The sequence below is a fragment of the Shewanella sp. MF05913 genome (genome assembly GCF_059758095.1).
This window is the reverse complement of sequence record NZ_JCAYNT010000020.1, coordinates 1-57,671: the sequence shown is the minus strand read 5'-3', so window position 1 is coordinate 57,671 and position 57,671 is coordinate 1. Positions and strand designations below refer to the sequence as shown.

The window sequence follows — 57,671 nt, the reverse complement described above, 5'->3', positions numbered from 1 at the left end:
ATTGGTTTTTAGGTCAGCCAGAAGATATTCGCTCATCTCATTTTTTGGAAGATATTGCGACTGAGTTTGATGTTCAAGGTTTAGAGTTAGATTGGTGTTTAGTTGCTTGGGACGGTGATTTTCGATTTAAACCTACTGGGAAAGAACATTGGCGATTTCGCGGAAGTAAATGGGAAAAGCGCCAACAAGAACAAACTCAAATTTATTTAGAGAATGCTTACCGAGTGCTGCTGACTAGGGCGAGGCAAGGGATGGTTATTTTTGTTCCTAGTGGAGATGACTCTGATAAAACAAGGCTGTCTGAGTTTTATGATGACACTTTCGATTTCCTACAACGTTGTGGTATTACCGTTGTTTAGGCTTATTTGATTCCATCAAAGCCAACCATATTGGCATAGGCAACTGTTGAAAACAGGATGTTTTCGTCAAGCCCCCATGGATGGGTTTACGGCGCGTTGTAGAAGACTATGTGGTGGGCGGATTAACCCATGAACCTGTCGATAACTCATCAGAACATTTTAGTTTTTTAGGTCTTCGTTTTTAGCTCTTCGGTCTTTAGATGCACAATGATTAAAAACAATAATGGCAGCCACGTTGGCTGCCATTATTATTGATGCTAGCGACTTATTGGGGGCAATTCACTAGCGGTTTATCACTTTAGTTCTTAGCCTAACGCTCAAAGCCAAATTACAAGCTAGGGCTAGTTAATCGCCATTGAAATAAAGTAACCCACAAATGTTGCGGTGATTACGCCGATAAAGCCTGGAATAATAAAGCTGTGGTTGATTACGTATTTACCAATATGCGTGGTGCCGGTTCTGTCGAAACTGATTGCGGCCAAATCACTTGGATAGAACGGGAAGAAGAAGTAGGCATAACACGCTGGCAGGACACCAATTAATACTGGTGCTGGAATGCCGAGTGAAAATCCTAATGGCAGCATAATGGTTAATACTGCCGCCTGGCTTTTTAAGAAGATAGATGACACAAACATCGCGATAGCAAATGTCCATGGGTACACGCTGACAATGTCGCTCACCGCGCTCACCAAATAGGTTTTATGGTGCTCAATAATAGTGTCACTCATCCAGGCAATACCAAAAATAATGATTACCGCGGTCATACCGGCGGTAAACACATTACTGGTGGCAATCTTTTTAGGCGATATATTGGTTGCGAGTAATATGACACCACCGACGGATAGCATCATAAATTGAATTGCGACCGACATGCTGACGCCAGTAGGGAGTAGCTCCTTACTGAACATGGCCACTATGATAACGGCCAGAATACCCAGTAAGAATACGATTAAGCCTTTCTTAGCGGTTGATTGTGCTTGTGGTGTTTCGGCATTGTCATCTTGTGGATCGATTAACGCCTCACGAAAATCAGCATCGGTTAATCGTGCCTGAAACTCTTCATCTTTATCTAAATCTTTACCGCGCTTTAAGCTCCAGGTACAGGCTACAAGCAAACCAATTAAGGTTGCTGGAATGGTCACCATGAGTACATCGATTAAGCTGATATCAAGGTTATTATCAACTGCTGTAGCTAATACTACCGCAGCAGCTGCTGCTATGGGGCTGGCGGTAATGCCCATTTGCGAGGCGACAGTCGCCATCGCTAAAGGGCGTTCAGGACGAATGCCTTTTTTATAGGCTACATCGTAAATAACAGGTAGAAGTGGATAAACCGAATGGCCAGTACCAACCAGAACGGTTAGAAAATAAGTACATAGTGGGCCTAAAAATACGATATGTTCAGGATGTTTGCGTAATATCTTCTCAGCGAATTTGACTAATAGGTTTAAGCCGCCGGTTGCCTCTAGTGTTGCCGAGGCCGCGACCACCGCCAGAATAATCAGCATTACGCTTATGGGTGGAGCACCAGGTGCAACGCCAAATACAAATGCCAGTACCGATACGCCTAAGCCGCCTAATAAACCAAAGGCGATTCCGCCATGGCGGATACCAACAAATATCACCGCTAGTAACAGCAGCATGTGTATATAAAACATCGTGTGTACTCCCCATATAGGATTTATGTAGGTTGTTATTATTTTTAGCCTTTTGAAGGTATCTCACAACGAATTTGAGGTTAGTGACTTAACTCAAGCTATTGAATCGGGGATGGTAATAAATGTTTAAAACGTGAACAACATTACATACAACCGCATGTATTGTGTTGAGTCACTTATTACTTGGTGAGGGCGAGCAGTGTTGGGGGTTCAGAGGGGCCGTTAAATACCCTGTTGACTTGCTTTGAGTAACATCTGGGCAATCGTTTTATCGTTACATTGTAAGAGCTGCCAACGTTGGCAGTTGTTGAACTGAGTGTAGTGTTCAATCGCTTCAATGAGTGTAGAAACCAAATGCGCCTTGTCATGTGGCTCATCATGCTGGTTCGTCAATATTTGGGTTTCAATGTGCAGGTTTTGCAGTAATAAACATTGGTTTTTACGATCGGCTTTTACATCCACGCGTCCAACAAAGCGGTCTCGCCATAAAATGGGTAACGAGTAATAACCGTATTGGCGTTTAGCCTCAGGCACATACACCTCGATTTGATAGTCAAAACCAAACCATTGCTGAAGTTTTTGCCGTTGAATAACTAAATTATCAAAGGGATTAAGCAGCCACACTTTATTGGGAATGCTTGTGGGTAACGTAAGCTTGGGCTGATAAAAGTAAACTTGCCTGGTGTGTTGATCGGTAAAGCTGGCAATGTCGCCTTGTTCGCACATTTGCGCCAAGGTTTTGGTCAGTAGTGGTTTAAGGCCTTTGCGTAGGTACTGAATTTGCTGCAAATTGCCAAAGCCATGGGCCATTAAATAACGCTTAATTAAATGCTGAGCAAACTCGCTGTCGCTGGGCACTGTGGTATCTATATAGTTTGGTAACACGCGCTCGGTTAAGTCATACACCTTTTGAAACTTGTCACGTTTAGCCACCATTAACTCGCCTTGAATAAACAATTGTTCAAGCGCTTTTTTAGCGGGTTTCCAATCCCACCATGATCCATTTTTAATATCAGCATTATGTGTAAATTGACTGGCTTTGAGTGGTCCTTCGGCTGTTATGCGGGCTTTTACCTCGCGCATGACTTTATGCTCAGGCTCAAACCAATGTTTATCGCCTTGTTGTAATTGTTGTTTGCGATACAAACTAAAACGATAATCATCTATGGGCAAATATGCCGCCGCATGGGACCAGTATTCAAATACGGTTTTATCGTTCATAGCCTCGTCAAGCATGGCAGGAGAGTAATCTGCTAGGCGATTGTGCAACACATGATGATGTGCGCGCTCGACCACATTAATAGAGTCTATTTGCACATAACTTAATTGCTGCATCAATTCTGATAACGACCCCAAAGGCTGCAACAAACCTTGCTGCTGCATACTTAGCTGTAACCATTGTTTAGCAGAGTAAGGATTGGTCATTAAGGTCCTTTATTGAGACTATTAACGCATTGAGATCCAGTAAATTAGCTATACGAACCCAATGAGTAACGGTTTTCTATCGCATTATTGCTTACCAGTATAACGTAATGCCAATTGCCAATAATGTTTTATGTGATATCGCCCAGCGGGTAATTGTGCAGCGCGACCCTTGCTGTTCAGGGATTTCGGCTACCGTAAGATCGCAAAAAAGTATTGATGGCAATGTCTACCCAGCGATCAATCGTGGCACTGTTTAGTGCTTGATCTGGATGGGTTAAACATATTAAGTGAAGCTCGCTGCGTAATAACGTTACAAAGACATCTGTAGCCTCGGAAATATTGATATTGTTTAAATCAATCTCTTTAGCGTTATGCGCTTGAGTTAAGCAGTCTGCGACCATTGCTTTGACAACTTTTGGACCAGAGTTATAAAACATATGCCCAAGAGTAGGGAAGCGAGGAGCCTCGGCAATGACAACTCGATATAAGGATAATGCTGGTGCCGATAAGGCTACATTAAGATAGGCTCTGCCTAATACTGCAAGACTTTCGGTGATATTACCTGGGGTGAATTTAATACCGTTAAGTGACGCGGTAAATGATGCACATTCGCTTTGAATGACGGCCAAAAAGAGCTTCTCTTTGTTGGCAAAGTGAGCATATACCGTAGACTTTGATACACCCGCTTCGCGTTGAATCATATCTGTTGTTGCACCATTAAAACCATGACTTAAAAATATTTTTGTCGCGGCATTCAATACGGTTCGAGCTTTAGGGCTGAGGTCTAGCGAGAGTTTGGCTAGATCTAATGGATCTATTTGGGAGTTTTTCATATTAGCACTCTCTTGACATAGGGAATTTATATTGGCATTATATCAAACCGTACGGTACAGTACAATTGTGTTTACCTAATTAGTTAATTGGCTTGTTATTTTAATGGTTCGTTAGTTTTTAATCACTAACGACATTTTTATTTGGCTTTCTTGTTGAACCGAGCGGTACAGTACTTCAAGCGTTGGGTGTTATATTTTGTTAAAACTGGGAATGTAGTGATGATTGTTAATTGTATAAATAGTAGATATTCGCGCAATATACTGGCGTTAGCTGTTTCATTTACGGTGTTGTCGGGGTGTACGCTTGGCCCTAATTTTAACATATCAACCAATGATTTTTCTCAGGTTACTTCTACGCCGCGATCTGACTATGGTTTGAATGAACAAGCTGTGCTTTCGCAACCCCAAAATGTGTCATCACAAAATGCCTCACAATGGTGGACAATATTTAATGACCCAATATTAACCCAATTAGAAACTATCGCTCAGCAAGGGAATTTGGACTTACAAGTTGCGACCAGCCGAATTGCGCAAAGCCGTGCGGCGTTGGGGATCACAGCAGCCGACCAACAACCTAGACTCTCTGCAAACGCAAGTTATGCCCGCGAAGGCAATAGTGAAAATGGCAAGATGGTGGCATTAGGCGCACCGTCGGAGGCCGAAAATTTTTGGACGGCAGGTTTTGATGCCAGTTGGGAGCTCGATCTTTGGGGCCGTGCGCAGCGGGCGACAGAAGAAGTTAGCGCCAAATTAGATGCGTCGTTATATCAGCGTGAAGCCATTCGTGTCAGCTTAGCTGCTGAAGTTGCCAAGGCATATTTGCAATTGCGCAATGCACAAACTCAATTAGCCATTAGCTTAGACAAGCAACAAACCGCTGAACAGATTGTCGCGTTAATGCAAAGCCGTGAAGACAACGGTGTTGGTACCCATTTTGATACTATTCGTGCTCAAACCGACTTAGCCACATTAACGGCAAGCCTACCTGAGCTGACCATGCGCAGTAATCAATTAATGAATGCCTTGGCATTATTGCTCGGTGAGCAGCCTCGGGCATTAGATGCCATATTAGCTACATCAAATAAACCGATTCAACTGCCAGCAGGTGTGCCGGTTGAGGTTCCGTCGGATTTAGCCTCTCGTCGCCCTGATATTCTTGAAGCACAAGCACATTTACACGCAGCCGTTGCCGCAATTGGTGTCGCAGAAGCTGATTTTTATCCTCGAGTGACCTTGTCTGGCAGTTTGGGGCTTGAGTCTTTTGAAGGCAGTGACTTACTGGGCTGGGATTCGCGCTCATTTACTGTTGGCCCTAAAGTGTATTTACCTATTTTTTCAGGCGGCAAGTTAACTCAGCAACTTGAGTTAACAAAAGAAAAGCAAAAGAGTTCAGCATTGAGTTATCGCAAAACCGTGTTGGCTGCCTGGCACGAAGTGGATAACGCTATCGATGCGTGGCGCGCACAACAAAGCCAACAGCATAAATTGTCTATTGCGCACCAATACACCGAGCAAGCTATGAAGATGATTGAGCGCAATTATCAACAAGGCACCAGTGATCATTTAGCTGTTTTGCAGCAAAAAGGGCAAGTGCTTAACAGCCAGATCCAACTGAATAACAGTACCACTCAAGCCGAAATCGCGGTGGTGAGTTTATATAAAACGCTTGGCGGAGGTTGGGATAACAGCCAACCCGTTACTGAAAATAGCGCAATGCTAATCACAACAGCTGGGGAGGCCAAATGAGTTCAGCGGTACTTTCTGAACCTGCTGCAGTTGTGCCAAAACACACCCTTGGCATACCTAATCAGGTATTAGCTGGGCTGTTAGGTATTTTTATTGCGGCAATGATGTCTGGCCTTAATAACCGTGTGGGGTCGCTTGGTTTGGCGGATGTGCGCGGCGTGATGGGGGTCAGCCTTGACGATGCGTCTTGGTTGCAGACTGCATACGCAATGGGCGAGCTTATTGCGATGCCATTTGCCTCTTGGTTTGCTATCACTTTGTCGGTGAGACGTTTTCATCTGTCGATGGTCTTTGTGTGCGCACTTATTGCGGCTATTTTGCCTTTTATTCAAAATCTAGATGTGTTGATAGGACTTCGCTTTGTTCAGGGCATAAGTAGTGGCGCGTTAATTCCTATTTTGATGATGGCGGCGCTGAAGTTTTTACCCCCTAATATTCGCTTACATGGTTTGGCGTTGTATGCGATGACCGCCACATTTGCGCCTAATTTAGCCGTGTGGTTAACCGGCTTATGGACCGACGGTTTGTCGGACTGGCGCTGGATATATTGGCAAGTGATCCCTTTGTGCGGTTTAGCCGGACTATTTGTAGGCTGGGGTTTACCTAAAGAAGGGGTTAAATACGCCCGCTTTGCACAAGGCAACTGGCTTGGGATGTTTTGCGGCGTGATATCGCTGTTATTACTTACTATCGCACTAGATCAAGGTGTGCGCCTTGACTGGTTTAACTCACCGTTAATTGTCGTGTCGTTAGTTGGCGGTGTGATTTTGTTTGGCTGTTACGTATTGACCGAATGGCACCATGATGCACCTTTTATTAAACCTCAATTAATGGCACGTAAAAACCTGCTAATCGGCACAATTTTATTAACGTTTCTACTTGTGGTGTTGATGTCTGGGTCGATGTTGCCGTCAAACTACCTTGCGGGGTTACAAGATTATCGGGTTATGCAAATTGCGCCAATCGGGCAGTTAATTGCCTTACCGCAGTTGGTGTTAGGGTCTGTTGTGGCATTGTTGTTGTACCAAAAGTGGGTCGATTCTCGGGTGATGCTGGCCATTGGGTTAGGCATTATTGCTTTGGCCTGTTTTTCGGGAGCACAGCTGACCCCACAGTGGAATCGCGACCAATTTTTAGTGGCTCAGTTACTGCAAGCCATTGGACAACCTATGGCCGTGGTATCGATTTTATTTTTAATGACCAGTGTGTTAGACCCAAGTGAAGGCCCTTATTTTTCGGGGGCGATTAACACTTTTAGGGTGTTTGGGTCGCTTATTGGTGGCGCGATAGTGGGCCAATTGTTAACGGTTCGCAGTCATTTTCATAGCGACATGTTACTTGACCATGCAGGCCTTGTTGATGGGGCCATTCCACAAGCGCTAGACGCATCAACCCTAGGGACAACCGTTGCCCAGCAATCTATGGTGCTGTCGGTAATTGATGCTTATTTAGTGTTGGGGGTACTCGCACTTATTTTGATCCCGCTGGCATTGATGATGACCTACGTGCCGGCGCCAGATTTAAGCAAGCAGAATTAAAGGTAACCAACGGCGCTTACACAGCTCTTTGCCCTGCTAACTGCGTTGAATCGACTTGTAATAGGCTAGCTATTGACGCGTCAATTCGCCTTGTTAGCAGAACAAATGACAAGCTTGAAAGTGAGACGGGGTAACTTGTTTATTTTAAATAGCATAAGTTCATCCCTTATCCCGAACTCAGGTTAAACAAATTTTAAGTTTATATTTTGAAAGTGAGTAATTGAAAATGGCAATATCTAAATCTATCAAAGTTACCGTAGTTGCAAGTTTATTCGTTGTGGTGATTGGCGGTGTGTTTTATCTAAATCAACCAGAATCAGCAAATGCGACACAGTCGACCGATGACGCGTATATTCAAGCTGATTTTACGATTGTATCCCCACAAATTGCCGGCAAAATAAGCCAGGTTTTAGTGGATGATAATGACGTGGTTAAGCAAGGCGATGTGATTGCCACTATCGACGATCGTGACTTTGTGGCTGCAGTTAACACCGCCAAGGCGCAAGTGGTTAGCGCCCAAGCGAGCATTAACAGTTTGCAAGCCAAGCTGGTTAATCAAGACGCTGTGATTGAGCAGGCGCAGGCAACGTTAGATGCTAATATCTCAACACTTAAATTGGCGCAGTTTAACCTTGAGCGTTATCGCAACTTAGCTGCAGATGGTTCGGGTACTGTGCAGGCGCTGCAAGAAGCGGAAGCGCAAGTGAGTATTCAGCAAGCTAATCTTCGTAAAAACGAAGCGGGTTTGTTGGCGGCTAAACAGGATAAAGATATTCAATACGCCGATATTGATAAAGCGAAGGCTGCATTACTGCAAGCTAATTCGATGTTAGATGTAGCTAATTTGCAGTTGTCTTATACGCAAATTACCGCACCGATTGACGGCATTGTAGGTAAAAAGTCACTACGTGTTGGCAGCTATGTTAATCCAGGGGTGTCGCTATTGGCAGTGGTACCGCTTGATGAGATTTATGTGCATGCCAACTTTAGAGAAACCCAACTTGCCAATGTAAAAGCTGGTCAGGCAGTTGATATTGAAGTCGATGCACTACCGGGCAAAATATTAACAGGCCATGTAGACAGCTTAGCCCCAGCGAGTGGTGTGAGTTATTCAGCGGTTGCGCCTCATAATGCGACAGGTAACTTCACTAAAATTGTTCAGCGTTTACCGGTAAAAATCATCATCGACGCAGATCAGGCCGATGCCGCGCAACTCCGTGTTGGCATGTCAGTAGTGCCCACTATTAATGTGAATAACAGTTAAGTGCTATTGCCGAATACCATTTTAAGACGATACAAATGAGTGATGTTTGCTTAAGGCGCATCACTCATTTTCGTTACACGCTGTAGCAGGTAAAAGTAGATTTAACGGTTGTAGCGTGTAAAACCCGACTTTAATTGCTGTGATGTACAAGCTCGATAGAGTTTAAAGGTTAATGGATTATTTAAGCTGCTGATATCAAAACACCTAAACAATGAAGCCCAGCAAATGCTGGGCTTCATTGTTTAGGTGTTCAGGCTTAAAGCTTATTCAACGTTTTGGATCTGCTCGCGCATTTGCTCAATCAATACTTTTAATTCAACAGCGGCTGAAGTGATTTCTGCACTGATTGATTTTGACGCTAAAGTATTTGATTCGCGGTTAAACTCTTGCATCATAAAGTCTAAACGACGACCTTCGCTGCCACCTTTTTTAAGGATGCGGCGAGCTTCTGCTACGTGAGCTTCAAGGCGGTCCATTTCTTCGGCTACATCTTGCTTTTGCGCTAGGAGTACCATTTCTTGTTCGATACGGGCAGGGTCTAGTTCACCAGCAATATCGGCTAAGCGGTTAGTGAGTTTTTCACGCTGGTATTTCATTACCGTTGGCATGTGCTCACGAACCACGTTCACTTGTTCCATTACGCCGTCTAAGCGAGTCAGTAACATGTCTTTAATCGCTTCACCTTCACGGCCGCGCGCTTCGATAAACTGATCGATTGCATTATCAAAGGCTGTCATCAGTTCTGCACCAATGCTGTCCATGTCTTGCTCGGCTGAGGCAAGCACGCCAGGCCAGCGTAATACGTCTGTTAAGCTTAGTTCGCCTTGACCGGCTTCTTGCTTTAACCAATTAGCAGCACTTAATAACTGTTTTGCTAGCGCTTGGTTGAGTTGCAATTCGTTGCTGCTGTTGTCGGCTAACTCATAACGTAGATTCACTTCTACTTTACCGCGGTTTAAGCGTTTACGTAGGCGATCGCGTAAGACAGGTTCAAAGCTACGAAACTGCTCAGGTAGGCGCAGGTAGGTTTCTAGGTAGCGCTGGTTGACTGAACGAATTTCCCATGAGGCTGTGCCCCATTCTGCTTTGTGCTCGATACGAGCGTAGGCTGTCATGCTTTGGATCATGAAGTGTCCTGTTATGTTATTACGCAAATGTGGGTTGATTATAGCCGTTTTAGGTCGTTGGATTAAAGGATTAGTGGCGATAATTGTGGCTTATCTTGGCCGATATCAACAACATCTGCGATAACGCTAGTGGACGATCATGTTACCGATAGCGATTAGCGTGGGTTTGTCGTGGCATCTGGCGTCGCGAACCTCTATAATATGCGCTCAAATCTGATATGAATTCGACTACAGGACTTTTCATGCGCCCAAGTAACCGTACACCAGCTCAAACTCGCCCTATTACTATTACGCGTTCTTTTACTGCACATGCTGAAGGCTCTGTTTTAGTTGAGTTTGGCGACACAAAAGTATTATGTACAGCCAGTTTCACTGAAGGCGTTCCACGTTTTCTTAAAGGCCAGGGTCAAGGTTGGGTTACTGCTGAATATGGCATGTTACCGCGTTCAACGCACAGCCGTATGGACCGTGAAGCGGCTCGTGGTAAGCAGTCTGGCCGTACTCAAGAAATTCAACGTTTAATTGGCCGTGCATTACGTGCAGCCGTTGATATGAAGTTGTTAGGTGAAAACACTATAGTTATCGATTGTGACGTGATTCAAGCTGATGGTGGTACACGTACTGCTGCTATTACGGGTGCTTGTGTGGCGTTAGTTGACGCGCTTAACTGGGCTCGCGGTAAAGGCATTATTAAAGCCAACCCACTTAAGTTTTTAATTGCAGCTGTGAGTGTGGGTATTTACAAAGGCGAAGCGATCAGCGATTTAGAATACATTGAAGACAGCGCTGCTGAAACTGACATGAACGTTGTGATGACTGAAACCGGTAAGATTATCGAAATTCAAGGCACTGCAGAAGGCGAACCATTTAGCCATGAAGAGTTACTTGAGTTGTTAGTGTTAGCTAAAAACAGTATTCGCGAAATTGTCGATGTGCAAAAAGCCGCATTAAGTTAATATGCTGTTGAAAAATGAGGACCGATTACGGTCCTTTTTTTTAATCCAAAATTTGATGAAAGAGGAATAACCGTGAAAGCCTATCAACGCGAATTTATTGAGTTTGCTTTAGCCCGCCAAGTGTTACGTTTTGGTGAGTTTACCCTTAAATCTGGTCGTACGAGTCCGTACTTTTTTAATGCTGGATTATTCAATACGGGTAAAGACTTAGCGCGTTTAGGCCGCTTTTATGCTGCGGCGTTAATGGACTCGGGCATTGAGTTCGATTTGTTATTTGGCCCTGCATACAAAGGTATTCCGATTGCCACAACTACAGCCGTTGCGCTGTGCGATCATCACGATGTAGACATTCCATACTGCTTTAACCGCAAAGAAGCTAAAACCCACGGCGAAGGCGGCAGTTTAGTCGGCAGTGAGCTCAAAGGTAAGGTGATGCTAGTGGACGATGTGATCACTGCCGGTACGGCGATTCGCGAATCGATGGAAATTATTAATGCCCATAACGCCCAGCTTGCAGGAGTGTTGATTGCACTTGATCGCCAAGAAAAAGGTAAGGGCGATCTGTCGGCGATTCAAGAAGTTGAACGCGATTTTGGCTGTGAGATTGTGTCGATTATTAAGCTGGCCGATTTAATCAGTTACTTGTCTGAAAAGCCGGGCATGGAAGCTGAACTGGCTAGCGTCAGTGCTTATCGTGAGCAATATGGTATTTAACCTGAGTAAGGATCAGGTTAAATAGTCTTTTGTCTTTCTCACGGCGTTGAATGAACTTGCAATAGGCTAGGTTTAAACTGATGCGCTGAAGCTGGAAAATTAAAAAAGCTGCACAATAGTCATATTGATGCAGCTTTTTATTACACTTTTTACCGTAATCAGTAATCCGTGTACGCTATCTCACTTGGTGTAAAAACTCAGCACGGGTAGCAGGGTTAGACTTAAAAATACCGCCAAGTGCCGTGGTGGTTGTAGAGCTGGTTGAGTCCATTACCCCGCGAGATTTAACGCAGTAATGTACCGCATCCATTTTTACCGCTACGTCTTTGGTTTCAAGCAAGGTTTGCAGCGCCACTAACACTTGTTGGGTTAACCGCTCTTGTACTTGCGGACGTTGGGAAAAGAAGCGCACGATTCGGTTAATTTTAGACAAGCCAATAATTTTAGTTCGCGGTAAATACGCCACAGTCGCGAATCCATCAATGGTTACCAGGTGATGTTCGCAGGTACTGGTGAGGCTAATATCTTGCACTCGCACCATTTCATCAACGCCCATCTTGTTTTCAATGACGGTGATTTTTGGAAAGTTTTCGTAATCGAGCCCCGAGAAGATTTCATCAACATACATTTTGGCGATGCGACGTGGCGTGTCTGCCAAACTGTCATCAGTTAAGTCGAGTGACATTAAGGTCAAAATCTCACGCATATAGTGTTCAATTTTAACTTTACGTTCTTCAGGCGTGGAAGTTTTTGGCAGCATCGGGGTTTCAAGCCCACGGTCTTTTAGCGCTGCTTGTACTTTAATTGCGGCTTCACTGAGTGCCATATATCCTCCAACGACTCGATATCACTGTTTGTATGAGTGTAGATTAACACCCACTTGGCTGCCCCATAGGGGAAAAGGAGAATAGCGCGATTCGTTGTAAATTAATACCGCAGCCAATAAAAAAGCCGATCCTTCTACTCAAGTATCGGCTTTTGTTGATTAAACATTTAAGCGTTATGTCATAATATTTTTCACGGTTTCAGCATTAAAGAAACGAAATGGATGATTCAATTAGCTTCTCAACAATTGTTGCTGAATAAAGGTCCATTGTTCATCAAAATGCAGTGTGGGTTTTTGTTTGAACTCACTGCGGACAAACTGTGAAATTCTGCCTTCGGCAAACGCTAACAATAGATTGGCCAGTATGGCTTCGTCGATGTTAAAGCCTACGCCTTCACGTAAGGTTTTTTCGCGTAGAATTTGTTTTATTTGGGTTTCTATTTTGGCAAATAACACGTCGATTCGGCTGCGTAAACGCTCGTTTTCACCTAGCAGTGCATCGCCATTTAACACGCGAGAAATCCCCGGGTTTCGTTCAGAAAACACCAACAATAGCTGTAATACTAATTGGCAGCGGGTCATGGTGTCTTTTTCTTCGTCCATGATGATATTTAACCGCGAGAGAATCGCGTCTTCAATAAACTCAATCAGACCTTCAAACATTCGCGCTTTACTGGGGAAGTGTCGATACAGTGCGGCCTCAGACACGCCCACTTCGGCGGCAAGCTTAGCGGTGGTGATCCGTTGACCTGGGCTGGTCTCAAGCATTTGGGCTAAGCATTGTAAAATATGTTCACGACGGTTTATTTTTGGGCTTTCGGCCATGATGTGTTCCTTGGCTCAGTGACTACTTGAAAAGGTTATTTGGTACCAGAGTGACCAAATCCGCCTTCTCCACGATCTGAGCTATTAAACTCATCCACTAGGGTAAATTCTGCTTGTACAACAGGGACAAACATTAATTGGGCTAAACGATCGCCAATGTCGAGTGTGAATGGTTTATCACTTCTGTTCCAACATGACACCATAAGTTGCCCTTGGTAATCGGAGTCAATTAAACCGACCAAATTACCCAGCACAATGCCATTTTTATGGCCCATACCTGAACGCGGTAAAATAACCGCTGCCAAGCTTGGGTCGGCCACATGAATGGCGATACCTGTTGGAATTAATACGGTTTGTCCTGGCTCTATGACCATTGCCGTGTCAGTCATTGCGCGTAAGTCCATGCCTGCACTACCGGGAGTAGCATAAGCTGGCAGCGGAAATTCACTGCCAATACGCGAGTCGAGAATTTTTAGTTCAATGGGTGTTTTCATGATTTTTTTAGTTGTTGTTCTATCAATGTGAGTAATTGGCGCGCCAGTGTGAGTTTGTCTGTTGCGGGCAGTTGTTGGCTGCCGTCTTGCCAAAATACTTGTAGTGCATTGCTATCGGCATTAAAGCCTAAGCCTTGAATAGAGACATCGTTAGCGGCAATCATATCCAGTTTTTTACGCTGTAGTTTACCGCGAGCGTATTGCTCTACGTCGTTCGTTTCAGCGGCAAAGCCGACTGTGAAAGGTCGTGTTGTGTGCTGAGCTACCGTGGCTAAGATATCAGGATTACGCACCAGTGCAAGCTGCATTTCTTCTGCCGATTTTTTAATTTTTTGATCGGCGACATCGGCAATTCGATAGTCTGCTACTGCGGCGCAACCGATAAAAATATCATGTTGTTCAACTTGTTGCATTACGGCATCGAGCATTTGTTGTGCAGAACCCACATCAATACGCTTAACACCTACTGGTGTGGCAAGATTGACCGGCCCTGAGACGAGTGTCACTTCTGCGCCCATTTCGGCAGCGGCTTGTGCCAGAGCAAAGCCCATTTTGCCAGAGCTGTGGTTTGAAATATAACGCACCGGGTCAATGGCTTCGCGGGTTGGCCCTGCGGTGAGTAATAATTTGTGACCTTGTAGTGATTTGGGTCCAAAAAACTGCACCAGTTGTTCGGCAATTGCTACGGGCTCTTGCATACGACCTGGACCGACTTCACCACAGGCCTGGTTGCCTGAGGCTGGCTGCCAAATGATTAAGCCTTTGCGGGCTAGATTGGCCATGTTCTCTTGGGTAGCGATGTTTTGATACATCTGTTGATTCATGGCGGGGCACACAATGATTGGCGCACTCGTGGCTAAACATGTGGTGGTGAGTAGCTCATCTGCCATGCCTGCATTAATACGTGCCATTAAATTTGCTGTAGCAGGAGCGAGTAACACTACGTCTGCCCAGCGTGCCAGTTCGATATGGCCCATTGCGGCTTCTGCAGCAGGATCGAGCAAATCAGAGGCAACAGGATGGCCCGAAAGCGCTTGAATCGTTAATGGTGTAATAAATTCCATGGCGCTTTGGGTCATGATGACTCGTACATCTGCGCCGCGTTCTTTTAAGCGACGAATAAGATCGGCACTTTTATACGCAGCAATGCCGCCGCCAATTCCGAGTAGTACTTTTTTATTTGTCAGCATGTTGTGCATTATCCGACGCTATCCTAATTGCGGCTAACAATATCACAAACCTGTGACAATTTGCGTGGATCCAATCTCAAAAATATCGACCATACTGTGTAACTGATTATAAGAGGGTGTAAATAATTGAGAGCGTGTTACCCATTAAGAAGATGTCATGATTTCAACGTGGGTTTTTAAAGGCACATCAATTCAGTATTGGCGTAGTAGTAACGAATTTATGCAACTTGGTTGAATTCGTCGAGGGTATGGCGTCTTTAAGATAACAAGGAGCATACATGGGTATAAAAGATTGGCCTCAAGGTGAGGGGCCGCGAGAAAAGTTATTACTAAATGGTGCAGGGCATTTGTCTGATGCTGAATTATTAGCGGTGATTTTACGAAATGGTCTTGCGGGTCAAAATGCAGTGGATTTAGCCCGCGAAATGATAAATCAGTTTGGTGGTTTACGAAGCTTGTTAAGTGCATCGAAGAGCCAAGTGTGCAAATTAGCCGGTGTTGGGCCGGTAAAATATGCTCAATTACAGGCTGCAGCCGAGATTTCTAAGCGAATTGCGCATGAAAATCTACAAAGAGGGCAAATTTTGACAAATCCTGATTTAACTCGGGACTATTTAATGAGACAATTAGCAGACCGATCCTATGAAGTGTTCGCCTTACTATTGTTGGATACCCAACATAGAGTCATTCAATTTGTAGAATTATTTCGTGGCACCATCGATTCCGCTTCTGTTTATCCTCGCGAGGTTATTAGCCTTGTGTTGGAGAAAAAAGCAGCAGCGGTGATAGTGTGTCACAACCACCCGTCTGGCATTGCAGAGCCAAGCCAGGCTGATCGGCGAATAACTGAGCGAATAAAAAATGCATTGGCAACCATAGATGTTTCTTTGTTAGATCATATGGTTGTAGGTGATCAGGAGATAGTCTCCTTTGCCGAGCGAGGATGGATTGTATAAACACTGCTTGATCTTATATGGTCAATCGTGTATAAAATGCGCCCTCTTTGTGCCTCGGGCGACGGCCATACGAGGCACATTAATGCTCGAGCGTTAAAAATTTGTTTTGGAGAAGATTGACATGTCAAGAGTATGCCAAGTAACTGGCAAGAAGCCAATGGTTGGTAACAACCGTTCGCACGCTAAAAATTCGACTCGTCGTCGTTTTTTACCTAACCTACAAAACCACCGTTTTTGGTTAGAAGAAGAAAAACGCTTCGTACAACTACGTGTATCTACTAAAGGTATCCGTATTATCGATAAGAAAGGTATTGAAGTTGTTGTTGCTGAACTTCGTGCCCGTGGCGAGAAGGTATAATAGAAAATGGCTAAATCTAAAGGTAATCGTGAGAAGATCAAATTAGTATCTAGTGCTAAAACTGGTCACTTCTACACTACTGAAAAGAACAAGCGTAACATGCCTGAGAAAATGGAAATCAAGAAATTTGATCCAGTTATTCGTCAGCACGTTATGTACAAAGAAGCTAAAATCAAGTAATTGATTTTTGATTCTTAAAAAAGCCCCTTCATTGGGGCTTTTTTTATGCCTAAAGAAAAGTAAGCTATACTGACACCAATCCACATTAGAATGTGCTCTTTTAGCGAAAATTATCCATGCAGTTGTACGTTAACAAAAAGACAATGCTGATAAATTCGCCCTTCGGGACAGTGCCACTAGACCCATTACTGCTTCAAATGCCTTTGATGTAGGTGACTACACCTACAGTCATTTTCATTATGCCGGCGACTAATGGCGCAGTCTAAAATAGATCACATTCTAATAATGATTGGTATGATAAAGTTTATGCTGTTTGATAGAGCAAAAGTGCGTAAAGCAAGATAGTGCATTAAGTTAAACTAACGTTATGGCTGTAATGATTTTTTCACACTAAACGGACAAACTATTTTTTGTTTAATGTGAAATAAAATGCTTTAAAAGTGAATTAAAATGCAATACCATCGTTGTTCTACATTACATTCTGGCTTGTAACTGCACTCAGGTTGCAAGTATGACTAACACCAAACTAATTACCGAGGTGAATTTGCCTGTGAGAACCACTGAACTGGTTGATGGATTTCGTCATTCTGCTCCTTATGTTAATGCCCATAGAGGTAAAACTTTTGTCGTCATGTTAGGTGGCGAAGCATTAGCGCATCCGCAATTTCGTGGCATTTTAAATGATGTTGCTTTGTTGCATTCACTCGGGATTGAAGTGGTATTAGTTTATGGTGCTAGGCCGCAAATTGATGCAGGGCTGAAGGCTGCGGGTATCGAGCCGGCATACCATAATGGCATCCGCATTACGGATGAAGATACTTTAAAAATCATTAAGCAGGTAGCCGGTGCGACTCAGTTTGATATTACTGCAAGATTGTCGATGAGCTTAGGCAATACGCCAATGCAAAATGCACAAATTAACGTAGTGAGTGGTAATTTTGTTATTGCACAGCCTCTAGGTGTCGATGACGGTGTTGATTTTTGTTTGAGTGGTAAGGTGCGTCGTATTGATGCGCAGGGCTTGCGTCGTCAACTCGACAATAACGGCATTGTGTTGATGGGGCCGATAGCGGCTTCTGTTACGGGTGAAAGTTTTAACCTCACCGCTGAAGAAGTGGCAACTCAAGTCGCCATTAAGCTTAAAGCAGACAAAATTATTGGTTTTAGTGATACTAACGGCCTCATCGGCAAACATGGCGAAGTGATTGCTGAGTTAATGCCTGATGACATCGAAGAAATGCTAAAAACCATGTCAGCAGATGATCACACAACGGTAGGCACTATGGCGTTTTTAAAGGCCAGTGTAGAAGCGTGTCGTCGTGGAGTGCCACGTTGTCATTTAGTGAGCTATTTAGACGATGGTGCATTACTGCAGGAGCTGTTTTCTCGCGAAGGTATTGGTACTCAGATTGTGACACAAAGTGCAGAGCGTTTACGCCGTGCCACGATCAGCGATATAGGTGGTATTTTAAACTTAATTCGTCCATTAGAAGAGCAAGGTATTTTAGTGCGCCGTTCTCGTGAGCAGCTTGAAATGGAAATTGAGCAGTTTATGTTAGTTGAGCGCGATAACTTAGTTATTGGTTGCGCTGCGCTATACCCATTTGAAGAAGATAATGCCGGTGAGTTTGCGTGTTTAGTGGTGCATCCTGATTATCGTGATGCCGACCGAGGCAGCATCTTATTGAATAACATTATTGGTCAAGCGCGAGTGCGTGGTTATTCACGTTTGTTTGCATTAACGACTCGCAGTATCCATTGGTTTTTGGAGCACGGTTTTAATATTGTTGATGTTGAAGAGTTACCAAACAAGAAAAAACAATTGTACAACTATCAACGTCGTTCAAAAATTCTAGCGCTCGATTTATAATTGATACACACCATAAAATGCCGGTTATTCCGGCATTTTTTATAGGTAAAATAAACGAAAGTGAGCGGTATAATATGAGCTTTACCGAGGAGGACTTATGGATGTTATTGCGTTAACGCCACTTGATTCAGGGGCGATAAACAGCGTTATTGCAGTATTATTAGGTTTGCTCGCGTTAACCGTCTTTATTTTTGTGAAACCCATTCCGAGTAATGCTAAATATCTTACTTTAGGCATTATGTTGCCGCTAATGGCCTTATTTGTCTTTATTTTATATCAATCATTTAGCAGTAATATTTCTTGGGATAACAAACTGTTGCGGGTAAATATTCCACTGTATTCGAATGAGATAGATACTGACCTCGTTGATTTTGCACAAGCGCGTGTAGTTAACCTGATTAAAGAGCCTGAATACGCCGCTAAATGGCGCACAAATGGTTTAGGTTTGCCAGGATATTCTCTGGGTTGGTTTTCATTGAATAATGGTGTTAAAGCCTTGATGTCGGTTACTGAATCTGAAGACGTGATCCTCTTGCCAATCAGTCATGATCGAGTGATTTTGGTTAGCGTAATTGATGCAGATGAAGCGCTAGCAAAGTTGCATGCTAGCGCACGGTCCAAACAACCTATTGATTAAATCTTCACTGCGGCCGCTTTTTTAGTGGCCACATGACGACGCTGGCGTTGCAGTACCATGTCGCCAACAAATATCACCAGTGCTCCCCAGATAAAACAAAAAGTGATGCCTTTTTCAATGTCAAAAGGCTCATTAAACAGTTTTACTGCAAGAATGAACATGATGCTGGGGCCAATGTATTGGAAGAAACCCAAAATAGAAAATGGAATTCTGACCGCCGAACCGGCAAAACATAAAAGTGGGATGGTGGTGACAATACCCGCTGCCACTAACAGTAAGTTGAGGTTAAGGCTATTGGTTAACATGCTAACAGGTGAGCTGTCTAACGTGAGCAATAAGTAACCGAGTGCAACCGGTAATAAAATAGCCGTTTCAACCAGTAAGCCAGATTTTGCATCAATATTGACTTTTTTGCGCAGTAAACCATAAAAACCAAAGCTTGCAGCAAGGGCCAAAGACACCAACGGAATTGAACCAAACGAGATTAACTGCACCAGGACGCCCACACTCGCTAATGTAACCGCAACCCATTGTAATTTACGTAAGCGTTCGCCGAGAAACACCATGCCTAGCAATACGTTAAACAATGGATTAATAAAATAACCTAAGCTTGCATCAAGCATGTGGTCGTTATTGACTGCCCAGATAAAAATAAGCCAGTTTGCTGCGATTAATATCGAAGTTGTGAGCAAAATGAGTAGTTGCTTGGGCTGTTTAAGAATGAGGCGTAAGCGACTGAACCCACCAATAAATTGCATCAAAATGATCATAAACAGGAATGACCATACAACACGGTGCATTAAAATGTCAGTGGCTGGAACTTGATGTAATAGTTTGAAATATAAAGGGGCGATACCCCAAATGGTGTAAGCGCAAATCGCGAGGAAAACCCCTTTACGATATTCTAAATCAGGCATAGTGAGTCAACAATGGCAACAACGAAAAGAGGGGCGATTGTAGGTCGCCCCTATTGATGACACAAGTGATTAAGCGATTTGTTTTTATTGGTTAGCTGTCAGTTTAACGTGGCAATGACGTAGATACATTGCCGATGTTAAATTAACCCACCATATAAGTGCCTGTACCAAAAGCAATATGAGTGCCTAACTCATTATGTAATTCCATTCGGCAAACCGATACTCGGTTGCCCGCCCTAATCACTGTGCCGGTACCGGTAAATATTTCTCCGCGACCAGGGCGCAAAAAATCAACCCGCATATCAATGGTGCCTAAGGTGGTTAAGCGTTGTTGTAATTCTTCCATTGTCCAGTCGTCACGGCTGGCAACTAGCCCTGCAAAGGCGGTTAGACCACCCACTACATCAAGTAACGTTGCGGTAACGCCACCATGAAGAATGTTTTGATGGATGTTACCAATCAGTTCGGGTTTCATTTTAATCACGACCTCAACCCCATTAATGTCGTAATGCTTAATGTCTAATCCGAGTAAATTATGGAATGGTACGTGTTTATCAAAAATCTCTGCAACTTGTTGTAAGGCTTTATCTTGAATTGGTGAGCTCATGGGCAATCCTTGTCGTATTCAACCTGAGCTCGGGATAATAAACGCCTTTCAAACAGTCCTTTGCCCTGCTAACTGCGTTGAATCGACTTACAATAGGCTAGCTATTGACGCGTCAATTCGCCTTGTTAGCAGAACAAATGACAAGCTTGAAAGTGAGGATGAATAACGTGTTGATTTTAAACAGCATAAGTTCATCCCTTATCCCGGGCTCAGGTTGATTTATTATTATTGTATGTATTTTCAATGCGCATAGAGTATTTAATCTAACGCTAAAGTGTTCAATACTCAATCATCATCGGCATGTTAAATAAACCAATTACACTTTGCTTCAAGACATCTGTGGCTGAGTGCTTTAAAATGACCATCCTTTAAATGACATCATAGTGTGAATGGATAATCTGACTTCAACGCCAAGCCCAACTCTTGATACTGCTGCAGAGCAGGATGTGTTATCTGCCAGTTTACAGCAGGTATTTGGTTATCGTGCCTTTCGTGAAGGGCAGCGAGAAGTGATTGAGCGCAGTTTACAAGGCCAAGATACCTTAGTGATAATGCCTACTGGTGGCGGTAAGAGTATGTGCTACCAGTTACCCGCTTTAGTCTTGCCGGGTGTGACAGTCGTTGTATCGCCTCTGATTTCATTAATGAAAGACCAAGTAGACAGTTTGTTGCAAAGCGGTGTGGCTGCAGCGTATCTCAATTCATCTTTACCGCGTGAGCAAAGTGCTGAAGTGCTTCGTAGACTGCATGCAGGTGAGATAAAACTCTTGTATGTCTCGCCCGAACGATTATTGCGCCCAGACTTTATTGAGCGTTTACAATCTGTTGAACTTTCGATGTTTGCGGTAGATGAAGCACATTGTATCAGCCAGTGGGGCCATGATTTTAGGCCTGAATATGCAGCCCTTGGGCAGTTAAAAGCGTATTTTCCGTATATTCCGTTAATGGCATTAACTGCCACCGCAGATCAAGCGACACGACTCAGTATTTGTGAGCGCTTAAATATTGCTCCGTATACCTTATTATCAAGTTTTGACCGGCCAAACATTCGTTATACAGTGGCTGAAAAATTAAATGCTGCCAACCAGTTGCGTCAGTTTGTCACTATACAAAATGGTGCCAGCGGTATTGTATATTGCAGTAGTCGCCGTCGAGTGGATGAAGTGGCAGAGCGCCTGCGTTTACAAGGATTTAATGCTCAGGCATATCATGCGGGGATGAGCCAAGATGAGCGTGCTGATGCACAAGACAAATTTTTAAAAGACCAGATTGATATTGTGGTTGCCACGGTGGCTTTTGGTATGGGAATTAACAAATCAAATGTACGCTTTGTAGTGCATTACGATATCCCTAAAAGCATTGAAGCTTATTATCAAGAAACCGGCCGAGCGGGACGAGATGGTTTAGAAGCAGAAGCGTACATGTTGTTTGACCCTGCCGATATTGGCCGGGTGAGGCATTTAATTGAGCAATCAGAACCCGGTCCGCAGCAACAAGTTGAGTTTCATAAGTTACACACTATGGCTGCTTTTGCTGAGGCGCAAACCTGTCGCCGTCAGGTATTACTGAATTATTTTGATGAGGTGGCATCTGAACCTTGTGGTAACTGCGATATTTGTTTGGACCCGCCTAAACGTTACGATGGCACCGAAGATGCGCAAAAAGTATTGTCGTGTATTTATCGTTTACAACAACGCTTTGGTATTCACCATGTAATTGATGTGCTCAGAGGTTCTAAAGCCGCAAATGTGGTTGATAGAGGCCATGACAAATTAACCACTTGGGGGATCGGTGCCGATAAATCGACAGAGCATTGGGTCAGTGTGTTGAGGCAGTTAATTCACTTAGGGTTGGCGAGTCAGGATATTACTCGAGGTTCAAGTATTCGCTTAAATCCAGCAGCAAGAACAATTTTAAAAGCTGAAATGACCTTAATGTTGGCTGAGCCGCGGATCCAGCTGCTCGATGTTAAACGTAAACCGAATACCCGTGCGGTACAGCAGTACGATCGTAAATTATTTGCACGATTAAAGCTCTTGCGCCGCGAGCTCGCTGAGCAACATGACATTCCACCGTATTTGGTCTTTAATGATGCTACGCTGGCTGAAATGTCAGCCATGCTGCCTACCAGCCCTGGTGAAATGCTTGCGGTAAATGGTGTTGGCCAAATAAAACTTGACCGTTTTGGCGGTGAGTTTTTAGATGAGATCAGTGACTATTTAACAAAAGGCTAACGCTTAGTCTTTATGCTTTAAATACGCAGTGTGTAATGGTCAAATATCAGTTAAGTGACTTTGGTGTCTTGTGGTTTCATTTTACTCAATTGATTTAATATCGCTCGCTTCATCAAGACTTCAAATGTGTCTAACTGTTGTAAACTCGCCAGACCAATACTGGTTTTAACATCGCTTTTCCAATTGCTGAGTATCTGTTCTATCTGATGCATGACGCGTGTTGCACCGGCAGATGATGTGTGGGGCAACAAAATAATTAATTCATCGAGGCTATGGCGAAATAACAGATCTTGCTCTCTTAATGCCAATTGAAACTGCTGTTCAACATAGGGAATATCCACCTGACGGATACGATTGATATTAACCAGTAACATACTCATTTGATAATGACCTTGTTTGGCATTGAGCAGTGCGTTGTCAATCCGTTGTTGTTGAGTTTCTTCTTTTTTGTCGACTAATACCGTTTGTGGTTTTTTAGTTAGAAAGAGCACTAAACCAATCGATAACAATAAGATAATCAATGCGGTAATCGCAAGATTTTGATTAATATTAGATGTTGGTTCTTCATCGATAGGTTGGGGGGTATTTTGCTCTGCTAAGCGGGCTTGATACTGGGTAAAGTGAGCGCTATTGAGTTTAGCGGTGGCTTGTTTGGTTGCATCAAAGCGTTGCACCTGAAATTGATAAGCTAATTCAAACTGATTGTTTGCTGCATAATATTCACTAATGATCTGAGTAAACTCTTCCAGATCGGAAAATTGTTTAAGTTCGTTAGCTTGCTCGATAATCTCATTGAGCAATGATATTGCTTGAGTATCTTTTTTCTGCGCGAGATATACTTGTGCTAATGTGCGCTTGATACGCATAATGTTAATAGGTTCTTTGTATTTTTTAAATAATTCGATGCTTGACAATGATAGTTGTTCAGCTATTTCATAATCGCCTACATATAAATGGATTGATGCCAATATAGCATTTGAAGTAGTTAGATCTCTTTCTGATGCTTTTTTTGTAGTTAAAGCTTCTGCTTCTTGAAGGTAAAACTGTGTTTGTTTTTTATCGTTTAGTGCAATATTAATCCGTGCTAAATTTACTGCAAAAGCAAAAGAAAGTTTACCAAAAGTGGATGGGTCATTATATGCTAACTCGGCAAAGTGTAATGCCTCTTTAAAATCTCCCATAGAGAAAAACACATTAGTGATTTCTGATAAAACGTAAGATTTAGGCACTAAATACCAATGCTGAAACTGAGTCCTAGCATCCTCAAAAGCATCTAATGAAATTCTTAAGTTTTCGATTGATTTATTATAGTTTTCTAGACTTGTACTTTGATAACTACTGAGAAAAAGACTATTAACAATAGCTTGTTGTTCTGAATACCGTCTTGCTAGTCTCAATGCCTCTTCTGTCAGAAGCTGTTCTTGCAATACATTACCAAGGCTTTGATTTGCAGCAGCTTCGCACTGAATAAAATAAGGCCTAGCGACATCGTATTTTAGCTGTCTCGCCTTGAGCTCACCTTGCTTTGCAAGTGTGATAGCATGATCAAAATCACTAAACTCGAGTAAATTAAAGCAACGTAATAAGCTTAGTCGCAGGGTTTCTATGTTGCTAAAAGATTGAGTGCTTTGTTGGCGTTCAAGCGCGGTTATGAGTGTTCTTGCGTCTTCTGATTTTTGCGAATTGATATTACTAATCACATCCAATTGTTCACTGACATTGAGTGACTGAGTTTTCTGGACGATGTCGTCACTGAGTAATAGCTCTTGCGAAGGCAGAGATAATGCCGGTGCCGCGATGGTAAAAAGCAATAAACTAACCATAAAGCTCATAATGCGATTAAATTTATATTTATTGGCTTCTTTCGAACGGGTCATCGGTTACATCTACTCAAATTGGGTTGCTTGAAGTATACGATTTTTTAATCGTGGATACATAAATATATAAACGATGCAGCCACTTAAGTTCACAAATTTTGATCTAGCACTGTTAGGTACTTATGATAAAAATATGCCCTCTGAGCTGTGGCCAGATTGCATGTGCTGAGCGTAATGAGGTACTAGTACGTCGTAATCTTTCTCAAGTTGAGTAATTTAGGGTTGACAGCGGAGCCTGCTCGCGTTAAATATTAGCTATAGAGAAATTTATACAGAATATTTATTTACTCAATATTACGTAATGTGAATATAAAATTATTTTAAGTGAATACTAAAACCATGAACACACAATCGATTTTACTCGGACTCCTTCTCCTCTCTCGCATAGACTGCGCGGAGTCCTTTGTGTTACATGCGAGATAAATTATTCAGCATACACAAACCCCGCGCTAATAGCCGCGGGGTTTTTTGTTTATAGCCCTTTTGAAACGAGCCAGTTGTGATGTTTGCAGTTAGGTGAAATACATACAAGATGGTCGATGGAGAAATTCGATGTCCGATAGAGTCATAATTTTTGATACTACGTTACGTGATGGTGAGCAAGCACTTGCCGCGAGCTTAACCGTTAAAGAAAAGCTGCAAATTGCGTTGGCTCTTGAGCGTTTGGGCGTTGATGTGATGGAAGTGGGGTTTCCTGTGTCGTCTCCTGGCGATTTTCACTCAGTGCAAACTATTGCTAAAACCATTAAAAACAGTCGTGTGTGTGCGCTATCTCGTGCGCTTGAAAAAGACATTGATGCCGCCGCACAAGCTTTATCAGTTGCTGATCAGTTCCGTATTCATACTTTTATTTCTACCTCGACGATTCATGTCGAAAGTAAATTAAAACGTTCTTTCGATGATGTATTAGAAATGGCCGTTAATGCGGTTAAATACGCCAGACGTTTTACCGATGATGTTGAGTTCTCATGTGAAGATGCTGGCCGTACGCCAATAGATAATTTGTGCCGTATGGTTGAGGAAGCGATTAAAGCTGGGGCTCGTACCATTAATATTCCTGATACCGTTGGTTATACCGTGCCAAGTGAGTTTGGTGGCATTATTAAAACGCTTTTTAATCGCGTGCCCAATATCGACCAAGCGGTTATTTCAGTGCATTGTCATGATGATTTAGGTTTGTCGGTGGCTAACTCGATTGCCGCGGTTGAAATGGGCGCGCGCCAAATTGAATGTACTATTAATGGTATTGGTGAGCGTGCAGGTAACTGCTCACTAGAAGAAATCGCGATGATCCTGGCAACTCGAAAAGGTTTACTTGATTTGGATTGCGGTATTAATGCTAAAGAGATCCACCGTACATCGTCGTTAGTGAGTCAGCTTTGCAATATGCCTATTCAAGCAAACAAAGCGATTGTCGGTACTAATGCATTTTCGCACTCGTCAGGTATTCATCAAGACGGCATGCTAAAAGCCAAAAATACCTACGAAATTATGACGCCAGAAAGTATCGGTCTTAATCGTAACAACTTAAACATGACCTCGCGCTCAGGCCGTCATGTGATTAAACATCGCATGGAAGAAATGGGCTACAAACCAACTGACTATGACATGGACAGCCTTTACGAGCAGTTTTTAACCCTAGCGGATAAAAAAGGTCAGGTATTCGATTACGATTTAGAAGCCTTGGTGTTTATGGAGTCGCAAGCGCAAGACGACGATAAGTATCAGCTTCAGCACATGATGGTGCATTCAGATTCTACAGAAGGTGTAGCGACAGCCACGGTACGTATTGCTGTTGATGGTAAAGATATTACTGAGGCTGCCACAGGCAATGGTCCTGTCGATGCGGCCTATAATGCCATTGCCAGAGCAACAGAACGTAAAATCAATATTACTAATTACAAGTTAAGTGCAAAAGGCGAAGGTCAAAATGCACTAGGACAAGTTGATATTACCGCTAAATATAACGAACAAATGTTCCACGGTGTGGGTTTAGCAACAGACGTCGTTGAAGCTTCAGCACAAGCGTTAGTGCATGTGATGAATTTAGTATATCGCGCAGATAAAGTGGCTGATTTTAAACAGCAGATCCATAAAGAAAGGGAGTTAGGTGGCGTATGAATTATCAAATAGCAGTTTTGTCGGGTGATGGTATTGGTCCAGAAGTAATGGCTGAAGCACGTAAAGTGTTAAGTGCTGTAGAAACACGTTTTGGATTGGATATTAACTACACCGAATATGATGTTGGCGGCATCGCCATTGATAATCATGGTTGTCCTTTGCCTGACGCTACCTTAAAAGGTTGTGAATCCGCTGATGCGATTTTATTTGGCAGTGTTGGCGGCCCTAAATGGGAACACTTACCGCCTAATGATCAGCCAGAACGTGGCGCATTATTACCATTACGGGGCCATTTTGAGCTATTTTGTAATTTACGCCCAGCAAAATTACACGATGGTTTAGAGCATATGTCACCATTGCGCAGTGACATATCAGCCCGTGGTTTTGATGTATTGTGCGTGCGCGAGTTAACCGGAGGCATTTACTTTGGCAAACCAAAAGGTCGTCAAGGTGAAGGTGATGACGAAGAAGCGTTTGATACCATGCGCTATAGTCGCCGCGAGATCAGCCGTATTGCCCGCATTGCATTCGAAGCGGCCCGTGGCCGTAAAAACAAAGTGACTTCGGTAGACAAAGCTAACGTGTTAGCGTGTTCAGTCTTATGGCGTCAGGTTGTTGAAGAGGTTGCTAAAGACTTTCCGGATGTGACCTTAGAGCACATCTATATTGATAACGCGACTATGCAGCTGTTGCGTCGTCCTGACGAATTTGACGTGATGTTATGTTCAAACTTATTTGGCGATATTTTGTCAGATGAAATTGCCATGTTAACCGGCTCGATGGGCTTATTATCATCAGCTAGTATGAACAGCACAGGTTTTGGTTTATTTGAACCCGCAGGCGGCAGTGCGCCAGATATTGCAGGTCAAGGCATTGCCAACCCCGTTGCGCAAATTTTATCTGCGGCATTAATGTTACGTCACAGCTTAAAACAAGAAGATGCAGCAAACGCCATTGAGCGTGCAGTCACCAAAGCATTATCAAATGGTTACTTAACCGGTGAACTGTTAACGGCAGATAAGCGCAGCGAAGCTAAGTCGACAGCACAAATGGGTGATTATATTGCTCAAGCAATTCAGGAAGGTGTGTAATGGCTCAAGTAACAGGTAAAACCTTATATGAAAAAGTGTGGGATGCGCATATTGTGGCGAGCCCAGAAGGCGAAGCGCCAATAGTGTATGTTGATCGCCATTTAGTGCATGAAGTGACCTCTCCTCAAGCCTTTAGTGGTTTAAAAGTGGCAGGCCGTAAATTACGTGCTCCAGAAAAAACCTTTGCCACCATGGATCATAACACTTCAACACGCAGTGCAAGTTTAGATGCGTTAAGCCCAATGGCACGTACGCAAGTTGAAACCTTAGCGCAAAACTGTAAAGCGTTTGGTGTGCGTTTATACGACATTCACCATCCTAATCAAGGGATTGTTCATGTAATGGGGCCAGAACTGGGTATTACTTTACCCGGTACGGTGATTGTCTGTGGCGACTCGCACACCGCAACCCATGGTGCATTTGGCGCATTGGCATTTGGTATTGGTACCTCAGAGGTTGAGCACGTGCTTGCCACCCAAACACTGCGCCAGTTAAAAGCCAAAACAATGAAAGTAGAAGTGCGCGGCAAGGTGACCGATGGCGTCACTGCCAAAGATATCGTATTAGCTATTATCGGCAAGTTAGGTATGGATGGCGGTACCGGTTATGTGGTTGAGTTTTGTGGTGAAGCTATTGAAGCATTAACCATGGAAGGCCGTATGACCTTGTGTAACATGGCTATCGAAATGGGCGCTAAAGCCGGTATGGTGGCACCAGACCAAACCACCTTTAATTATTTAAAAGGCCGTGAGTTTGCACCAAAAGATGCGATGTGGGAGCAAGCTGTTGCAGCATGGTCTGATCTTAAAACTGATGCTGATGCCGTGTTTGATGCTGAAGTGGTTTTAGATGCGAACGACATCGCACCACAATTAACCTGGGGTACTAACCCTGGGCAAGTTGTGGCCATTGATGCCGTGGTGCCTAATCCGCAAGATGAGCCGAACATGACCAACCGCACCAGTATGATTAAAGCATTAGAGTACATTGGCTTAACGCCGGGTACCAAAATGACAGACATCAGCATTAATAAGGTGTTTATTGGCTCTTGTACTAATTCACGTATTGAAGATTTACGCTCAGCAGCTGTGCATGCCAAAAACCGTAAGGTGGCAGAAGGTGTTGTGGCGATTGTGGTACCGGGTTCTGGCCAGGTAAAACTGCAAGCAGAAGCAGAAGGCCTAGATAAAATCTTTATTGAAGCTGGTTTTGAATGGCGCTTACCGGGTTGCTCTATGTGTTTAGCGATGAACGATGATCGCTTAGAAGCGGGCGACCGTTGTGCATCAACCAGTAACCGTAACTTTGAAGGTCGACAAGGTCGTGGTAGTCGAACGCATTTAGTTAGCCCAGCAATGGCTGCAGCAGCAGCGATAGCGGGTCACTTTGTCGATATTCGTCAACCTTACTAAACCGAGATAGGAGATAAACATGCAAGCATTTACTGCCCATACCGGTTTAGCGGTAACCATCGACAGTGCAAATATCGACACCGATCAGATTATTCCGAAGCAATTTTTATCTAAAGTGACTCGTGATGGTTTTGGCGTACATTTATTCCATGATTGGCGTTATTTGGATGATGCAGGCGATAAACCCAATCCTGATTTTGTACTTAATCAGCCACGTTATAAAGGCGCATCAATTTTATTAGCCCAAGAAAACTTTGGTTGTGGTTCATCGCGCGAGCATGCGCCGTGGGCCTTAGCTGATTTTGGACTAAGAGTGATTATTGCCCCGACATTTGCGGATATTTTTTACGGCAACTCAATCAATAACGGCCTATTGCCAGTTAAGTTACCTGCAGAGCAAGTACAGCAATTAATCGATGAAGTTGCAGCCGAAGAAGGTGCACAAATTACCGTCGATTTACAAGCCTTAAAGGTAACTTCACCTTCTGGTGCTGTATTTAACTTTAGTTTGGTTGAATCCGCTAGGCATAAACTGCTTAATGGTCTTGATGCGATAGGTTTAACCTTGTCATTTGAACAGCACATCAGTGACTATGAAACCCAAATTCCACCATGGTATGCGTAAGCGATTTACAATGTCATTTATACGGCTTAGGCTCCCGCAGTGAGTGCTTATGACACTGCTGATTAACTAGTTAATTGACTAATTAATTGGCTAGATAAATGAACCATGAGTGATAGTTCTGTGTTGAAAACCTCTTTTTGCTCGCAAAGAGAGGTTTTTTTATTTTTATTTGTAAATTAATTTATGTTTGCAAGAGGTTAAATCATTCTGTGGCACGTGAACATAAGCGACTAAAATTGACCGTTAAAGCTAACTGGTGTGCTATTTTTCGTTGTCTATGCTTATGTTTTTTATAGATATTTTTTTTGTTTTCTGTCGATGATTATATTTGAGCGTACAGTTATTTATATTTTTACGTTTTCACCCACTCATACAAATTAAAACCTTGCGCTAGATCACAGTTTCAATTCTTACCATTGTCTCCATTGTGCAAGCTGACGCCAGTTGCAAAGCGGTTTTGGATCCGTACACTGATGCCCTCATTTGAATCGAGCTTTTGCTCTATTTTGGTCGATTTAAGCAGTATGAATCTTAAGCACAGAGAATGAAAATGAAAAAAACAGTGTTAACATTGGCGATTAGCGCCATTGTCTTTGGGGCAACAACTCAAGTCAACGCAGCAGGTTTTCAGCTTGCAGAATCTTCAGCTACCGGTTTGGGCCGAGCGTATGCGGGTGAAGCTGCCATCGCAGACAATGCCTCAACTCAAGCGCGTAACCCAGCAATGCTAGCGTATCTTGAAGGCCGTCAGCTTTCTACAGGCGGTATTTACGTGATGCCTGATGTCGATGTGTTAGGCGACGTGAGTGTCACCTCTCCTTTGTTAGGCCCAGATGCAGTTGTGATGAATGCTGATGAAATCGATGTTGCAGATAATGCACTCGTACCTAATTTTTATTACTCTAACCAATTGAATGATCATTGGACTTGGGGTCTTGCGGTTAATGCTAACTATGGCCTAGCCACCGAAACCGACAAAACAAGTGCGGCAGCTATTTTTGGTAGCCACACAGCCATCACTACGGTTGAATTTAATCCTAACATCGCGTATCGCATTGATGATGAGTTTACTGTGGGTGCCGGCCTTCGTATGGTGTATGGCGAAGGGGAAGTTAGCGCAACAACGCCAGCTTGGATTGGTGCCATTAGTGCCAACCCTAATGTGCCAGCAAGCATATCAGCACGTTTACCATCGGCAGGTACAGAACTTAAATCAATGGAAGGTGATGACATTGGCTATGGTTGGAAAGCTGGTGCGAGCTGGCAAATCAATACCAGCAACCGCATCGGATTGGCTTATCACAGTGGTGTCGACCTAGATTTAGACGGTACAGTCTCTGGTGTGGTGTATGACGGCGGACAAGATATTAAGATTGATGGCTATCTGCCTATCGAACTGCCTGCTTTTGCTGAACTGGCTTCTTATCACCAACTAACAGAGAACTGGGCGATGCATGCCAGCATCAATTGGACAGAGTGGAGTACATTTGAGCGACTAGTGGCTTACTTCCCTGGAGAGGTTAAACCGACTGGTGATATTGAGTCAGATATTGTGAAAGAAGAAAACTTTAAAGACAGCTGGCGCTATGCAATTGGTACAACCTACACCGTAAACGATCAGTGGACGTTACGCGCAGGTTTTGCACTTGATAAAACGGCAGTCGATGATGAACACCGTACTACCACTATTCCAGACACAGATCGTTTCTGGTTTAGTATGGGGACTGGCTACCAAGTGTCTGAAAACTTGAGTGTCGATCTTGGTGTCACTTATATTCGTATGCACGGTAATGCACCGATAAGCGAATCTCAAGACTTACTTGGTCTCGCATCTATCGACTTCAATGGTGAAGCCACTGGTGATGTATGGTTAACCGGTGTACAACTAAGCTATAAGATGTAAAAGTCTTTGTAATCTAGCTCACTGGGCCTCGCATTTGCGGGGCTTTTTTATACTATGATGATAACGTTGATGCTGCCAGGATGGCTTTTTATTAAAGAAAGGTTATTGGTAGGAAGTACCATCATAAGAAATATAAGCCATTTGCTATTACTGTGAAACACAGACTAATACTTGCATTAAATTTATATGTCGATGTAGGATGTGCTATTGGCTTATTAAGCAGATAAATCATATAAAAATAATCATGTCAAAATGATATAGGAAATCAGATGGTTGCTAAGAAATACATCGTCGCGTTAGACCAGGGTACCACCAGTTCTCGTGCCATTGTGTTTGATCACCAAGCGAATATTGTCGCCGTTGCGCATCGAGAGTTTACTCAGCATTATCCTCAAGCAGGGTGGGTTGAGCATGACCCGATGGAGATTTGGTCATCGCAAAGCTCAGTATTGGTTGAAGTGTTAACGCGTGCAGGCATAAGCCGTCATGATGTGGCTGCCATTGGTATTACTAATCAACGCGAAACCACCATTGTATGGAATAAGCACACTGGCAAACCTATTTGTAATGCGGTTGTATGGCAATGTCGTCGTAGCCAAGGTATTTGCCAACAACTTAAAGCGCAAGGCGCCGAAGAGATGGTGCGCCAAAAAACTGGACTGGTATTAGACCCGTATTTTTCTGCTTCAAAAATCAAATGGATTTTAGACAATGTTGAAGGTGCTCGCGAACAAGCCGAGGCCGGTGATTTATTGTTTGGTACGGTTGACACATGGTTAGTGTGGAAACTTACCCAAGGTGAAGTGCATGTTACCGAGCCGACTAATGCATCACGCACCATGCTCTTTAATATTCACACCCAAGAATGGGATCAAGATTTACTTGAGTTATTTGATATTCCACGCGCCATGCTGCCAAGCATCAAACCGTCATGCGCCATCTATGGTTACACCGAACTGGCAGGTAACCATGTTCCGGTTGCGGGTATGGCAGGCGACCAACAATCTGCGCTATTTGGCCAGCTTTGTATCGAACCGGGTATGGCTAAAAATACCTACGGAACTGGGTGCTTTTTATTGATGAATACTGGCGAGAAAGCGGTTGAGTCGACACATGGATTGTTAACCACAGTAGCCATTGGTGCCGACGCTAAAGTTAACTATGCGCTAGAGGGGTCTGTCTTTATGGGCGGGGCGGTAATTCAATGGCTGCGCGATGAGCTAGGCTTAATTGCAGATGCTTGCGATACCCAATATTTTGCCGAAAAAGTGGATGACACCAATGGTGTGTATTTAGTCCCTGCTTTTGTTGGATTAGGCGCGCCATACTGGGATGCAGATGCCCGTGGTGCCATTATTGGGCTTACTCGTGGGGCGAATCGTAACCATATTATACGTGCAGCGTTAGAAGCCATTGCATATCAATCGCGTGATGTGTTGGATGCAATGAGTAAAGATTCGGATGTGCCACTAACCGAAATCCGCGTCGATGGCGGTGCGGTGGCTAATGACTTTTTAATGCAATTTCAAGCCGATATTACAGGGGCGAAAGTGATTCGACCATTAGTGACCGAAACAACGGCAATGGGCGCGGCATTTTTAGCAGGTTTAGCGGTTGGTGTGTGGGAGTCTACTGATCAACTAAAAGCCATGTTATCTACTGAGCGCGAATTTATTTCTACGATGGATCATGACCACAGAGCTGAAATTTACGCTGGCTGGAAAAAAGCGGTGTCGCAAGTGAGCCCTAATAGTCCTCCACAATAATTCGGTCGAGATTAAAAAATAAGGCTTATATCTCTATATCAATAAGCTGGCTGGCGGTTTCTCCACGAGTGGAAAAGCGCTCGTCAGTGTTCATTCTTCTTAATCGACTGCCATCACTCTTTTTGTCATCTATGCTGCGTAATGTTGAGCGGCGCTCTTTGCGGACAAGGACTTTTTTGGCAACAACGGTTTTATGAGTTATGTGAGGGGGTAATTGTGACTGCGGCGCTTCATGGCTGTCGGCGCTAATAGCGCTAGTGCCTCGCACTTGCTCAACAATCCTTCTTCGCTCGCTCACCGCGCGCACAGGTCTTGCTAACATGGCATAAATGCTGTCGATACTCATGTCGCGTCCTCCTGAGCCAATAAATACAATCGTTATGTTGTTAACTATACCTGTTATCGGCATCGTCAGGCTAAAATTTAATCATCTTTGATTATTGATTAACATCCGGTGTATTTTCATACCATTGGCTGACTTGCTGCGGGCTTAAACTAAGGTCGGCATTGCTGATGATGTGTTGGCAACTGAGGCGATAACCTTGAGCTAGCTTGCGTTTACTTAATTTGGCGATGTCATACTCGCAGGCGGAAGGCGGTGTCGATAAATACTGCACCACACATTGGCCGCATTGACCTCCACCGCCACATTCGGTAATAAATCCTTTAGTGTGCAAAGTACTTGCATGCTTGTTGATATTGTCGAGCATTAACCCCGACTTAGCGCTGATTTGAGCGATTAATTTCTGTGAATCATAGAGTGTTACCGTTACTGGCCGTTTTCTCGCTGACCAGAAAAATCCCTGCTGTAATTGATACAGCAATAACCGAACGCCACTGATAGCAAATATAAGGCTTAACACGGCAATTATCTGTGTCCAGAAGTGATTAAAGCTTACGCCATTTTCCGAGTTGTAATCCATAAAATGTAACATCAATAACCATTGTTGATAATCAGAGCGATTATTTTGATGCGCAATCACGCTACCTGAGTGGTGATTAACATAAATACGGGTATCGACCTCATCGTTAGCGGTTATCATCAATGTGCCAACAGGCATAGTGTTGTCGAGTTTAAGTGCTTTTACTGGCGCAAGCTTGGCATCGCCTCGATAACTGGCACGGGCGATCTGTTGTATTTGAAGATCAGTTAGGCTCACTCTACTTAATACCTGCTGATGCTTTGTCGTGGTTTGCAGGTTGTCGGCCCATACAAACACTTGCTGACCATTCACTTGAGTCAGTTGATAAGCCGGACGAGCTAGAATGCTGATTAACTCTATGTCGCTAAGCGGCATGTGAGATAATCTCACCACATCATTAATCGACACCGTTATCTGCAGGCTTATTGGTGTTGTTTGTGCTGCTACCGATTGTTGTTGATGAATGCTGGCAGAAAACCAGGCTGACGGAATCATGTTTAGCAATAAGCCAGTAACTGTCCACAGCAGTAGTTGCAAGCCGATCAATAACCCTAACCATTTATGCAATTGTTGGCAGCGGATCATCGAGCCACCTTTTTAGTGTGACTTAAGCGAAACCATAACAACATTGTGCCAAACAGTGCCGTGAGCAAACTCAAGCTGGCCATTAACGTCAGTAGATTGTTGTGAATATTGTCGCGCGTATCATAGTCCATAATATGCAGCATCCACATGACATCAAATAAACGCCAGTATGCATGGCGCTTGGTCACGATATGTCCAGTGTCAGCAGAGACATACAAACTACTTTGTTTAATATCGGCAAAATTAATTTGCCACGCAGGTAGCCATTTAGGGTTTAACTCACTGGGGGCGGTTTGTACAAATAACTGCGCACTGCTAATAACGCCCGCTCCAGTATAAGCGCTAAGCGCAATATGTTTGGCTTGTTGTTCAGTCAGAGGATCAAGCGGTAACCCCGTGTTGGCATTAAGAATAATTAACTGTGATTGCGAGGTGAATTGATAAAATGCCTGCCCTTGTCGCTGAGCTAAACGTATTTGGCTCGCGTCTGGATAGTGTTGCAGTAGCGCCGTTATTGGATAAGTCACTGTGGTGAGAGCAACGCTTTTGGGCGCCGATGTTAGTGTATCACCGTGAATGAAATCGATGTCCATTAACACCATGTAGGCCCCTGACAATATCCATAAGGCCATTTGTAACCCGGCAAAAAGTGCAAACCAGCGATGAAAGCGGCGTAAAGTATGGCCATTTAGCATAATAGTTGCCGTGCAAATAAAGATGGGAGTGCTTTTTTAACACTAATTAATGATCAAGATCGACAATTTGTGAGTTTTTATTCTGATTAATTCGCATCGATTGCGGTGCTAATTCAACCAAAAGGTGGATTATTAGCGCTATTAAGAGATGTTAATAAAAAGATCACCACCGATTTTTAGCCGATAAAATGACCGTTATGTGTCTGGTTTAACTCATTTACCCTGATTTTAAGCTGTTTTTAACAACTGGCTTTGTCATTCATCCCGTTTGAGATTAATTTGCTGCTAACCCGCTTGGGGTCTGGATTTAATATATCTGTCCATTGCTTGACAACACTTGCATAGAGTCCCTAAACTTAGCATTTGTGGGAAAAAGTGGATCATTGTGGATCAAATGCTAACAAAAGAGGTCTCATAACGTGTTTCGGGGTGCCAGTGCTATCAATATGGACGCTAAAGGACGGATCGCAATTCCTGCGAGATACCGTGACGCGTTACGTGTAGAGCATGCCGGTACTGTGATTATCACTGTTGATATTGAATCCGCCTGTTTGTTGATTTATCCATTACATGAATGGGAGCAGATTGAAGCAAAGCTTAAATTGCTTTCAGATACCGTTCCACTTGAACGTTCCTTTAAACGAAAATTACTAGGTCATGCCCAAGATTGTGAACTAGACAGCCACGGACGCATTGTGATTCCGCCGGCTTTACGAAGTTTTGCCAGCTTAGAAAAGAAAACCATGCTGGTGGGCTTACTGAATAAATTTGAACTATGGGAAGAGTCAGCTTGGCAACAACAGATGGATGACGGTAATACACTCATCCACAGCCAAGATTTAGCCAGCAATGAACGCTTGGCACACTTTTCACTGTAGAGACCAAAAGGTTAGAAGAACCCAATGAGCCAAGAGTTTGCCCATTTATCTGTATTACTGAATGAGACCGTTGATGGTCTCAATATCCAACGTGATGGCATCTATATTGATGGCACGTTTGGTCGTGGTGGACATTCTCGTCATGTGCTGAGCCATTTGGGTGAAAACGGTCGCTTAATTGCAATCGATCGCGATCCTCAAGCCATTGAAGCGGCAAAGCAATTTGCAGATGATCCGCGGTTTCAAATCGTACATGGCGGTTTTGGTCAATTAGCACAATATGTCGAAGAGTTAGGACTGACCGGTAAAATTAATGGCGTGTTATTAGATTTAGGCGTGTCGTCACCGCAGTTAGATGATGCCGAACGTGGTTTTAGTTTTTTACGTGACGGACCATTAGACATGCGTATGGACAACAGTCAGGGGCAAACGGCAGCTCAATGGATTGCTCGCGCTGAAATTGAAGACATGGCATGGGTATTTAAAACCTATGGAGAAGAGAAAAACTCTCGTCATATTGCTCGCTGTATTGCAGCAGACCGTGAAAAAACACCGTTTTTACGTACTAAAGATTTAGCCGATTTAATCGCACGTATTACTAAAAATAAAGAACGCAATAAGCACCCTGCAACGCGCGTGTTTCAGGCAATTCGTATTTATATCAATAGCGAGCTAGAGCAGATTGATCAAGCTCTTGAAGGTGCATTAACGGTATTGGCGCCACAGGGGCGTTTGTCGGTGATCAGTTTCCACTCGTTAGAAGACCGTATGGTAAAGCGTTTTATTCGCCGCCATAGCCAAGCTGAAAGCGTGCCATATGGATTGCCTATTATGGAAGCAGAGCTTAATAAATCGCGTAAATTAAAGGCGGTTAGTAAGGCTCTAAAGCCTTCTGATGCAGAATTAGAACAAAATCCTCGTGCCCGCAGCTCGGTTTTACGAGTTGCTGAGCGCTTAGATTATTAGTCTTTGAGGTTAATGTGAGCCAATCGACATTAAGTTTACCTCGAATTGTGTTGCAAGATCTTTGGCGTCACAAGTGGATTGTGTTGTTGGGGATGTTAGTCGTCTCTAATGGCATTGTGGTGGTGTATACCAGCCATGTGACGCGACAATTGATATCGCAGTGGGATCATTTGCTGCAAGAGCAAGATCGATTAGATATTGAATGGCGCAACTTATTATTAGAAGAGCAGTCGCAGTCTGAACACAGCCGTGTGACGCGAATGGCAACAAAAGAACTCAATATGGCGCGGCCGCTTCCAAAAGAAGAAATCATCATTCGAGTTCAGTGAGCATAGGGATTATGGCAAGACAAGCAAAACGAAAATTAAATCACGAACTGATCCCATGGCGTTTATACGTTGTGGTGGGGTTTGTTTTGCTATTATTTTGCAGCCTGATTGCACGTGCAGCTTATATTCAAATTATTGAGCCTGACAAACTGCGGCACGAAAGTGACATGCGCACCTTGCGTACCACCAGTAATCAAGTTCAACGTGGATTAATTACCGATCGTAACGGCGATATGCTCGCAGTCAGTGTTCCAGTACGTGCGGTGTGGGCTGATCCTAAGCATGCTCACGATCAAAATGCATTTAAAGACATGCGTCGTTGGCAAGCGCTAGCGGATGTATTGCAAGAGCCTGTCGATGAATTGGTTCGTAAAGTAAAAGGTAACCCGAAAAAACGTTTCGTTTACTTAAAACGCCAAGTGACTCCAGCCGTAGCTGATTACATCCAACAGCTCAAAATTGGCGGGATTTATCTTAAGTCAGAATCGCGTCGTTATTATCCAAGTGGTGAAATAGCAGCCCAGTTAATCGGTATTACTAATATCGATGACGTGGGTATTGAAGGTATCGAAAATACCTACAACACCTGGCTTACTGGTACACCCTCAAAGCAAAAAGTGCGTAAGTCGCGCGACGGTAGTGTGGTTGAACGTTTAGATATGGTGCAGGAGGGTGAAAGCTCGAACGACCTTGTATTAAGCATTGACCAACGTATTCAGCAATTGGCCTATCGTGAACTCAAGCGTGCCACCGAGATGTACCAAGCAACATCGGGCTCCGTTGTGGTGATAGACGTGCTCACCGGTGAAGTGTTAGCAATGGCAAATACTCCCTCTTATAATCCTAATTCTCGCGATAACTTACAGACTCACCGTATGCGTAATCGCGCATTAACCGACACCTTTGAGCCTGGATCTACCGTCAAACCGTTTGTGGTTGCAGCGGCATTAGAAGCTGGCACCGTCAAGGCAAATGAGCTTATCCAAACCTCGCCAGGTTGGATGCGTATTGGTGGTCGTCAAGTGCGCGATTCTAACAACTACGGCGAAATGTCGCTGGCAAAAATCCTTGTTAAATCAAGTAACGTTGGCATCAGTAAGTTGGCATTGTCTATGCCGGTGCAACAGTTATTGGGCACTTATCAGTCAATGGGGCTGGGTAATTATTCTGGCATCAATTTAACTGGCGAAAGTGCTGGGCTTATTCATGACCGTAACCGCTGGTCTGACTTTGAACGCGCCACCTTATCCTTTGGTTATGGCTTTACCGCGACGCCTCTGCAAATTGCGCGTATGTACGCCACGTTAGGCAGCGGCGGTGTGTTGTATCCCGTTTCGATTTTAAAACTCAAGCAAGCCCCTAAAGGCGAGCAAGTTATTTCTACTCAAGTGGCTAAAGATGTCATGCAAATGCTTGTGGGCGTGACCGAACTGGGCGGCACCGCGAGACAGGCTCATATTGACGGTTATCCGGTGGCGGGTAAAACCGGTACCAGCCGTAAAGCCGTTGCAGGAGGTTATGGTGATGATTATGTTGGCTTATTTGCCGGTGTCGCACCTGTTCACAAACCTCGATTAGCGATTTCAGTGGTGATTAATGAACCGAAAGGTGACAAATATTATGGCGGTGATGTCGCAGGGCCTGCTTTTGCCAAAATTATGTCCGGGGCATTGCAAATGCTGAATGTTGAGCCAATTTCAGAGCGAGAGGCTATCCATTTAGCCACTGCGCAAGGAGCGCAGCATGATGTTATTAAATGATTTATTAGCACCGTGGTTTCATTATGCTGGCTCAGAGTCGATTAATGGCTTAACACTAGACAGCCGCAGTGTCAGCCAAGGTGGATTATTTGTTGCTCTACCTGGTTATAAAGTCGATGGTCGCGAGTATATTTCACAAGCTATCGATGCCGGCGCTGCTGCAATATTGATTCATACTGATAATCCTGATCAGCACGGCTTAGTCGATTTACAGCAATACCAAGTTCCGTTGGTGTATTTTTTCCAACTGTCGCGACAGTTGTCTGCCGTTGCTGCCCAATTCTATGCAACTCATACCCATTCATTAGCATTAATTGGCGTAACGGGCACTAACGGCAAAACCTCTGTTAGCCAAATCATTGCACAAATCGTGAATTTGCTCGGACACCCAGCGGCCGTTATGGGTACGTTAGGTAATGGCATTTGGGGACAATTAGTCGACAGCGGTAATACAACGGCTGATGCCATTACCGTCATGAAGCAATTAGCCGAGTTTAATGCTCAAGGAGTGAAAGTGTGCGCCATGGAAGTGTCTAGCCATGGTTTAGTGCAAGGCCGTGTAGAGGCCGCCCCCTTCGAAACGGCTATTTTTACTAATTTAAGCCGCGATCATCTTGATTATCATGGTGATATGGATGCTTATGCTGCTGCTAAAAAACGCTTATTTCATTTCCCTAGCTTAAAACACGGTGTGATTAACATTGATGACGCCACAGGTACCAAGTGGTTTGCTGAGCTCGCTAATCGTCAGATTAAGTCGTTCAGCACTCAAGGTGATGCCAGTGCCGACTTTTATTGTACCGAGGTGCAATACCATGATGCAGGTGTGAGCGCTGTGTTGCATTACCCTGCATTAAATGGCCAGAGTAGCTTGTCGGCCCACATTGAATCACCATTACTGGGCGCATTTAATTTATCAAATGTAGTCGCAGCCATTGCAGCTCTGTATTTGCAAGGCATGTCGATGACCGCCATGCTCGCGGTGATGCCAAATTTGGTGCCCGTAGCCGGTAGAATGGAGCGTTTTTCTGCTGCGAATAAAGCCACTCTAGTGGTTGATTATGCGCATACGCCAGATGCCATTGAGCAAGCACTAAAAGCATTGCGCGTGCACTGCCAAGGTACCTTGTGGTGTGTGTTTGGTTGCGGCGGTGATCGCGACAAAGGTAAACGACCATTAATGGCGCAAGCCGCTGAGCAATATGCAGACAAAGTGATGATCACTAGCGACAATGCGCGCAGCGAAGATCCACAAACCATTATCAACGATATTTTACAAGGCATCAGCCAACCCAATAATGTGCTAACACATGTTGATCGTATTGAGGCTATTACTCGTGTTGCAGCATTAGCACAAGCAGATGACATTGTATTGCTTGCAGGTAAAGGGCATGAAACCTATCAAGAAGTTGCAGGTCAACGCATCGATTATGATGAACGCGCTTTAGCACTTGCTTTGTCTAAGGACGCATTATGATTAGTTTATCGCTTGCTCAACTCGCTGAGCACTTACAAGGTCAATTGCACGGTAAAGATCAAGCTATCTCAGCGGTAAGTACCGATAGTCGCAAAATTGAAGCAAGGTGTTTATTTGTTGCGTTAAAAGGTGAGCGTTTCGATGGTCATGATTTTGCCAAAACGGCCATCGATAATGGCGCAGCGGCATTGTTGGTTGATCATGTTCTGCCGTTTGATGTTGCGCAAATTGTGGTTGCCGATACTCAAAAAGCCATGGGCAATATTGGCGCGCTTGTGCGTCAACACGTTAACCCAATCAGCATAGCGTTGACGGGTTCTAACGGTAAAACCAGCGTGAAAGAAATGGTTGCCACTATTTTATCGCAACAACACCAAGTGTTATTTACCGCAGGTAATTTCAATAATGAAATCGGCGTACCGTTAACACTGCTGCGTTTAACTCAAGGCGATGAATATGGCGTGTTTGAGTTAGGTGCCAATCATCGTGGTGAAATAGATTACACCTCTTCATTAGTGCAACCGCAAGTGGCATTAGTGAATAATATTGGCAGTGCACATCTAGAAGGCTTTGGTTCGCTTGAGGGGGTGGCCGAAGCCAAATCAGAAATTTTTAATCATCTGGCTAACAACGGCACTGCGATTATTAATGCTGATGATAAATATGCCCCTTATATGCTGCAACGCTCGCAAGGCCACAAGCAGTTGCGTTTTTCGTGTCAGGCAGACGTTGATGCAGACGTTAAAGCTATCGATATTGAAGCTGACGAAAATGGCTGTTGCCAGTTTATGTTGACCTTCAATGGTCAGCAAATCGCGGTGCAATTGCCTCTGGCAGGATTACACCAAGTGAGTAATGCACTTGCTGCCGCGTCTATGTGTCTAGCACTCAATATTCCGTTATCGGTTATCGCGCAAGGGTTTGTATTATTGCAACCGGTAAAAGGGCGTATGCAACCGCATAAGCTCGGGCGCATGCTGTTAATTGATGACAGTTATAACGCAAATCCCACTTCAGTCAGTGCTGCAATCAATTGGTTGCAACAACGTGATGGTTATCGTTGTTTAGTGCTGGGAGATTTGGGCGAATTAGGCGACAATGCTGCCCCTTTGCACGCCAGCGTTGGATTGCAGGCGAAAAATGCAGCAATAGAGGGGTTATTCTGTTGCGGCCAACTTTCGGGCCATACCAGTGAGGCATTTGGTAGCGAGCATTTTTCCGCACAAGACAAATTGATTGTCGCATTACAACAACACCTCAAAGATGTTGAAGGCAATGTGACTATTTTAGTTAAAGGTTCTCGCAGCGCTGCTATGGAGCGGGTTGTCGACAGTTTATTGAATGCCTATGGGCGTGGGGAGTTAGTGTAGATGCTGGTTTATCTAGCCGAGTATTTAACCCAATTTTATAGCGGGTTTAACGTTTTTTCATATGTAACGTTCCGGGCTATTTTAGGCTTGTTGACTGCATTGGTGTTTAGTTTGTGGTGGGGACCGATTTTAATTAAGCGTCTGCAAATGCTGCAAATTGGTCAGGTTGTACGTGATGACGGTCCAGAATCGCATTTCAGCAAACGTGGCACCCCGACAATGGGTGGAATTCTGATCCTTGCAGGTATTTTTATCAGTGTGTTGCTATGGGGTGATTTATCGAATCGCTACGTATTAGTCACGCTGTTTGTGTTAGGCAGTTTTGGCGCGATTGGCTTTATTGACGATTACCGCAAAGTGGTTAAAAAGGACTCTAAAGGCCTTATTGCTCGTTGGAAATATGCACTGCAATCAATTGCAGCAATCATCGTGGCCGTGTTTTTATACAGCTCTTCGACCATGAATGGCGAAACACAATTAGTGGTGCCGTTTTTTAAAGACGTGATGCCACAACTTGGGTTGATGTTTATTGTATTGGCTTACTTCACCATTGTGGGTGCGAGTAATGCCGTGAACTTAACCGATGGTTTAGATGGCTTGGCGATTATGCCAACGGTTATGGTTGCGGCAGCATTTGCGTTAATTGCTTACTTGTCTGGTCATGCACAATTTGCCAGTTATTTACATTTACCGCATTTACCTCTAGCCGGTGAACTGGTGATTGTGTGTACCGCAATGGTCGGTGCTGGCTTAGGCTTTTTGTGGTTTAACACTTACCCAGCACAAGTCTTTATGGGTGATGTTGGGTCATTGGCATTAGGGGCAGCATTAGGTGTTATTGCTATTCTGGTTCGCCAAGAGATTTTGTTGGTAATTATGGGCGGCGTATTTGTAATGGAAACCGTGTCGGTGATCTTACAGGTAGGTTCGTACAAGTTGCGCGGTCAGCGTATTTTCCGTATGGCGCCTATTCATCATCACTATGAGTTAAAAGGATGGCCAGAGCCACGGGTTATTGTGCGCTTTTGGATTATCTCATTGTTTTTAGTGTTATTGGGTCTTGCGACTCTAAAACTACGCTAAGCAATCATTAAGGTAGATATTATGCAATCTAAGTACACGCACATTGTTTTAGGCTTGGGAGCTACAGGGCTTTCAGTCGTGCGTTTTTTAGCAACTAAGGGCATTAAGCCCTTAGTGATGGACAGTCGTCGTAATCCTCCAGGGGCAGAGACACTGGCACAAGAATTTGCAGATATTGAATTAATAAAGGGTGGGTTTGATTGTCGCTACTTAGTGCAATCGAGTCAGATCATTATCAGCCCTGGTGTACCTATTGATACCCCTGAAGTGCGTGCTGCACTGGACATGGGTATTGAAGTCATTGGCGACGTAGAGTTATTTGCTCGTGAAATTGCCGATCGTAAACCTTGTGTTGTTGGTATTACCGGCTCAAACGGTAAATCTACCGTGACCACATTGGTTTACGAAATGCTGCAAAAAGCCGGTATGTCTGTCGCCATTGGCGGCAATATCGGCACGCCTGCATTGGATTTACTCAGCGAAGATGCTGAGTTTTATGTGCTTGAATTGTCGAGTTTTCAGTTGGAAACCACGCATTCGTTAAATTGTATTGCTGCGACCTGTTTAAACATTAGCGAAGATCATATGGATCGCTACAGTGACTTGAACTCGTATCGCGAAGCCAAATTACGTTTATACCCACAAAGTCGATTTGTGATGTATAACCTCGATGATGAGCTCACGTATCCATTAGAGCCAATGAACCAAAATCATTTTTGCCTTGGCGTACCAGAAGGCGATGCTTGGGGATTAAGTGATGGCAAGATTTTCCATGGCGACAGTGAGATTGTTAACTTAAATGAAGTGTCATTGATTGGTAGCCACAACCACGCCAACTTACTTGCGGCAATGTCACTGGCGTATGCTTGTGGTGTCGATAAAGAGTCGATGGTTGATGTCGCGAAGCATTTTGTTGGTTTAAGTCATCGCTGTGAATTGATCGGTGTCAAACAAGGTGTGTCGTATATTAACGACTCAAAAGCCACAAACGTAGGTGCAACCGTTGCTGCATTAGAAGGGTTAAATTCGCACCTGGGTGATTTATATTTAATTGCGGGCGGTGACGGTAAAGGCAGTGATTTCAGTCCGCTTACTGAACCGCTGGCTAACATTACTCAGCTGATTACGTTAGGCCGTGATGGACCTAAAATTGCCAAGTTAAAAGCAGACTCAATAGCCGTTAATAGCATGGCAGAAGCGGTAGCCAAAGCGGCAGAATTAGCATCGTCTGGTGATATCGTTTTACTGTCGCCTGCCTGTGCCAGTTTAGATATGTATAAGAGCTTTATGGCTCGTGGCGATGACTTTAAGCAATGTGTGGAGTCGTTACCCGATGGCGAGTAACGAGCAACAACTCAGCTTGTTTAAACAAGGCTTGAATTGGGCTTTACCGTCATTGTTGTCTGACAACAGTGCACCGGGAATGCCGCTGTATGATCGTAGTTTTTTAGTGGCGATTATTGGCTTGATGTGTTTTGGTTTTGTCATGGTCATGTCGGCTTCTATGCCGGAAGCCACAAAGCTAACTGGCGATCCATTTTATTTTATGTATCGCCACGTGCTGTATTTAGTTGGCTGTGTGGTGATTGCGTTTTTTGTGTTGAAGTTTGAGGTTAGCTACTGGGAAAAAAACAGTGGCATGTTGATGCTAGGCGTACTGGTATTGCTCATTGCCGTATTGTTTATTGGTACCTCGGTAAACGGCGCAAGGCGCTGGTTGTCTATTGGGCCAATACGTATTCAAGTCGCTGAAATGGCCAAGTTTGTTTTTATTGTTTACATGGCAGGCTATTTGGTTAGGCGTCATGGTGAGTTACGCGAAAACCGCAAAGGCTTTATTAAGCCTATTGGTGTATACGGTTTATTTGCATTGTTAATTCTATTGCAGCCTGACTTGGGTACTGTGGTGGTATTGTTCGTGTGTACGGTAAGTTTATTGTTTTTAGCCGGCGCCAGAATCATCGACTTTATGGCGTTGATTTTGTTGGGGGTCATCACATTTGTGCTGCTGGTATTGTTTGAGCCATACCGTATGCGACGAGTAACCTCGTTTATGGACCCATGGGAAGACCCATTTGGCAGTGGTTATCAGTTAACACAATCATTAATGGCATATGGCCGTGGTGATTGGTTTGGCCAAGGTTTAGGTAACAGTATTCAGAAGTTAGCTTATTTACCTGAGGCACATACCGACTTTATTTTTGCAGTGATAGGTGAAGAGTTAGGTTTTGTTGGCATCATTATGGTATTGCTGGCGTTATTTTTTGTGGCTATCCGTGCGATTAGATTAGGCAACTTGTGTTTAAAGATGCAGCGTCCATTTGAAAGCTACGTGGCATACGGCGTCGGGATTTGGGTGTGTTTCCAAACAGTCGTTAACGTGGGCGCCAGTATTGGTATGCTGCCAACTAAAGGGTTAACACTTCCCTTTATTAGTTATGGCGGCAGTAGTTTATGGGTCATGACCGCGGCGGTGATGTTACTGGTCAGAATTGATTACGAGCGCCGGCTGAGTTTGGTGCAAGCCGTCCAAGGGAGAACAAGTTAATGAATAGCAATGTGAGTCGTTCTCCACGTATTTTGGTGATGGCAGGCGGCACTGGCGGGCATGTATTTCCTGCTCTGGCAGTGGCGAAATATTTGGCTGAAAAAGGCTGGCAAGTGCGTTGGTTAGGCACGGCTGACCGAATGGAGGCGCGTTTAGTGCCTCAGCACGGCTTTGATATTGAGTTTATTGATATTAAAGGTGTTCGCGGCAATGGCCTTATTCGAAAATTAGCCGCACCATTTAAAATAGTGCGTTCGATTATTCAAGCTAAAGCCGTGATAGATGATTTTAAACCGAATGTCATTTTAGGCATGGGTGGATTTGCCAGCGGCCCTGGAGGTGTAGCGGGTAAGTTATCGGGTGTACCAGTCGTTTTGCACGAGCAAAATGCCATCCCCGGAATGACCAATAAATTGCTGTCTAAAATTGCTAAAAAGGTATTGTGCGCGTTTCCCAATACCTTTGGCAATAACGTCGCGAATGTGGAAGTTGTTGGTAATCCTATTCGCCAAGAGCTTATCGCATTAGGCGAACAAACCAAAAAGCCGCAAGTCGATGCGTTACGCATTTTAGTGGTCGGTGGCAGTTTAGGTGCCAAAGTGCTCAATGATGTGATGCCTGCAGTGGTAGCTCATTTAAGCAAACATCACTCTATTACGGTATGGCACCAAGTGGGTAAAAATAACCACACTGCAGTTAAAGCCAGTTATCAGCAATTAGGCCAGCTAGACACGGTTAATGTGGCTGAATTTATTGATGATATGGAAGCCGCTTATCGTTGGACAGATGTGGTTGTTTGTCGCTCAGGTGCGTTAACCGTATCTGAACTCGCCGCAGTAGGGCTCCCAAGTATTTTGGTGCCTTATCCACATGCAGTAGACGATCATCAAACCGTAAATGCGTCAGTGTTGGTTGATGCTGGTGCAGGCTTTTTATTACCGCAAACGATTTTAAATGCTGACAACCTTGCTGAAAAATTGCAGTTGTTTGCTGAACATAGAGAAGAACTCGCCCAAATGGGCCGAAAAGCACGAGGCGTTGCAGTGTTAGATGCCACTCAACGAGTAGCAGATATTTGTGCCTCAGTAGCAACAAAGGGTTGAAATGACAAAGACAGAAAGATACGCACAACTTCGTAGCATGATCCCTGAAATGAGACGGATCAAGCGCATTCATTTTGTTGGCATCGGTGGTGCTGGCATGGGTGGTATTGCCGAAGTGTTAGTCAATGAAGGCTATCAAATCAGTGGTTCTGATATTGCGGTTAATAGCGTAACAGAACGCCTACAAAGCTTGGGTGCAAAAATCATTATTGGCCATCAGGCCCAAAGTGTTGAGCAAGTTGATGTGGTGGTGGTGTCTACCGCAATTAACCCGCAAAACCCTGAGATTATTGCAGCAAAAGAATTACGTATTCCGATTGTTCGCCGTGCTGAAATGTTAGCAGAGTTGATGCGTTATCGTCATGGTGTGGCTATTGCTGGCACTCACGGTAAAACCACAACAACCAGTTTAATTGCCAGTGTGTATGGTCAGGCAGAGCGTGATCCAACATTTGTGATTGGTGGACTGTTAAACAGCGCAGGCACGAATGCACGTTTAGGCAAAAGCCGTTATCTGATTGCTGAAGCGGATGAAAGCGATGCAAGCTTTTTGCACTTGCAGCCAATGGTCAGTGTGATCACCAATATCGAAGCGGATCACATGGATACTTATGGTGGCGACTTTGAAAAGTTAAAAACCACCTTTGTCGATTTTTTACATAACTTGCCGTTTTATGGTGTTGCCGTTATGTGTATTGACGACGATGTCATCCGTGAAATTATGCCGCGTATTGGTCGCCAGGTAGTGACTTATGGCTTTAGTGAAGATGCCGATGTGCAAGCGATTAATTTTGCGCAAAACGGCCATCAATCAAGCTTCACTGTGAAACGCCACAATAAGGATGATTTAGACATTGTCTTAAATCTACCTGGGCAGCATAACGTATTGAATGCTTTAGCCGCGATAGCGGTAGCAAGTGAAGACGACATAGATGATAACTCGATTGTACAAGCGTTAGCAGAATTTGAAGGCATTGGTCGCCGTTTCCAGCACCTAGGTGAATTTGCGACTCCTAACGGTAATGTCATGTTGGTCGACGATTATGGTCATCATCCAAGTGAAGTGCTGGCAACGATTAAAGCTGCGCGTGCAGGTTGGCCAGATAAACGCCTCGTTATGGCGTATCAACCGCATCGTTATAGTCGTACACGTGATTTATATGAAGACTTTGTTGATGTATTGTCGCAAGTCGATTGTTTACTGCTACTTGATGTTTATGCCGCAGGTGAAGCACCTATTCCTGGTGCCGATGGACGAGCGCTGTGTCGTTCAATTCGTTTGCGTGGGCAAATTGATCCTATTTTTGTTGCCAGCCCAGATCAATTAGCCGCTGTCTTGCCAGATGTATTACAGGATGGTGATTTATTTTTTACTCAAGGTGCAGGTAATATCGGGGCGTTATCGAAAGAATTAGCCCTTAGCGAATTAGGCTTTAAAGCTCAGCAAGAAGAACAAGGAAATGATTGATTTTTCATCAATTGTTGTGTTGAAAAATCGAGCTTTAATCCTAAAGGATTGGTCGATATAATGGCCGATCTTTTGGGGCTAACCCCGGAACAACGTCAGAGGCGGATTTAAGGTGTCGTGGAGCGATAAAGGGCGCCAATTAAAACAGAATCTAGCACGTGTAAATTGGTATTTTTGCACTGGCGTACTGTTTTTACTATGTGTGCTTGGCACAGTTGTTTGGGGTGGAATACAGCTTCATAATCTGCTTAATGATGCAGATGCTCTGCCCATTGAGGCGGTAGCCGTTAAAGGTGAGAGGCTCTACACCACCGATGACGAGATTAAAAATGCGCTGCAATCGTTAATGCAAAATAGTTTTTTTAGCGCAGATGTACTTGATGTGCAAAAAGCATTAGAAGCCTTACCGTGGGTTTATCATGCTTCAGTAAGACGAGAGTGGCCGGCAAAATTTAAAGTGACTCTGCAAGAGCAACAAGCAGTGGCACATTGGAATAACACCGCGTGGTTGAATGTAAATGGTGAGGTTTTTGAAGCGCTTGCGCATGCAGAACACACCAGTTTACCACTCTTATCAGGCCCAGAAGGAACTGAGCAAGAGGTGTTAACCAGTTTTCAGCAATTAAATGATTTACTAACAATAAATGGCTTCACCTTAGTCAATTTACGTTTAAGTCCTCGTCATGCTTGGCATGCAGTATTAGCCAACGGGATTGAAATTGAGCTCGGGCGAGAAGATAAAATGTCACGGATACAACGCTTTATTAATGTGTATCCGACGTTGAAGCAAAGTGATAAACCAGTTGCAACCGTTGATTTACGTTACGATACCGGGTTTGCAGTAGGCTGGGGTGATTCAAAACAGAGAGTCGACAATAAATGACCAAAAATCAGGAAAGAAACCTCATCGTGGGGCTAGATATAGGGACATCCAAGGTCGCAGTGATCATTGGTGAAGTATTACCTGATGGTGAGATTAGTGTCATTGGTTTAGGTAACCATCCTTCACGTGGTATGGACAAGGGCGGTGTTAACGATCTCGACTCTATAGTACGCAGTGTGCAACGTGCATTAGATCAGGCTGAGTTAATGGCTGATTGCCAAGTGTCGTCAGTGTATTTAAGCATTTCGGGTAAGCACATTGCTTGTCAAAACGAAAACGGCATGGTGTCAATTAACGACGAAGAAGTGACTCAAGAAGATGTTGATAATGTCATTCATACCGCTCGCTCAGTAAAAATACCGACAGAGCGCCGTATTTTGCATGTGTTACCGCAAGAGTATTCAATCGACGTTCAAGATGGCATTAAAAGCCCTATCGGTATGTCTGGCATGCGTATGGAAGCCAAAGCGCACATCGTGACATGCGCCAATGATATGGCCAAAAACATAACCAAAAGTGTTGAACGTTGTGGGTTAAAAGTCGACGACTTAGTGTTTTCAGGGATTGCGTCAGCAGACTCTGTACTGACTAACGACGAGAAAGATTTAGGCGTATGTATCGTCGATATTGGTGGTGGAACGACCGATATTGCTGTATATACCAACGGCGCATTACGTCATTGTGCGGTTATCCCAGTAGCGGGTAATCAAGTGACCAGTGATATCGCTAAAATTTTTAGAACACCGTTAACTCATGCCGAGCAAATTAAAGTGCAATTTGCTAGCGCAAGAAGTTCAACGGTAAGTCGCGAAGATAGCATTGAAGTACCGTCAGTAGGCGGTCGCCCTTCGCGCAGCATGTCCAGGCATACATTGGCTGAAGTGGTTGAGCCAAGATATCAAGAATTGTTTGAGCTCGTGCTTAAGCAGCTGCAAGACAGTGGGTTAGAAGACCAAATTGCAGCAGGTATTGTACTCACCGGAGGCACGTCCTCAATATCAGGTGCAGTTGACATTGCCGAGGCAACATTTGGTATGCCAGTTCGTGTGGCATCACCGTTGCCTGTAAAAGGGTTATACGAATATGTGGATCAGCCTATTTACTCAACAGGAATAGGCTTGCTTCATTATGGCGCTAGGCGAGTCATCGAACGTCAGTTCGAGCGACCAGAGCGTCAAGGGGTTACCAGCTTTTTGAATCGGGTCAAAAGTTGGTTTAAAGGTGAATTTTAATAACGCAGACATACGGAGATCAGACAATGTTTGAGATCATGGACACTCATTCAGACGAAGCGGTGATTAAGGTCATCGGCGTCGGTGGTGGCGGCGGAAACGCTGTCGAACATATGGTAAAACACAGCATCGAAGGTGTTGAATTTATCGTCACAAATACAGATGCGCAAGCATTACGTAAATCAAGCGCGGGTTCTACAATCCAGCTTGGACGTGATGTGACTAAAGGCCTTGGTGCTGGTGCAAACCCAGATGTGGGTCGTCAAGCCGCTGAAGAAGATCGCGAAAATATTCGTGCGGCCATTAAAGGGTCAGATATGATCTTTATCGCAGCCGGTATGGGCGGTGGTACGGGTACTGGTGCCGCACCTGTCGTAGCAGAAATTGCGCGCGAAGAAGGTATTTTAACTGTTGCTGTTGTGACCAAGCCTTTTCCTTTTGAAGGTAAAAAGCGTATGGCCTATGCAGAACTGGGCATTGCCGAGTTAGCTAAACACGTGGATTCGTTAATTACGATCCCAAATGAAAAGCTGCTTAAAGTGCTTGGCCGTGGTACTTCATTGCTTGATGCATTCGCTGCAGCCAACAACGTACTACTTGGTGCAGTTCAAGGTATTGCAGAGTTAATTACTCGTCCAGGTCTAATCAACGTCGATTTCGCCGATGTGAAAACGGTAATGTCTGAAATGGGTAATGCCATGATGGGCACCGGTGTCGCACGTGGTGATGATCGCGCTGAAGAAGCTGCAGAAGCTGCAGTGGCAAGCCCATTACTTGAAGATATTGATCTAGCGGGTGCGCGCGGCGTACTGGTTAACATTACCGCAGGTATGGACATTACAATCGAAGAGCTTGAAACTGTGGGTAACCACGTTAAAGCTTACGCATCAGACAATGCGACTGTCGTTGTTGGTGCTGTCATTGATCCTGAAATGAGCGACGAGTTACGTGTTACTGTTGTTGCTACTGGTATTGGCGCAGAGAAAAAGCCAGACATTCAATTGGTGTCTAAACCTGTTGCACGTCCAGAGCCAGTTGCCATTGAGCCTCGTCCAGAGCCTGTTGAAGAAGTGATTCCTCAAACTAGCTATGCGGCGCCAAAAGGCAACGCGGTTCCACAGCAACAACCTTCTCAACGTCCTGATGCTGATTATCTTGATATTCCAGCATTCTTACGTAAGCAGGCTGACTAAAACTCGGATAAAACGTGATGTTTTCGCGTGATTAATGAGTACGCTGTTGTAATAAAGGTTATGTTGCAAGCCGGTTTACGGATTTGCTACTGGGTCAGTGATTTTTTTGTGAAAATCCAAACTTATGGTAGCATGTCATACCAGCTCTGCATGATAGTCTTAGGCTATTTTTGCAACTATTTGTTTAATATTGATATTTACGGGTTAATGAATGATTTTTCAAAGAACTGTTCAAAAAATGGTGAAGAGCACTGGAGTCGGATTGCATTCTGGCAATAAAGTGACTCTATGCATTATGCCCGCACCAGTAAATACAGGGATTGTACTTAAGCGTACCGATTTAAGCCCAGCTGTGTCTATTCCAGCCAAGGCCGATATGGTGCGTGAAACCACTATGTGTACAGCCTTAGTAAACGATGCTGGTATTAGAATATCAACGATTGAGCATCTGTTTGCGGCACTTGCCGGCTTAGGCATCGATAATGCAATTATCGAAGTCGATGCACCAGAAATCCCGATTATGGATGGTAGTGCAAGCCCGTTTGTGTTCTTACTGCAAAGTGCAGGCATCAAAGAACAAGCGGCGCCGAAAAAATACCTGAAAATTACCAAACCCGTGCGTGTTGAAGATGGTGATAAATGGGCTGAGCTAAAACCTTTTAAAGGGTTTAGAGTTGATTTTAAAATTGACTTTGCTCATCCAGAAATTGCCCGTAGTCAACAACACATGATTATGGATTTTTCAACTTCAGCGTTTGTTAAAGACATTAGTCGTGCCAGAACATTTGGTTTTATGCGTGATATTGAATACCTACGTGCAAATAATCTTGCACTTGGTGGCAGCATGGAAAATGCCGTTGTACTTGACGAATATCGTGTATTAAACCCTGATGGTCTGCGTTATGAAGACGAATTCGTTAAGCACAAAATTCTCGATGCATTTGGTGATTTGTATGTTGCAGGTCATGCCATCGTTGGCGAATTTGTTGCTTATAAAACCGGACATGCGTTAAACAACCAACTCGTGCGTGCATTACTTGCTCAGCAAGATGCATGGGAGTTAGTCAGCTTTGACAAAGAGGCTGATGTTCCCGTCAGCTTCATGGTTCCGGGTGCGCTCGCGCACGCTTAATCGTTAAGATTGCCTATTACGGCTGGCTAATGCAGCCAGCCGTTTTAGTTTTTCACCTAGCGTACCATCGACATGTTCCGCCAATGCTTCAATATGTTGTGCTGCAGTGGTACTAATAACGTTTTGATTGGTGCTAACTTGTGGCTTAACTAATGCAAGCCCAGGATTGACTTTAACCTCAATAGCGGTAAGCATCGGAAGCGTGTCAATTTGAAGCTGTTGTAATAGCTTCTGCTTTTGAAAGTTTATTCTTGCAGCCCATGCTGCAGATGTAGTTTCAATAACAAGAACACCCTGGCGGAGATTAGCAACTTTAAGCTGCTCTGCTACAGGACCATTTAATGTCTGTTTTACATATTGATTCAGATTATTTAATAGTTCTGCTTTCTCGGCAAGTTCAGGCAGTCTCCCAGACAAATGGACTAAATTACTGAGATCTTGAGGGGGCTTTTTCATATGATAATAAGATGGCTGAATTAGGCTATGAGTGTAACAGTTTTTATTCAAGGTCGAAATGGCGTAACACGTTGGCAACCCAGCAAACGGTGGTTACTCCTACCTATTATTCTTATGGCCACAGGCACTGGAATATATCAATACAACACTGACCGCTTTGCTAGCCAACAAGCTAAAGTTGACGAAAACAAACAATTACGTCAACAGCAAACGCAACAAGTGATTGAACTCAAAACCGCAACTGAAACCCAATTAGCAGCACTTGTTGCTCATGTGGCGAAAATGCAAGCCAAAATTACCCGACTTGAAGCCCTTGGCCAACAAGTTGCGCAAAATAACCTCCTTGATGATCAATTTGATTTCTCTACAGAAGTTGGACTCGGTGGTTTAAGCGAAATAGGTAATGGCGTCGAATTAAGTCAGCTTATCGATGAAATGAGTAAGCTGGCATCCAGAATTGATAATAATAATGTTCAGTTATCCCTACTTGAAACAGTAGCATCTAATCTCCATATAGATGAAGAGCGTTATATATCAGGGCGGCCAATCGATAAAGGTTGGTTATCTTCGCCCTATGGTTTACGAAATGACCCTTTTAGCGGCCGACGAACAATGCATAAAGGCATTGATTTTGCCGGTAAAGAAGGGGCGGATGTTACAGCAACTGCAGCAGGCGTTGTAACATGGTCAGGAAGCATGCTTGGGTATGGCGAGTTAGTCGAAATAGATCATGGTAATGGTCTTCGCACTCGATATGGTCATAATAAATCTCTGTCAGTAAACGTAGGTGACGTGGTTGCCAAAGGCGATAAAATTGCCAGTATGGGAAGCACAGGCCGTTCAACCGGCCCCCATGTGCATTACGAAGTGTTGCGCGGTAAGCAACAAATAGATCCACAAGAGTACGTTTACCGCAAAGCAAGTTAATAATATTAACGGTTAATGCGCTCAAATGAGCCAAACCTACAACAGATAAGTGATTAAGATGTTAGGCAAACTACTGACAAAAGTATTCGGAAGTCGCAACGATCGCACTCTGAAAAATCTCGGCAAAATCGTAAATCAAATTAACGCATTAGAGGCTGACTATGAAAAGCTATCTGATGAAGAGTTAAGAGCCAAAACAGAAGAGTTTCGTCAGCGCTTAGACGGCGGCGAAAACCTAGACGGCATCATGGCTGAAGCTTTCGCGGTAGTGCGTGAAGCGTCAAAACGTGTTTTCGATATGCGCCCCTTCGACGTACAGCTACTTGGCGGTATGGTATTAGACAGTAACCGTATTGCTGAAATGAGAACCGGTGAAGGTAAAACATTAACGGCAACATTACCTGCATACCTTAACGGAATATCAGGTAAAGGTGTTCACGTTATTACCGTAAACGATTACTTAGCGCGTCGTGATGCTGAAAACAACCGTCCATTATTTGAATTCTTAGGCTTAACCGTAGGCATCAACGTTGCCGGTTTAGGTCAACATGAAAAGAAAGAAGCTTATAACGCTGATATTACCTATGGTACTAACAACGAATTTGGCTTCGATTACCTTCGTGACAACATGGCGTTTTCACCACAAGAACGTGTACAGCGCCCACTGCATTACGCACTGATTGACGAAGTCGATTCAATCTTAATTGATGAAGCTCGTACGCCATTAATTATTTCAGGTGCTGCAGAAGATAGCTCAGAGCTATACGCTAAAATCAACTTGTTAATTCCAAGTTTAATTCGCCAAGATAAAGAAGACACCGAAGATGAAATTGGTGAGGGCGACTACAGCATCGACGAAAAAGGCAAGCAAGTTCATTTAACTGAACGAGGCCAAGAGAAAGTTGAGCTACTTCTTATCGAAAAAGGCATGTTAGCTGAGGGGGATTCACTTTACTCAGCCACTAACATCTCTTTATTACATCATGTTAATGCCGCATTACGTGCGCATACATTATTCGAAAAAGATGTCGACTATATTGTTCAAGATGATGAAGTCATTATTGTTGATGAACATACCGGTCGTACCATGCCTGGTCGCCGTTGGTCAGAAGGATTACACCAAGCTGTTGAAGCTAAAGAAGGTGTTAATATCCAAAATGAAAACCAAACGTTAGCGTCTATTACTTTCCAGAACTACTTCCGTCAGTATGAAAAACTGGCTGGTATGACAGGTACCGCAGATACTGAAGCATTCGAATTTCAACACATCTATGGATTAGACACCGTTGTGGTGCCAACTAACCGTCCTATGGTTCGTAACGATATGGCCGACTTAGTCTATCTGACTGCACCAGAGAAATATGCCGCCATTATTAAAGACATCGAAGGTTGTCGTGAACGTGGTCAGCCAGTATTAGTCGGTACCGTGTCCATTGAGCAATCAGAATTGCTTAATTCATTATTGAAAAAAGCTAACATTCCACATAGCGTGCTAAATGCTAAATTCCATGAGAAAGAAGCTGAGATTGTTGCCCAAGCCGGTAGTTTAGGTGCTGTGACTATTGCAACTAACATGGCTGGTCGTGGAACAGATATCGTATTAGGCGGTAACTGGAACATGGAAATTGAAGCGCTAGATAATCCAACTGCAGAACAAAAAGCTAAAATTAAAGCTGATTGGCAAATACGTCACGACGAAGTACTTGCAGCAGGTGGTTTACACATTTTAGGTACAGAGCGTCATGAGTCACGCCGTATCGATAACCAGCTACGTGGTCGTGCGGGTCGTCAAGGTGATGCGGGTTCTTCACGTTTCTACTTATCGATGGAAGACAGCTTAATGCGCATCTTCGCATCAGACCGCGTGTCGGGCATGATGAAAAAGCTTGGTATGGAAGAGGGTGAGGCTATTGAGCATCCTTGGGTATCGCGTGCAATTGAAAATGCTCAACGCAAAGTAGAAGCGCGTAACTTTGATATTCGTAAGCAACTTCTTGAATATGACGATGTTGCCAACGACCAACGCCAAGTTGTCTACGCACAACGTAATGAGTTAATGGACGCTGAAAGTATTGAAGATACCATTAAAAACATCGAACAAGATGTTATTGCCGGTATTGTCGACCAGTATATCCCACCACAGTCACTTGAAGAGTTATGGGATGTTAAAGGTTTAGAGCAACGTCTCAGTAATGAATTTAATCTCAAACTCACTATTCAAGAATGGTTAGATAAAGAAGAAGACTTACATGAAGAAACGTTACGTGAGCGTATATTAGGTTCATGGACTGAAGCTTACCAAGCGAAAGAGCAAATGGTTGGTGCGCAAGTGCTGCGTCAATTTGAAAAAGCGGTAATGCTGCAAACGTTAGATGGATTGTGGAAAGAGCATCTAGCCGCAATGGATCATTTACGCCAAGGTATTCACTTACGTGGTTATGCGCAAAAGAACCCTAAACAGGAATACAAGCGTGAATCATTTGAATTATTCCAGCAAATGCTCGAATCATTAAAGAATGATGTTATCAGCGTACTGTCTAAAGTTCAGGTGCAAGCCCAATCTGATGTTGATGAAATGGAACAGCGTCGCCGTGATGAAGAAGCAAAAATACAACACGCTTATCAACACGCAGCAGCAGAATCACTAACGGGATCAGAAGAGCAAGCACCAGAAACACCGCGCACCGTTATTCGTGATGGTGAAAAAGTCGGTCGTAATGATCCTTGTCCATGTGGTTCAGGTCAAAAATACAAACAGTGCCATGGAAAGTTAAGTTAATAATCCATTTCACGAATTAAAAGGCAGCGTATATACGCTGCCTTTTTTATTTATAGGTAAGACTAAATCCCAACAAAACCGGGCTATTGTGGATAACTTTGGGGGTAAATAGTGCGTAACATGTAGTTAAGTACCCAAAGTGATAAAAGATCATAAAAAGATCGTTTTTTTACGTAAAAGCGCTTGCACTAAATCTTAAGCTGCCTATAATGCGCATCCACTGACACGGCAGACAGCGAAAGCAAAAACCGGTGAGTGTTATCAAGCCATTGAGGTGGCAGAGATAACGGCAAAAAGAAGTTTGAAAAAACACTTGACGCCATAAAGGGAATGCGTAGAATACGCAGCCCTGACCTACTGAAACGGTCAACGCTC

At 43.9% G+C, this 57,671-nt stretch carries 51 protein-coding genes (1 of these 51 running past the window's edge); 35 read left to right on the top strand and 16 right to left on the bottom strand.

Annotation, left to right across the window (positions count from 1 at the left end; translation table 11 throughout):
- On the top strand, window positions 1-359 hold the 3' end of the coding sequence (locus tag AC19MV_RS18790) for a DUF2075 domain-containing protein (RefSeq protein WP_498309457.1). The gene continues 1,612 nt to the left of window position 1, outside the view; only the last 359 of its 1,971 coding nucleotides appear in the window; the start codon falls outside the window, past its left edge; the stop codon is at window positions 357-359.
- A gap of 341 nt (window positions 360-700) precedes the next feature.
- Here the strand turns inward: AC19MV_RS18790 and AC19MV_RS18785 are convergent, their stop codons facing one another.
- From AC19MV_RS18785 to AC19MV_RS18775, 3 genes are all read right to left on the bottom strand, one after another.
- Window positions 701-2,017 carry an anaerobic C4-dicarboxylate transporter gene (locus AC19MV_RS18785; RefSeq protein ID WP_498309456.1) on the bottom strand — a complete coding sequence of 439 codons (1,317 nt, stop codon included), beginning with the start codon at window positions 2,015-2,017 and terminating at the stop codon, window positions 701-703.
- Between the two features lie 222 nt (window positions 2,018-2,239).
- On the bottom strand, window positions 2,240-3,442 hold the full coding sequence (locus tag AC19MV_RS18780) for a winged helix-turn-helix domain-containing protein (protein ID WP_498309455.1): 1,203 nt from the start codon (window positions 3,440-3,442) through the stop codon (window positions 2,240-2,242).
- Window positions 3,443-3,618: 176 nt separating this feature from the next.
- Window positions 3,619-4,275, bottom strand: coding sequence for a TetR/AcrR family transcriptional regulator (locus AC19MV_RS18775; RefSeq protein ID WP_498309453.1), 657 nt, complete (start codon window positions 4,273-4,275; stop codon window positions 3,619-3,621).
- Window positions 4,276-4,494: 219 nt separating this feature from the next.
- Here AC19MV_RS18775 and AC19MV_RS18770 point away from each other — a divergent pair, with 219 nt between their 5' ends.
- The 3 genes from AC19MV_RS18770 to AC19MV_RS18760 all read left to right on the top strand — a co-directional run bounded on the left by AC19MV_RS18770 (window position 4,495) and on the right by AC19MV_RS18760 (window position 8,823).
- Window positions 4,495-6,021: an efflux transporter outer membrane subunit gene (locus AC19MV_RS18770; protein WP_498309452.1), complete on the top strand. Its 1,527-nt coding sequence runs from the start codon at window positions 4,495-4,497 to the stop codon at window positions 6,019-6,021.
- Complete coding sequence (locus tag AC19MV_RS18765; RefSeq protein ID WP_498309450.1) at window positions 6,018-7,559, top strand: MFS transporter; 1,542 nt, start codon at window positions 6,018-6,020, stop codon at window positions 7,557-7,559. The genes AC19MV_RS18770 and AC19MV_RS18765 overlap by 4 nt, the downstream gene beginning before the upstream one ends.
- A 226-nt stretch (window positions 7,560-7,785) precedes the next feature.
- Window positions 7,786-8,823 (top strand): HlyD family secretion protein, encoded by a 1,038-nt coding sequence (locus tag AC19MV_RS18760; protein WP_498309448.1) that lies wholly within the window; start codon window positions 7,786-7,788, stop codon window positions 8,821-8,823.
- A gap of 263 nt (window positions 8,824-9,086) precedes the next feature.
- Here the strand turns inward: AC19MV_RS18760 and AC19MV_RS18755 are convergent, their stop codons facing one another.
- Window positions 9,087-9,950: a YicC/YloC family endoribonuclease gene (locus AC19MV_RS18755; RefSeq protein WP_432403707.1), complete on the bottom strand. Its 864-nt coding sequence runs from the start codon at window positions 9,948-9,950 to the stop codon at window positions 9,087-9,089.
- Window positions 9,951-10,192: 242 nt separating this feature from the next.
- On the opposite strand from AC19MV_RS18755, the gene rph reads away from it, so the two are divergent.
- Entirely contained in the window at window positions 10,193-10,906 is a 714-nt protein-coding gene (gene rph, locus AC19MV_RS18750) for a ribonuclease PH (protein WP_011639245.1), read from the top strand.
- A 72-nt stretch (window positions 10,907-10,978) separates the two neighbouring features.
- Window positions 10,979-11,620 carry an orotate phosphoribosyltransferase gene (gene pyrE / locus AC19MV_RS18745; RefSeq protein WP_498309446.1) on the top strand — a complete coding sequence of 214 codons (642 nt, stop codon included), beginning with the start codon at window positions 10,979-10,981 and terminating at the stop codon, window positions 11,618-11,620.
- Window positions 11,621-11,795: 175 nt separating this feature from the next.
- On the opposite strand, the gene folE is transcribed toward pyrE, so the two are convergent.
- The 4 genes from folE to coaBC form a co-directional block, all read right to left on the bottom strand.
- The gene (gene folE, locus AC19MV_RS18740; RefSeq protein ID WP_498309445.1) at window positions 11,796-12,446 is read right to left on the bottom strand and encodes a GTP cyclohydrolase I FolE; all 651 of its coding nucleotides are present in this window, start codon (window positions 12,444-12,446) and stop codon (window positions 11,796-11,798) included.
- Window positions 12,447-12,677: 231 nt separating this feature from the next.
- Window positions 12,678-13,271: a nucleoid occlusion factor SlmA gene (gene slmA / locus AC19MV_RS18735; protein ID WP_432403714.1), complete on the bottom strand. Its 594-nt coding sequence runs from the start codon at window positions 13,269-13,271 to the stop codon at window positions 12,678-12,680.
- Between the two features lie 35 nt (window positions 13,272-13,306).
- Window positions 13,307-13,765, bottom strand: a complete 459-nt coding sequence (gene dut / locus AC19MV_RS18730; protein WP_238107747.1) for a dUTP diphosphatase — start codon at window positions 13,763-13,765, stop codon at window positions 13,307-13,309.
- Window positions 13,762-14,955: a bifunctional phosphopantothenoylcysteine decarboxylase/phosphopantothenate--cysteine ligase CoaBC gene (coaBC, locus tag AC19MV_RS18725; protein ID WP_432403718.1), complete on the bottom strand. Its 1,194-nt coding sequence runs from the start codon at window positions 14,953-14,955 to the stop codon at window positions 13,762-13,764. The genes dut and coaBC overlap by 4 nt, the downstream gene beginning before the upstream one ends.
- A gap of 278 nt (window positions 14,956-15,233) precedes the next feature.
- Between coaBC and radC the strand changes: the two genes are divergently transcribed.
- From radC to AC19MV_RS18700, 5 genes are all read left to right on the top strand, one after another.
- Window positions 15,234-15,911 carry a RadC family protein gene (gene radC / locus AC19MV_RS18720; protein WP_188959009.1) on the top strand — a complete coding sequence of 226 codons (678 nt, stop codon included), beginning with the start codon at window positions 15,234-15,236 and terminating at the stop codon, window positions 15,909-15,911.
- 121 nt (window positions 15,912-16,032) lie between these two features.
- Window positions 16,033-16,269, top strand: coding sequence for a 50S ribosomal protein L28 (gene rpmB / locus AC19MV_RS18715; RefSeq protein ID WP_137223931.1), 237 nt, complete (start codon window positions 16,033-16,035; stop codon window positions 16,267-16,269).
- 6 nt (window positions 16,270-16,275) lie between these two features.
- Window positions 16,276-16,449, top strand: a complete 174-nt coding sequence (gene rpmG / locus AC19MV_RS18710) for a 50S ribosomal protein L33 (RefSeq protein ID WP_011494790.1) — start codon at window positions 16,276-16,278, stop codon at window positions 16,447-16,449.
- Between the two features lie 550 nt (window positions 16,450-16,999).
- Entirely contained in the window at window positions 17,000-18,319 is a 1,320-nt protein-coding gene (gene argA, locus AC19MV_RS18705; RefSeq protein ID WP_498309486.1) for an amino-acid N-acetyltransferase, read from the top strand.
- A 97-nt stretch (window positions 18,320-18,416) separates the two neighbouring features.
- Window positions 18,417-18,956, top strand: a complete 540-nt coding sequence (locus AC19MV_RS18700) for a PH domain-containing protein (RefSeq protein ID WP_498309442.1) — start codon at window positions 18,417-18,419, stop codon at window positions 18,954-18,956.
- Here the strand turns inward: AC19MV_RS18700 and rarD are convergent.
- Entirely contained in the window at window positions 18,953-19,873 is a 921-nt protein-coding gene (rarD, locus tag AC19MV_RS18695) for an EamA family transporter RarD (protein ID WP_498309440.1), read from the bottom strand. The genes AC19MV_RS18700 and rarD overlap by 4 nt on opposite strands.
- Before the next feature lie 142 nt (window positions 19,874-20,015).
- Complete coding sequence (locus AC19MV_RS18690) at window positions 20,016-20,480, bottom strand: thioesterase family protein (protein ID WP_498309438.1); 465 nt, start codon at window positions 20,478-20,480, stop codon at window positions 20,016-20,018.
- A gap of 389 nt (window positions 20,481-20,869) precedes the next feature.
- On the opposite strand from AC19MV_RS18690, the gene recQ reads away from it, so the two are divergent.
- Window positions 20,870-22,714 carry a DNA helicase RecQ gene (recQ, locus tag AC19MV_RS18685; protein WP_498309436.1) on the top strand — a complete coding sequence of 615 codons (1,845 nt, stop codon included), beginning with the start codon at window positions 20,870-20,872 and terminating at the stop codon, window positions 22,712-22,714.
- 50 nt (window positions 22,715-22,764) lie between these two features.
- Here the strand turns inward: recQ and AC19MV_RS18680 are convergent, their stop codons facing one another.
- Window positions 22,765-24,591: a diguanylate cyclase domain-containing protein gene (locus tag AC19MV_RS18680; protein ID WP_498309434.1), complete on the bottom strand. Its 1,827-nt coding sequence runs from the start codon at window positions 24,589-24,591 to the stop codon at window positions 22,765-22,767.
- Window positions 24,592-25,143: 552 nt separating this feature from the next.
- Here AC19MV_RS18680 and leuA point away from each other — a divergent pair.
- From leuA to glpK, 6 genes are all read left to right on the top strand, one after another.
- Window positions 25,144-26,712 (top strand): 2-isopropylmalate synthase, encoded by a 1,569-nt coding sequence (gene leuA / locus AC19MV_RS18675; protein WP_498309432.1) that lies wholly within the window; start codon window positions 25,144-25,146, stop codon window positions 26,710-26,712.
- Window positions 26,709-27,803, top strand: coding sequence for a 3-isopropylmalate dehydrogenase (gene leuB / locus AC19MV_RS18670; RefSeq protein WP_498309430.1), 1,095 nt, complete (start codon window positions 26,709-26,711; stop codon window positions 27,801-27,803). The genes leuA and leuB overlap by 4 nt, the downstream gene beginning before the upstream one ends.
- On the top strand, window positions 27,803-29,215 hold the full coding sequence (leuC, locus tag AC19MV_RS18665) for a 3-isopropylmalate dehydratase large subunit (RefSeq protein ID WP_498309428.1): 1,413 nt from the start codon (window positions 27,803-27,805) through the stop codon (window positions 29,213-29,215). The genes leuB and leuC overlap by 1 nt, the downstream gene beginning before the upstream one ends.
- A 19-nt stretch (window positions 29,216-29,234) precedes the next feature.
- The gene (leuD, locus tag AC19MV_RS18660) at window positions 29,235-29,840 is read left to right on the top strand and encodes a 3-isopropylmalate dehydratase small subunit (RefSeq protein ID WP_432403739.1); all 606 of its coding nucleotides are present in this window, start codon (window positions 29,235-29,237) and stop codon (window positions 29,838-29,840) included.
- 550 nt (window positions 29,841-30,390) lie between these two features.
- On the top strand, window positions 30,391-31,743 hold the full coding sequence (locus AC19MV_RS18655) for an outer membrane protein transport protein (RefSeq protein ID WP_498309426.1): 1,353 nt from the start codon (window positions 30,391-30,393) through the stop codon (window positions 31,741-31,743).
- Between the two features lie 269 nt (window positions 31,744-32,012).
- Window positions 32,013-33,509: a glycerol kinase GlpK gene (gene glpK / locus AC19MV_RS18650; RefSeq protein ID WP_432403744.1), complete on the top strand. Its 1,497-nt coding sequence runs from the start codon at window positions 32,013-32,015 to the stop codon at window positions 33,507-33,509.
- Between the two features lie 25 nt (window positions 33,510-33,534).
- Here glpK and AC19MV_RS18645 read toward each other — a convergent pair whose 3' ends face one another.
- From AC19MV_RS18645 to AC19MV_RS18635, 3 genes are all read right to left on the bottom strand, one after another.
- Window positions 33,535-33,855, bottom strand: coding sequence for a hypothetical protein (locus AC19MV_RS18645; RefSeq protein ID WP_498309424.1), 321 nt, complete (start codon window positions 33,853-33,855; stop codon window positions 33,535-33,537).
- 91 nt (window positions 33,856-33,946) lie between these two features.
- Window positions 33,947-35,017: a PepSY domain-containing protein gene (locus AC19MV_RS18640; RefSeq protein WP_498309422.1), complete on the bottom strand. Its 1,071-nt coding sequence runs from the start codon at window positions 35,015-35,017 to the stop codon at window positions 33,947-33,949.
- Window positions 35,014-35,712: a peptidase gene (locus AC19MV_RS18635; protein ID WP_498309420.1), complete on the bottom strand. Its 699-nt coding sequence runs from the start codon at window positions 35,710-35,712 to the stop codon at window positions 35,014-35,016. The genes AC19MV_RS18640 and AC19MV_RS18635 overlap by 4 nt, the downstream gene beginning before the upstream one ends.
- Before the next feature lie 419 nt (window positions 35,713-36,131).
- Here AC19MV_RS18635 and mraZ point away from each other — a divergent pair, with 419 nt between their 5' ends.
- From mraZ to lpxC, 15 genes are all read left to right on the top strand, one after another.
- The gene (mraZ, locus tag AC19MV_RS18630; RefSeq protein WP_432403752.1) at window positions 36,132-36,590 is read left to right on the top strand and encodes a division/cell wall cluster transcriptional repressor MraZ; all 459 of its coding nucleotides are present in this window, start codon (window positions 36,132-36,134) and stop codon (window positions 36,588-36,590) included.
- 24 nt (window positions 36,591-36,614) lie between these two features.
- Window positions 36,615-37,556, top strand: coding sequence for a 16S rRNA (cytosine(1402)-N(4))-methyltransferase RsmH (rsmH, locus tag AC19MV_RS18625; protein ID WP_432403754.1), 942 nt, complete (start codon window positions 36,615-36,617; stop codon window positions 37,554-37,556).
- Between the two features lie 14 nt (window positions 37,557-37,570).
- A complete protein-coding gene (gene ftsL, locus AC19MV_RS18620; RefSeq protein ID WP_432403756.1) occupies window positions 37,571-37,885 on the top strand; it encodes a cell division protein FtsL in 315 nt (104 codons plus the stop codon).
- Between the two features lie 11 nt (window positions 37,886-37,896).
- Entirely contained in the window at window positions 37,897-39,645 is a 1,749-nt protein-coding gene (locus AC19MV_RS18615) for a penicillin-binding transpeptidase domain-containing protein (RefSeq protein WP_432403758.1), read from the top strand.
- Window positions 39,629-41,122 (top strand): UDP-N-acetylmuramoyl-L-alanyl-D-glutamate--2,6-diaminopimelate ligase, encoded by a 1,494-nt coding sequence (gene murE / locus AC19MV_RS18610; RefSeq protein ID WP_498309418.1) that lies wholly within the window; start codon window positions 39,629-39,631, stop codon window positions 41,120-41,122. Before AC19MV_RS18615 ends, murE begins: the two co-directional genes overlap by 17 nt.
- Window positions 41,119-42,492, top strand: coding sequence for a UDP-N-acetylmuramoyl-tripeptide--D-alanyl-D-alanine ligase (locus tag AC19MV_RS18605; RefSeq protein ID WP_498309416.1), 1,374 nt, complete (start codon window positions 41,119-41,121; stop codon window positions 42,490-42,492). Before murE ends, AC19MV_RS18605 begins: the two co-directional genes overlap by 4 nt.
- A complete protein-coding gene (gene mraY, locus AC19MV_RS18600; RefSeq protein WP_498299477.1) occupies window positions 42,493-43,575 on the top strand; it encodes a phospho-N-acetylmuramoyl-pentapeptide-transferase in 1,083 nt (360 codons plus the stop codon).
- Between the two features lie 21 nt (window positions 43,576-43,596).
- Window positions 43,597-44,919, top strand: a complete 1,323-nt coding sequence (murD, locus tag AC19MV_RS18595) for a UDP-N-acetylmuramoyl-L-alanine--D-glutamate ligase (protein ID WP_432403766.1) — start codon at window positions 43,597-43,599, stop codon at window positions 44,917-44,919.
- Entirely contained in the window at window positions 44,909-46,123 is a 1,215-nt protein-coding gene (gene ftsW, locus AC19MV_RS18590; RefSeq protein ID WP_498309484.1) for a cell division protein FtsW, read from the top strand. The genes murD and ftsW overlap by 11 nt, the downstream gene beginning before the upstream one ends.
- On the top strand, window positions 46,123-47,226 hold the full coding sequence (murG, locus tag AC19MV_RS18585; protein ID WP_432403768.1) for an undecaprenyldiphospho-muramoylpentapeptide beta-N-acetylglucosaminyltransferase: 1,104 nt from the start codon (window positions 46,123-46,125) through the stop codon (window positions 47,224-47,226). Before ftsW ends, murG begins: the two co-directional genes overlap by 1 nt.
- Before the next feature lies 1 nt (window position 47,227).
- Entirely contained in the window at window positions 47,228-48,694 is a 1,467-nt protein-coding gene (murC, locus tag AC19MV_RS18580) for a UDP-N-acetylmuramate--L-alanine ligase (protein WP_432403770.1), read from the top strand.
- Between the two features lie 112 nt (window positions 48,695-48,806).
- Window positions 48,807-49,577, top strand: a complete 771-nt coding sequence (locus AC19MV_RS18575; RefSeq protein ID WP_432403772.1) for a cell division protein FtsQ/DivIB — start codon at window positions 48,807-48,809, stop codon at window positions 49,575-49,577.
- Window positions 49,574-50,809, top strand: coding sequence for a cell division protein FtsA (ftsA, locus tag AC19MV_RS18570; protein ID WP_101088499.1), 1,236 nt, complete (start codon window positions 49,574-49,576; stop codon window positions 50,807-50,809). Before AC19MV_RS18575 ends, ftsA begins: the two co-directional genes overlap by 4 nt.
- 26 nt (window positions 50,810-50,835) lie before the next feature.
- Window positions 50,836-52,002 carry a cell division protein FtsZ gene (gene ftsZ, locus AC19MV_RS18565; RefSeq protein ID WP_432403775.1) on the top strand — a complete coding sequence of 389 codons (1,167 nt, stop codon included), beginning with the start codon at window positions 50,836-50,838 and terminating at the stop codon, window positions 52,000-52,002.
- Window positions 52,003-52,213: 211 nt separating this feature from the next.
- Window positions 52,214-53,134: a UDP-3-O-acyl-N-acetylglucosamine deacetylase gene (gene lpxC / locus AC19MV_RS18560; protein ID WP_432403778.1), complete on the top strand. Its 921-nt coding sequence runs from the start codon at window positions 52,214-52,216 to the stop codon at window positions 53,132-53,134.
- A 3-nt stretch (window positions 53,135-53,137) separates the two neighbouring features.
- On the opposite strand, the gene AC19MV_RS18555 is transcribed toward lpxC, so the two are convergent.
- Window positions 53,138-53,590 carry a DUF721 domain-containing protein gene (locus AC19MV_RS18555; RefSeq protein WP_188958953.1) on the bottom strand — a complete coding sequence of 151 codons (453 nt, stop codon included), beginning with the start codon at window positions 53,588-53,590 and terminating at the stop codon, window positions 53,138-53,140.
- Between the two features lie 27 nt (window positions 53,591-53,617).
- Between AC19MV_RS18555 and AC19MV_RS18550 the strand changes: the two genes are divergently transcribed.
- Together AC19MV_RS18550 and secA are read left to right on the top strand one after the other, a co-directional pair.
- Window positions 53,618-54,517: a M23 family metallopeptidase gene (locus tag AC19MV_RS18550; RefSeq protein ID WP_432403780.1), complete on the top strand. Its 900-nt coding sequence runs from the start codon at window positions 53,618-53,620 to the stop codon at window positions 54,515-54,517.
- A gap of 58 nt (window positions 54,518-54,575) precedes the next feature.
- Complete coding sequence (secA, locus tag AC19MV_RS18545; protein ID WP_432403782.1) at window positions 54,576-57,296, top strand: preprotein translocase subunit SecA; 2,721 nt, start codon at window positions 54,576-54,578, stop codon at window positions 57,294-57,296.
- Window positions 57,297-57,484: 188 nt separating this feature from the next.
- Here the strand turns inward: secA and AC19MV_RS18540 are convergent.
- Window positions 57,485-57,671, bottom strand: a 187-nt coding sequence (locus tag AC19MV_RS18540) for a hypothetical protein (protein ID WP_498309414.1), incomplete at its 5' end; no start/stop codon positions are given.

Bases quoted from the DNA above. Each gene is read 5' to 3' on its own strand.
- AC19MV_RS18785 (WP_498309456.1), bottom strand. From the start codon at position 2,017: ATGTTTTATATACACATGCTGCTGTTACTAGCGGTGATATTTGTTGGT.
- AC19MV_RS18780 (WP_498309455.1), bottom strand. From the start codon at position 3,442: ATGACCAATCCTTACTCTGCTAAACAATGGTTACAGCTAAGTATGCAG.
- AC19MV_RS18775 (WP_498309453.1), bottom strand. From the start codon at position 4,275: ATGAAAAACTCCCAAATAGATCCATTAGATCTAGCCAAACTCTCGCTA.
- AC19MV_RS18770 (WP_498309452.1), top strand. From the start codon at position 4,495: ATGATTGTTAATTGTATAAATAGTAGATATTCGCGCAATATACTGGCG.
- AC19MV_RS18765 (WP_498309450.1), top strand. From the start codon at position 6,018: ATGAGTTCAGCGGTACTTTCTGAACCTGCTGCAGTTGTGCCAAAACAC.
- AC19MV_RS18760 (WP_498309448.1), top strand. From the start codon at position 7,786: ATGGCAATATCTAAATCTATCAAAGTTACCGTAGTTGCAAGTTTATTC.
- AC19MV_RS18755 (WP_432403707.1), bottom strand. From the start codon at position 9,950: ATGATCCAAAGCATGACAGCCTACGCTCGTATCGAGCACAAAGCAGAA.
- rph (WP_011639245.1), top strand. From the start codon at position 10,193: ATGCGCCCAAGTAACCGTACACCAGCTCAAACTCGCCCTATTACTATT.
- folE (WP_498309445.1), bottom strand. From the start codon at position 12,446: ATGGCACTCAGTGAAGCCGCAATTAAAGTACAAGCAGCGCTAAAAGAC.
- slmA (WP_432403714.1), bottom strand. From the start codon at position 13,271: ATGGCCGAAAGCCCAAAAATAAACCGTCGTGAACATATTTTACAATGC.
- dut (WP_238107747.1), bottom strand. From the start codon at position 13,765: ATGAAAACACCCATTGAACTAAAAATTCTCGACTCGCGTATTGGCAGT.
- coaBC (WP_432403718.1), bottom strand. From the start codon at position 14,955: ATGCTGACAAATAAAAAAGTACTACTCGGAATTGGCGGCGGCATTGCT.
- radC (WP_188959009.1), top strand. From the start codon at position 15,234: ATGGGTATAAAAGATTGGCCTCAAGGTGAGGGGCCGCGAGAAAAGTTA.
- rpmB (WP_137223931.1), top strand. From the start codon at position 16,033: ATGTCAAGAGTATGCCAAGTAACTGGCAAGAAGCCAATGGTTGGTAAC.
- rpmG (WP_011494790.1), top strand. From the start codon at position 16,276: ATGGCTAAATCTAAAGGTAATCGTGAGAAGATCAAATTAGTATCTAGT.
- AC19MV_RS18700 (WP_498309442.1), top strand. From the start codon at position 18,417: ATGGATGTTATTGCGTTAACGCCACTTGATTCAGGGGCGATAAACAGC.
- rarD (WP_498309440.1), bottom strand. From the start codon at position 19,873: ATGCCTGATTTAGAATATCGTAAAGGGGTTTTCCTCGCGATTTGCGCT.
- AC19MV_RS18690 (WP_498309438.1), bottom strand. From the start codon at position 20,480: ATGAGCTCACCAATTCAAGATAAAGCCTTACAACAAGTTGCAGAGATT.
- recQ (WP_498309436.1), top strand. From the start codon at position 20,870: ATGGATAATCTGACTTCAACGCCAAGCCCAACTCTTGATACTGCTGCA.
- AC19MV_RS18680 (WP_498309434.1), bottom strand. From the start codon at position 24,591: ATGACCCGTTCGAAAGAAGCCAATAAATATAAATTTAATCGCATTATG.
- leuA (WP_498309432.1), top strand. From the start codon at position 25,144: ATGTCCGATAGAGTCATAATTTTTGATACTACGTTACGTGATGGTGAG.
- leuB (WP_498309430.1), top strand. From the start codon at position 26,709: ATGAATTATCAAATAGCAGTTTTGTCGGGTGATGGTATTGGTCCAGAA.
- leuC (WP_498309428.1), top strand. From the start codon at position 27,803: ATGGCTCAAGTAACAGGTAAAACCTTATATGAAAAAGTGTGGGATGCG.
- leuD (WP_432403739.1), top strand. From the start codon at position 29,235: ATGCAAGCATTTACTGCCCATACCGGTTTAGCGGTAACCATCGACAGT.
- AC19MV_RS18655 (WP_498309426.1), top strand. From the start codon at position 30,391: ATGAAAAAAACAGTGTTAACATTGGCGATTAGCGCCATTGTCTTTGGG.
- glpK (WP_432403744.1), top strand. From the start codon at position 32,013: ATGGTTGCTAAGAAATACATCGTCGCGTTAGACCAGGGTACCACCAGT.
- AC19MV_RS18645 (WP_498309424.1), bottom strand. From the start codon at position 33,855: ATGAGTATCGACAGCATTTATGCCATGTTAGCAAGACCTGTGCGCGCG.
- AC19MV_RS18640 (WP_498309422.1), bottom strand. From the start codon at position 35,017: ATGATCCGCTGCCAACAATTGCATAAATGGTTAGGGTTATTGATCGGC.
- AC19MV_RS18635 (WP_498309420.1), bottom strand. From the start codon at position 35,712: ATGCTAAATGGCCATACTTTACGCCGCTTTCATCGCTGGTTTGCACTT.
- rsmH (WP_432403754.1), top strand. From the start codon at position 36,615: ATGAGCCAAGAGTTTGCCCATTTATCTGTATTACTGAATGAGACCGTT.
- AC19MV_RS18615 (WP_432403758.1), top strand. From the start codon at position 37,897: ATGGCAAGACAAGCAAAACGAAAATTAAATCACGAACTGATCCCATGG.
- murE (WP_498309418.1), top strand. From the start codon at position 39,629: ATGATGTTATTAAATGATTTATTAGCACCGTGGTTTCATTATGCTGGC.
- AC19MV_RS18605 (WP_498309416.1), top strand. From the start codon at position 41,119: ATGATTAGTTTATCGCTTGCTCAACTCGCTGAGCACTTACAAGGTCAA.
- mraY (WP_498299477.1), top strand. From the start codon at position 42,493: ATGCTGGTTTATCTAGCCGAGTATTTAACCCAATTTTATAGCGGGTTT.
- murD (WP_432403766.1), top strand. From the start codon at position 43,597: ATGCAATCTAAGTACACGCACATTGTTTTAGGCTTGGGAGCTACAGGG.
- ftsW (WP_498309484.1), top strand. From the start codon at position 44,909: ATGGCGAGTAACGAGCAACAACTCAGCTTGTTTAAACAAGGCTTGAAT.
- murG (WP_432403768.1), top strand. From the start codon at position 46,123: ATGAATAGCAATGTGAGTCGTTCTCCACGTATTTTGGTGATGGCAGGC.
- murC (WP_432403770.1), top strand. From the start codon at position 47,228: ATGACAAAGACAGAAAGATACGCACAACTTCGTAGCATGATCCCTGAA.
- ftsA (WP_101088499.1), top strand. From the start codon at position 49,574: ATGACCAAAAATCAGGAAAGAAACCTCATCGTGGGGCTAGATATAGGG.
- ftsZ (WP_432403775.1), top strand. From the start codon at position 50,836: ATGTTTGAGATCATGGACACTCATTCAGACGAAGCGGTGATTAAGGTC.
- lpxC (WP_432403778.1), top strand. From the start codon at position 52,214: ATGATTTTTCAAAGAACTGTTCAAAAAATGGTGAAGAGCACTGGAGTC.
- AC19MV_RS18555 (WP_188958953.1), bottom strand. From the start codon at position 53,590: ATGAAAAAGCCCCCTCAAGATCTCAGTAATTTAGTCCATTTGTCTGGG.
- AC19MV_RS18550 (WP_432403780.1), top strand. From the start codon at position 53,618: ATGAGTGTAACAGTTTTTATTCAAGGTCGAAATGGCGTAACACGTTGG.
- secA (WP_432403782.1), top strand. From the start codon at position 54,576: ATGTTAGGCAAACTACTGACAAAAGTATTCGGAAGTCGCAACGATCGC.